General features: G+C 75.1%; 21 protein-coding genes and 1 riboswitch (1 of these 22 only partly in view). Of the genes, 4 read left to right on the top strand and 17 right to left on the bottom strand.

Annotation, left to right across the window (positions count from 1 at the left end; genetic code table 11):
* The 10 genes from ACIRBY_RS30370 to ACIRBY_RS30325 all read right to left on the bottom strand — a co-directional run.
* Window positions 1–1795 (bottom strand): type I polyketide synthase (locus ACIRBY_RS30370; RefSeq protein ID WP_403906513.1); only part of this gene is annotated, 1795 nt, incomplete at its 3' end.
* A gap of 30 nt (window positions 1796–1825) precedes the next feature.
* Complete coding sequence (locus ACIRBY_RS30365; RefSeq protein WP_403906510.1) at window positions 1826–17647, bottom strand: type I polyketide synthase; 15822 nt, start codon at window positions 17645–17647, stop codon at window positions 1826–1828.
* Between the two features lie 31 nt (window positions 17648–17678).
* The gene (locus ACIRBY_RS30360; protein ID WP_403906508.1) at window positions 17679–18875 is read right to left on the bottom strand and encodes a cytochrome P450; all 1197 of its coding nucleotides are present in this window, start codon (window positions 18873–18875) and stop codon (window positions 17679–17681) included.
* Between the two features lie 36 nt (window positions 18876–18911).
* Window positions 18912–19529 (bottom strand): FMN-dependent NADH-azoreductase, encoded by a 618-nt coding sequence (locus tag ACIRBY_RS30355; RefSeq protein ID WP_403906505.1) that lies wholly within the window; start codon window positions 19527–19529, stop codon window positions 18912–18914.
* A 281-nt stretch (window positions 19530–19810) separates the two neighbouring features.
* Window positions 19811–20809 (bottom strand): Gfo/Idh/MocA family protein, encoded by a 999-nt coding sequence (locus ACIRBY_RS30350; RefSeq protein ID WP_403906503.1) that lies wholly within the window; start codon window positions 20807–20809, stop codon window positions 19811–19813.
* Complete coding sequence (locus ACIRBY_RS30345; protein ID WP_403906500.1) at window positions 20806–21798, bottom strand: Gfo/Idh/MocA family protein; 993 nt, start codon at window positions 21796–21798, stop codon at window positions 20806–20808. Before ACIRBY_RS30345 ends, ACIRBY_RS30350 begins: the two co-directional genes overlap by 4 nt.
* Before the next feature lie 111 nt (window positions 21799–21909).
* The gene (locus ACIRBY_RS30340; protein WP_403906499.1) at window positions 21910–22560 is read right to left on the bottom strand and encodes a thymidine kinase; all 651 of its coding nucleotides are present in this window, start codon (window positions 22558–22560) and stop codon (window positions 21910–21912) included.
* A gap of 64 nt (window positions 22561–22624) precedes the next feature.
* Window positions 22625–23830, bottom strand: coding sequence for an alkaline phosphatase family protein (locus tag ACIRBY_RS30335; RefSeq protein ID WP_403906496.1), 1206 nt, complete (start codon window positions 23828–23830; stop codon window positions 22625–22627).
* Window positions 23830–24417 carry a DUF5998 family protein gene (locus ACIRBY_RS30330; protein WP_042819277.1) on the bottom strand — a complete coding sequence of 196 codons (588 nt, stop codon included), beginning with the start codon at window positions 24415–24417 and terminating at the stop codon, window positions 23830–23832. Before ACIRBY_RS30330 ends, ACIRBY_RS30335 begins: the two co-directional genes overlap by 1 nt.
* A gap of 47 nt (window positions 24418–24464) precedes the next feature.
* Window positions 24465–27269: a GNAT family N-acetyltransferase gene (locus ACIRBY_RS30325; RefSeq protein ID WP_403906493.1), complete on the bottom strand. Its 2805-nt coding sequence runs from the start codon at window positions 27267–27269 to the stop codon at window positions 24465–24467.
* 212 nt (window positions 27270–27481) lie between these two features.
* On the opposite strand from ACIRBY_RS30325, the gene ACIRBY_RS30320 reads away from it, so the two are divergent.
* On the top strand, window positions 27482–27763 hold the full coding sequence (locus ACIRBY_RS30320; RefSeq protein ID WP_328928048.1) for an HPr family phosphocarrier protein: 282 nt from the start codon (window positions 27482–27484) through the stop codon (window positions 27761–27763).
* 204 nt (window positions 27764–27967) lie between these two features.
* Here ACIRBY_RS30320 and ACIRBY_RS30315 read toward each other — a convergent pair whose 3' ends face one another.
* The 4 genes from ACIRBY_RS30315 to ACIRBY_RS30300 all read right to left on the bottom strand — a co-directional run bounded on the left by ACIRBY_RS30315 (window position 27968) and on the right by ACIRBY_RS30300 (window position 32780).
* The gene (locus tag ACIRBY_RS30315) at window positions 27968–28633 is read right to left on the bottom strand and encodes a GntR family transcriptional regulator (RefSeq protein ID WP_403906490.1); all 666 of its coding nucleotides are present in this window, start codon (window positions 28631–28633) and stop codon (window positions 27968–27970) included.
* Between the two features lie 219 nt (window positions 28634–28852).
* Window positions 28853–29659 (bottom strand): M23 family metallopeptidase, encoded by an 807-nt coding sequence (locus tag ACIRBY_RS30310; RefSeq protein ID WP_403906487.1) that lies wholly within the window; start codon window positions 29657–29659, stop codon window positions 28853–28855.
* 12 nt (window positions 29660–29671) lie between these two features.
* Window positions 29672–29831, bottom strand: a riboswitch (cyclic di-AMP (ydaO/yuaA leader).
* Between the two features lie 214 nt (window positions 29832–30045).
* Window positions 30046–31413, bottom strand: a complete 1368-nt coding sequence (locus ACIRBY_RS30305) for a M16 family metallopeptidase (RefSeq protein ID WP_403906541.1) — start codon at window positions 31411–31413, stop codon at window positions 30046–30048.
* Between the two features lie 20 nt (window positions 31414–31433).
* The gene (locus ACIRBY_RS30300) at window positions 31434–32780 is read right to left on the bottom strand and encodes a M16 family metallopeptidase (RefSeq protein WP_403906484.1); all 1347 of its coding nucleotides are present in this window, start codon (window positions 32778–32780) and stop codon (window positions 31434–31436) included.
* Between the two features lie 206 nt (window positions 32781–32986).
* On the opposite strand from ACIRBY_RS30300, the gene ACIRBY_RS30295 reads away from it, so the two are divergent.
* Both ACIRBY_RS30295 and ACIRBY_RS30290 read left to right on the top strand, forming a co-directional pair.
* Complete coding sequence (locus ACIRBY_RS30295) at window positions 32987–35443, top strand: DNA topoisomerase (ATP-hydrolyzing) subunit A (protein WP_403906481.1); 2457 nt, start codon at window positions 32987–32989, stop codon at window positions 35441–35443.
* A 101-nt stretch (window positions 35444–35544) separates the two neighbouring features.
* Window positions 35545–37650: a restriction endonuclease gene (locus ACIRBY_RS30290; protein ID WP_403906479.1), complete on the top strand. Its 2106-nt coding sequence runs from the start codon at window positions 35545–35547 to the stop codon at window positions 37648–37650.
* On the opposite strand, the gene ACIRBY_RS30285 is transcribed toward ACIRBY_RS30290, so the two are convergent.
* Together ACIRBY_RS30285 and ACIRBY_RS30280 are read right to left on the bottom strand one after the other, a co-directional pair.
* The gene (locus ACIRBY_RS30285) at window positions 37647–38726 is read right to left on the bottom strand and encodes a CobW family GTP-binding protein (RefSeq protein WP_403906476.1); all 1080 of its coding nucleotides are present in this window, start codon (window positions 38724–38726) and stop codon (window positions 37647–37649) included. The two genes, ACIRBY_RS30290 and ACIRBY_RS30285, sit on opposite strands and share 4 nt — an antisense overlap.
* Window positions 38727–38740: 14 nt before the next feature.
* Window positions 38741–39907, bottom strand: coding sequence for a citrate synthase/methylcitrate synthase (locus ACIRBY_RS30280; protein WP_403906474.1), 1167 nt, complete (start codon window positions 39905–39907; stop codon window positions 38741–38743).
* Between the two features lie 55 nt (window positions 39908–39962).
* Between ACIRBY_RS30280 and ACIRBY_RS30275 the strand changes: the two genes are divergently transcribed.
* On the top strand, window positions 39963–41231 hold the full coding sequence (locus ACIRBY_RS30275; RefSeq protein ID WP_403906471.1) for a citrate synthase: 1269 nt from the start codon (window positions 39963–39965) through the stop codon (window positions 41229–41231).
* A gap of 3 nt (window positions 41232–41234) precedes the next feature.
* Here the strand turns inward: ACIRBY_RS30275 and ACIRBY_RS30270 are convergent, their stop codons facing one another.
* Window positions 41235–41396 carry the final stretch of a hypothetical protein gene (locus ACIRBY_RS30270; RefSeq protein WP_403906469.1) on the bottom strand. The gene runs 1161 nt beyond the window's last position, so 162 of the gene's 1323 nt are visible here — the last part of the coding sequence; its start codon lies off the right edge, out of view — the gene reads right to left on this strand; the stop codon is at window positions 41235–41237.

Genomic DNA, 41396 nt, shown 5'->3' with positions numbered 1-41396 from the left:
GCGCCGCGAACACCGGCGAGGAGTCCAGGAGTTCCCGACCCATACCGGCCCACTGCGCACCCTGACCCGGGAACACCCACACGACCTTGCCCGGCCCGACCGCGCCGGCCGCCCGGCCGGAGGTGACGGCGGCCGCGGTCTCCCCGCGGGCCAGCGCCCGCAGCCCGGCCAGCGCCTCGTCGTGCGAGCCGGCGAGGACCACCGCGCGCTCGGCCAGCACCGCGCGGCCCGACACCAGCGCGCCGGCCACGTCCGCCAGGGGCAGCCCGGGGGCGTCCTCGACGAACGCGGCGAGCCGCTCGGCCTGGGCCGTCAGCGACCCGGCGGTCTGGGCCGACACCACCAGCGGCACCGCGCCCGGAGCCCGCTCCTGCACGGCCGGCGCGGCCGGCGCGGCGGTCTCCTCGGCGGGGGCCTCCTCCAGGATCATGTGCGCGTTGGTGCCGCTGGCACCGAACGAGGAGACGCCGGCGCGGCGCGGGCGCTCGCCGCGCGGCCAGTCCCGCGCCTCGGTCAGCAGCTCGACCGCGCCCGCGGACCAGTCGACCTGCGGGGTGGGCGCGTCGACGTGCCGGGTCGCCGGGAGCACGCCGTGGCGCAGCGCCTGCACCGTGCTGATCACGGCGGCCACACCGGACGCCGCCTGCGTGTGCCCGATGACGGACTTGACGGAGCCGAGCCACAGCGGCTGCTGCGGGTCGCGGCCCTGACCGTAGGTGGCCAGGAGCGCCTGGGCCTCGATCGGGTCGCCGAGGACGGTGCCCGTGCCGTGGCCCTCGACCGCGTCCACGTCCGCCGGGGTGAGGCCGGAGCTCTCCAGGGCCTTGCGGATCACGCGCTGCTGCGCGGGGCCGTTGGGGGCGGTCAGGCCGTTGGAGGCGCCGTCCTGGTTGATCGCGCTGCCGCGGATGACGGCCAGTACGCGGTGGCCGCGCTCGCGCGCCACGGACAGCCGTTCCAGCAGCAGCACGCCGACGCCCTCGGCCCAGCCGGAGCCGTCGGCTCCGGCGGCGTAGGACTTGCAGCGCCCGTCGAAGGCGAGGGCGCGCTGGCGGGCGAAGCCGACGAAGCCGCCGGGTGTCGCCATGACGGTCGCTCCGCCCGCGAGGGCCATGGAGCACTCGCCGCGGCGCAGGGCCTGCGCGGCGAGGTGGATGGCGACCAGCGAGGAGGAGCACATGGTGTCGACGGTGACCGCGGGGCCTTCGAGGCCCAGGGAGTAGGCGACGCGGCCGGAGGCGACGCCGCCGGCGGTCCCGAGGGCGCGCTCCAGGCTGAGGTAGTCCTCGTGGCCGCTGAGGTCGGGTGCGTAGTCCTGGTGGACGATGCCGGTGAACACGCCGACGTCGCCGCCGCGCACCGAGTGCGGGTCGATGCCGGCCCGTTCGAAGGTCTCCCAGGACACTTCGAGGAGCTGGCGCTGCTGCGGGTCCATGGCGAGGGCCTCGCGCGGGGAGATCCCGAAGAAGCCGGCGTCGAACCGGCCGGCGTCGCGCAGGAAGGCGCCTTCCTTCACGTACGTCGTGCCCGGGTGGTCGGGGTCGGGGTGGTAGAGGCCCTCGACGTCCCAGCCGCGGTCCTCGGGGAACGGGCCGTACACGTCGGCGCCTTCGGAGACCACGCGCCAGAAGTCCTCCGGGCCGCTGATGCCGCCGGCGTAGCGGCACGCCATGGAGACGATCGCGATGGGCTCCGCGGCCGCCGCGGCGAGCGTGCTGTTCTCCTGCTGGAGCCGGGCGTTCTCCTTCAGCGAGGCGCGCAGTGCCTCGACGACCTGCTGGTCGGGCGCCGACATATCCATCCTCCACGATTCGTTCACAGGTGATCAGCTCGTCTTGCCCAGGGCCCGCTGCACGAGGTCGGCAACGTCCATGGCGTCGATCAGTTCCGCGTCGGCGGCGGCCGCCGGCGGTTCTCCTCCGGGTGCGGCGGCGCCGTTGCCGGCGTCGGGGTCCGCGTCCGCTCCCGTCTCGGCGAGGCCGAGCAGGGCGTCCAGCACTCCCGCGTCCCTGAACCGGGCGAACGGGACGGACGCCAGGACGCGCCTGAGGTCGTCCTCGCGCGGGTCCGGGCCGTCGTCGGCCTGCCGGAGCAGTTCGGAGCGCAGGTACCCGACCAGTGCCTCGGGGGTGGGGTAGTCGAAGACCAGCGTCGCGGGCAGCCGCAGTCCGGTGGCCGCGTTCAGGGTGTTGCGCAGGTTGACGGCGGCCAGCGAGTCGAAGCCGACCTCCTGGAAGGCCTGCCGCGGGCCGATGCCGTCGGCGCCGCTGTGGCCGAGGACCGTCGAGGCGTGGCCGCGTACCAGCCGGAGCAGGATGCGGTCCTGCTCGGCTTCCGGGACCGCGCGCAGGGAGTCCGCGAGGGACGCGGCGGCGTCGCCGTCCCCGCCGTCGCCCTGCAGCGCCTGGAGGGCCTGCGCGGCTTCGGGGAGGTCGGCGAACAGGGGGCTGGGGCGGACCGAGGTGAACGCGGGGATGAACGCGCCCCAGTCCATGTCGGCCACGGCCACGGACTTCTCGTTGCCCTGGACCGCCTGCACCATCGCGGTGACCGCGAGCTGCGGGGGCACGGGCAGGACGCCCCGGCGGCGGAGCTGGGCGAGGGCGGCCTCGTCCATGCCCACGCCGACCATGTCGAGGGCGCCCCAGGCGATCGACGTCGCCCGCAGTCCGCGGCCGCGGCGGCACTCGATCAGGGCGTCGAGCACGGCGTTCGCCGCGCCGGACGGGCCCTGGCCGCCGCCGCCCCACACGCCGGCGATCGAGGAGAAGACCACGAACGCGTCGAGCGGCGTGTCCTCGAACAGTCCGTCCAGCCACACGGCCGTGTCCACCTTGGCGGCGAACACGCCGGCGAGGTCCTGTACTGCGGTGTCGTCGATGGAGCTGGTCTGCGTGACGTCGGCGGCGTGCACGACGGCCGTGAGGGGATGCTCGGGGGCCTCGGGGCCGGCCAGGCGTGCGAGGGCCTCCCGGTCGCCGTCCGCGCAGGACTCCACGAGGGTGTCGAGGCCCAGCGCGGCCAGTTCCGCCCGCAGCTGCGGCACGCTGTCGTCGGCCGCCACCGCGGTGGTGGTGACGACGAGGCGGGCCGCTCCGGCCTGGGCGAGCCAGACCGAGGCGTGCCGTCCGAGGCCTTCGGCGCCGCCGGTGACCAGGACGGTGCCCCGGGGCCGCCAGCCGTCGCCGGTGGACTCCGGTACGGGCTTGCGGACCAGGCGCCGGGCGTACACGCCGGAGCGGCGTACCGCGAGCTGGTCCTCGCCTGCGGCGGAGTTCAGGGCCGCGAGCAGGCGGGGGGCCGTGCGCGGGTCGGCGGTGGCGGGCAGGTCGAGCAGGCCGCCCCACCGGTCGGGCCGTTCGAGCGCGGCGGCCCGGCCGAGGCCCCACAGCGCCGCGGGGACCGGGGAGGTGAGGGTGTCGTGGATGCCGATGTTCACGGCGCCCCGGGTGACGCACCACAGCGGCTGGGGGGCGTCGCAGTCGCCCAGGGCCTGGATCAGCGCGAGCGTCGGCGCCGTGGCCGAGGCCGGGTCCTGGGGGCGTCCGTCGTCGGCGGGCCGGTCGTCGAGCGCGAGGAGGGACAGGACGCCGCTCAGGTCCTGGGCGGCCAGGACCTCGGCCAGGCGCCGGGCGAGCCGGTCCCGGGTGAGGTCGGCGGCGCCGGCCTCCAGCAGGACCGTGCCGAGGCCGAGGCCGGTCAGCTCGTCCAGGAGCGCGTCGGTGGCGCCGCCGGCCGGACGGCCGGACGGTACGATGACCAGCCAGCGACCGCCGGGTATGCCGGCCGCCTCGCGTTCGAGGGGCTGCCAGGTGACGTGGTAGCGCAGCTTCTCGGCGGTGGAGCGTTCGCGGCGCTTGCCGCGCCATTCGGCGAGGACGGGCACGACCGTGTCCAGGGCGCTGCGCTGGTCGGCCGAGGCCATGTCCAGCAGTTCGCCGAGGGAGTCCAGGTCGGCGCGCTCGACGGCGTCCCAGAAGTCGCAGTCCGCGCCTTCGGCCTCCCCGGCGGGGCCGGTGGCGGTGTCCGCCTCCTCCAGCCAGTAGTGCTGGCGGTCGAAGGCGTACGTCGGGAGCTCCACGCGGCGGGCCGGCGGCGGCAGCACACCGCTCCAGTCCACGGCCGTCCCGCGGACGAACAGCTCGGCCGCCGAGGCGTACAGCCGCCGCAGGCCCCCGTCCCCGCGGCGCAGGGTGCCGGTCACCACGGCGTCGGCTTCGGCGCCGTCGGCCGCCTCGTTGACCGGCTGGACGAGCACCGGGTGGGCGCTGACCTCGACGAACACGCCGTGGCCCTGGGCGAGGAGGGCGGTGACGGCCGGGCCGAAGCCGACCCGGCCGCGCAGGTTGCGGTACCAGTAGCCGCCGTCCAGGACACCGGCCTCCGCCACCCAGCCGCCGGTCACGGTCGAGTAGAAGGGGACCGTGGGGGCCAGGGCCTCCACCCCGGCCAGCAGTTCGGCGAGGGAGTCCTCGATGGCCTCGACGTGCCGGCTGTGGGAGGCGTAGTCCACGGCGACCCGGCGCACCCGGACGCCCTCGAAGGCCAGGGCCTCCAGCGCCTCGTCGAGTGCCTCGGCGTCACCGGCGACCACCACGGACGACGGGCTGTTGACGGCGGCGACCTCGACCCGGTCGGCCCACCGCTCCAGACGGGCCACGGCCTCATCGGCGCTCAGCGCCACCGAGGCCATTCCGCCGCGGCCGGCCAGCTCCTTGGCGATGGCCCGGCTGCGCAGGGCCACCACCCGGGCCGCGTCCTCCAAAGACAGAGCACCCGAGACACAGGCGGCGGCGATCTCGCCCTGCGAGTGGCCGACCACCGCGTCGGGACGGACACCCAGCGAGGCCCAGACGGCCGCCAGACCGACCATGACCGCGAAACTCGCGGGCTGGAGCACGTCGACACGGTCCAGCAGCTCCGCCGCGACCTCGCCCCGAAGGACCTCGGTCAGCGACCAGTCCACCCACGGCTCCAGCGCCGCGGCACACTCCGCGATGCGGTCGGCGAACACCGGCGAGGAATCGAGCAGCTCACGACCCATACCGGCCCACTGCGACCCCTGACCCGGGAACACCCACACGACCTTGCCCGGCCCGTCCGCGCCGGGGGCGGCGCTGCCGGTCACCAGGTTCGGGGCGCTCTCACGGCGGGCCAGCGCCCGCAGCCCGGCGAGGGCCTCATCGGCGGACCCGGCCACGACCACCGCGCGCTCGCCGAGCAGCGCACGGCTCGACACCAGGGCCGCGGCCACCTCCGCCGGCGACACCCCGTCGGCTTCCTCGACGTACGCGGCCAGCCGTCCGGCCTGACCGGCCAGGGAGGCTGCGCCGCGCGCCGACACCACCAGCGGGACCGCGCCCCCGGACATCGGGGCCCGGGCCGTCGCCGCGGCCTCCTCCTCGGGGGCTTCCTCCAGGACCAGGTGCGCGTTCGTCCCGCTGGCACCGAACGAGGAGACGCCCGCCCGGCGCGGCCGGCCGTCGCGCGACCACTCCCGCGCCTCGGTCAGCAGCCGTACCGCCCCGGCGGACCAGTCCACGGCCGTCGTGGGCTCCGCCACGTGCAGGGTGCCGGGCATCACGCCGTGCCGCATGGCCATGACCATCTTGATCACGCCCGCCACGCCCGCAGCGGCCTGCGTGTGGCCGATGTTGGACTTCAGCGAGCCCAGCCACAGCGGCCGCTCGGGGTCGCGCCCCTTGCCGTACGTCGCCAGCAGCGCCTGCGCCTCGATCGGGTCGCCCAGCGCGGTGCCCGTGCCGTGGGCCTCGACCACGTCCACGTCGGCCGGGGCGAGTCCGGCCGTGGCCAGCGCCTTGCGGATGACCCGCTGCTGCGACGGCCCGTTGGGGGCGGTCAGGCCGTTGGAGGCCCCGTCCTGGTTGACCGCGCTGCCGCGCAGCACCGCCAGCACCTCGTGCCCGCGCTCGCGTGCCACGGAGAGCCGCTCCAGCACCACGACGCCGACGCCTTCGGCCCAGCCGGTTCCGTCGGCCGTCGAGGAGAAGGCCTTGCAGCGCCCGTCGGCGGACAGGCCGCGCTGCCGGGAGAACTCCAGGAACGCGTCCGGGCCGGCCATCACCGTCGCGCCGCCGGCGAGGGCCATCGAGCACTCGCCCTGCCGCAGCGCCTGCGCCGCCAGGTGGATCGCGACCAGGGAAGAGGAGCACGCCGTGTCCACCGTCACGGCCGGGCCCTCGAAGCCGAACACGTACGAGACGCGGCCCGAGGCCACGCTCGCCGCCGTGCCGGTCATGAGGTAGCCCTGGACGTTCTCGGGGACCTGGTGGAGACGGGTCACGTAGTCGTGGTGGACGATGCCGGTGAAGACGCCGATGTCGGCGCCCTTGGCGGACAGCGGGTCGATGCCGGCCCGCTCCAGGGCCTCCCAGGAGGTCTCCAGCAGCAGCCGCTGCTGCGGGTCCATCGCCAGGGCCTCGCGCGGGGAGATCCCGAAGAGCCCGGCGTCGAACTGCGCCGCCTCGTGGAGGAAGCCGCCCGAACGGGTGTAGCTCGTGCCCGGGCGCGCCGGGTCCGGGTGGTACAGGCCCTCCAGGTCCCAGCCGCGGTCGAGCGGGAAACCGGAGACCGCGTCGCGCCGTTCGGCGACCAGCCTCCACAGTTCCTCCGGACTGTCCGCGCCGCCCGGGAGCCGGGTGCTCATGGCGACGATGGCGATCGGCTCGTCGGAGACGGCCGCCGCGGCCGCCGCTTGCGGCGCCTCCTGCTCGCCGAGGAGCTCGGCCCGCAGGTACGCGGCGAGGGCGGTGGGGCTCGGGTAGTCGAAGACCAGGGTCATCGGCAGGTCGTCCACCCCGGTGAGCTCGCGCAGGCGGTTGCGGAGCTTGACCGCGCTGAGGGAGTCGACGCCGAGGCCCTTGAAGGACAGTTCCGCGTCGAGCGCGTCCGACGCGCGGTGGCCGAGGACGAAGGCGGTCGCCTCCTGCACCAGGTCCCGCACCACGCGCTGCTGCTCCTCGGCCGGCAGCCCGGCGAGCCGGTCCGCGAGCGCGTCCCCGGCCCCTTCGCCGCGCGCCGCCACGCGCCGGACGGGGGCCCGCGGCGCGGTCCGCTCCCCGGCCGCGGGGGCCGCCTGGGCGGGCTCCCGTCCGGGTACGGCGTCCAGGGCCAGCGGGCCGAGGACCGCGACGGGGTCGCCCGCCGCGTCGGCGAGTTCCAGCAGGTGGCGGCCGTCCTGCGCCGGGGTGGCGCGCAGCCTCAGCGCGGCGGCGCCTTCCGCGTACACGGCCAGGCCCGCGCAGCGCGACAGGTCGCGGGCACCGTCGTCGCCGGAGGGGGCCGCGGTGGTGTCCAGGACCCGCAGCGCGGTGTCGAGGAGGACCGGGTGGAGGGTGAACCGCGCCGCCTCCTCGGCGAGTTCGGCGGGCAGGACGATCTCCGCGAAGGTGGAGCCGTCCCGCTCCCACACGCGCGGCGCTCCCGGGAGGGAGGTCGCGCCGTCGGCGGGCAGCGGCCAGGTGCGCGGGTCGAAGGAGGGCTGCGGCGTTCCGGGCACCAGGACGGCCCGCGCGTGGCAGGTCCAGGTCCCGAGCCCGCCGTCGTCGGAGCGGCGGCCGTGGACGGCGGCGCGGCGGCGGCCGTCCGGGCCGGGGGCGTCCACCGACACCCGTATCCGGGTGTGGCCGTGCTCCGGGACCGTCAGGGGTGCCTCGACGGCGACCTGTTCGAGGCTTCCGCAGCCGGCTTCGTCGCCGGCCCGGACGAGCATCTCCAGCAGCGCCGCGGCCGGGATGTCGGCGGGGGCGTCCGCCGGGCCGGAGGGGCGTCCCGGGCCGTGCGGCGCGAGCCGTCCGGTGAGCACGTAGCCGCCTTCCCCGCCCGTGTCGCCGGGTACGTCGACGACGGCGGCGAGCAGCGGGTGTCCGGTACCGGTGGTGCCGAGGGCTTCGGCGCCGCCGCGCGGGCCGGCGTCGGAGCCGGCCCAGTACCGCTGGTGCTGGAAGGCGTACGTGGGCAGCTCGGGACCGGCCGCCGTGGCGGGCCGGCCGAGGAGGGCCGTCCAGTCCAGGTCCGCGCCGCGTACGTGCAGTTCCGCGAGGGTGGTCAGGACGCCCTCGGTCTCGCCTCCGTCCTTGCGCAGGCCGGCGAGGAAGGCGTGCTCCGGCGTGTCGCCGAGGGTGGCGGAGGCCAGCGCGGCGAGGGCGCCGCCCGGGCCCAGCTCCAGGAAGGTGGTGGCGCCGCGGTCGGCGAGCGCGGTGACGGCGTCGCCGAACCGGACGGCGCCGCGGGCCTGGTCGACCCAGTATCCGGGGGTGGCGAGCAGTCCGTCGCGGGCGGGCGCGCCGGTGAGGGTGGAGACGACGGGGAGGGTGCCGGGGTGGTACGTCAGGCTCTCCGCGACCGTGCGGAACGCATCGAGCATCGGCTCCATGAGCGGGGAGTGGAAGGCGTGGCTGACCGGCAGCCGGCGCGTCTTGCGGCCGCGGCCCGCCAGTTCGGCGGCGACGGCGAGGACGGGCTCCTCGGCGCCGGAGAGCACCAGCGCGTCGGGGCCGTTGACCGCCGCGACGCCGACGACGCCCCGGGCCCGGGCCAGCAGGGGGGCGAGCTCGGCCTCGGTCGCCTGGACGGCGACCATCGCGCCGCCCGCGGGCAGGGCCTGCATCAGCCGGCCGCGCGCGGCGATGAGCCGGCCCGCGTCCCGCAGCCCCAGGACGCCGGAGACGTGCGCGGCGGTGATCTCGCCGACGGAGTGGCCGGCGAGGAGGTCCGGCCGGACCCCCCACGACTCGAAGAGCCGGTACAGCGCGGTCTCCAGGGCGAAGAGGGCGCCCTGCGTGTAGGCGGTCCGGTCGAGCAGCTCGCTGCCGGCGGCTCCGGGGGCGGCGGACACGACCTCGCGCAGCGGGCGCTCCACGTGGCCGGTCAGGTGCTCCTCGACGGCGGCGCAGGCGGCTTCGAAGGCCTCGCGGAAGACCGGCTGGGTGCGGGCGAGTTCGCTGCCCATGGCGGCCCACTGGCTGCCCTGGCCGGTGAAGAGGACGGCCAGCTTGCCGGGGGCGGGGGTGCCGAGGACCACGGCGGGGGACGCCTCGCCGCGGCCGAGGGCGCCGAGGCCGGCGGCCAGAGCGCCCCGGCCGGAGGCCAGGACGACGGCGCGGTGGTCGAGCCGGGCGCGTGCGGTGGCGAGGGCGTGGGCGGTGTCGGTGAGCGGCACGTCGGGGCGCTCGTCGAGGAAGCGGGCGAGCCGGGCGGCCTGGCCGCGCAGTCCGGCCCGCGTCCGCGCCGAGACCGGGACGAGTACGGGTACGGGCGCGGGTACGGGTTCGGGGGCGGGTTCGGGGTCGTCCGCCGGTGCGGGTACGGCTGCGGATGCGGGGTCGTCCGCCGGTGCGGGCAGCGGTGCGGCGGGGGCCGGCGGCTGTCCGGGGGCTTCCTCGACGATGACGTGGGCGTTGGTGCCGCCGATGCCGAAGGAGGAGACGCCGGCCCGGCGGGGGCGGCCGTCGCCGGGCCAGTCGCGGGCCTCGGTCAGCAGTTCCACGGCGCCCGCGGACCAGTCGACGTGTGAGGACGGGCGGTCGACGTGCAGCGTCCGCGGGAGGATCCCGTGCCGCATCGCCATCACCATCTTGATGACGCCCGCCACACCGGCGGCCGCCTGCGTGTGGCCGATGTTCGACTTCACGGAGCCCAGCCACAGCGGCCGGCCGCCCGGCCGGTCCTGGCCGTAGGTCGCGAGGAGGGCCTCGGCCTCGATGGGGTCGCCGAGGGTCGTGCCCGTGCCGTGGGCCTCCACGGCGTCCACGTCCGAGGCGGCCAGCCCCGCCTGGGCCAGGGCCTTGCGGATCACCCGCTGCTGGGCGGGGCCGTTGGGCGCGGTCAGGCCGTTCGAGGCGCCGTCCTGGTTGACCGCGGAGCCGCGCAGCACGGCGAGCACCCGGTGGCCGCGGCGGCGGGCGTCCGACAGCCGCTCGACGAGCAGCAGGCCCGCGCCCTCGGACCAGCCGGTGCCGTCGGCGCCGTCCGCGAAGGCCTTGCACCGGCCGTCGGGGGCCAGCCCGCGCTGGCGGGAGAACTCGACGAAGGTCTCGACGGTGCCCATCACCATCACCCCGCCGGCCAGCGCCATCGAGCACTCGCCCTGCCTCAGTGCCTGCGCGGCCATGTGCAGGGCCACCAGCGAGGAGGAGCAGGCCGTGTCGACCGTGATGGCCGGGCCCTCGAAGCCGTAGTGGTAGGCGATGCGGCCGGAGGTGACGGCGCCCGAGGCTCCGGTGAGGCGGAACCCCTCGACGCCGGACGCCCCGTGCATCCGTACGGTGTAGTCGTGGCTGTTGACGCCGACGAAGACGCCCACGTCCTCGCCGGCCAGCGTCGTCGGGTCGATCGCGGCCCGCTCGAAGGCCTCCCAGGAGGTCTCCAGCAGCAGGCGCTGCTGCGGGTCCATGGCGAGGGCCTCGTTCGGGGAGATGCCGAAGAAGGCGGCGTCGAAGCCGGGGGCGTCGTCGAGGAACGCCCCGTGGCGGACGTAGGTGGTGCCGGGGTGGTCGGGGTCGGCGTGGAAGAGCCCGTCGGTGTCCCAGTCGCGGTCGGCGGGGAACTCGGTGACGGCGTCGACGCCTTCGGCGACCACCCGCCAGAGGTCCTCGGGGCTGTGTACCCCGGCCGGGAAGCGGCAGGCCATGGCGACGATGGCGATCGGATCGTCCTCGTCCGGCCCGGTGGACGGGGTGCCGGTCCGGGGCCGCTGGGATGCGGCGCCCGCGGCGGCCGCGTCGCCGAAGAGCCTGGTGCGCAGGTGCTCGGCGAGGGCGGCCGGCTTCGGGTGGTCGAAGACGACCACCGGGGACAGGGCCAGTCCGGTGGCGGTGGCCAGCCGGTTGCGCAGCTCGACCGCCGTGAGCGAGTCGAACCCGGCCTCCTTGAAGGTCCGGCCCGCGGGGACGGCGTCGGCGGAGGCGTGCCCCAGCACCTCGGCGGCGTGCCGCCGGACCAGTTCGAGGAGGGCCTCGGACTGCTCGGCCCCGCTCAGGCCGGCGAGGCGCTCGCGCAGGGGGGCGGTGGCGGACGGGCCGGCGGCGGCCCGGGCGGTGGGGCGCGGCGACGGGGCCAGGCCGCGCAGCAGCGGCGGTACCGGGGCCTCGGCGGCGGCCTTCCGGAGGGCGGGCACGTCGAACTTGGCGGCCACCAGGGCGCCTTCGCCGCCGAGGGCGGCGTCGAGCAGGGCCATGCCCTCGGCGGCGGAGAGCCCGCCCATGCCGATGCGCTGGTTGCGGCGCAGGTCGGCGGCGCCGAGGTGCTCGGTCATGGAGCTGACCGTCGACCAGTAGCCCCAGGCGAGGGAGACGGCCGGCAGGCCGAGGGCGTTGCGCCGGCGCGCGAGCTCGTCCAGGTAGGCGTTGGCGGCCGCGTAGTTGGCCTGGCCGGGGTTGCCGAGCACACCGGCGGCGGAGGAGAACAGGACGAACGCGGCCAGGTCCAGGTCCCGGGTGAGCTCGTGCAGGTGGAGCGCCGCGTCGGCCTTCGGCCGCAGGACGGTGTCCACGCGCCGCGGGGTCAGCTCGGTGAGCACCCCGTCGTCCAGGACGCCGGCCGAGTGCACGACGGCGGTCAGCGGGTGCTCGGCGGGTATCGCGTTCAGGAGGGCCTCGACCTGGGCCCGGTCCGCGGTGTCGCAGGCGGCGACGGTGACGGATGCGCCCAGGGCGGTCAGCTCGTCGCGGAGCGCGGGGGCGTGGCCGCGGCGGCCCGCCAGCACCAGGTGGCGGACGCCGTACGCGGTGACCAGGTGCCGGGCCGTCAGGGCGCCGAGCGTTCCCGTGCCGCCGGTGATCAGTACGGTGCCCTCGGGGTCCAGGGCCCGGCGCCCGGCCGGGGGCTCAGCGGCGGGCACCCGTACCAGCCGGGGCACCTCGGCCACGCCGTCGCGCACCCTGATCTGGGCTTCGCCGCCGAGGAGCACGGCCGGGAGGACGGAGCGGGGGGCGTCGAGCTCGGCGAGCACGATCCGGCCTGGGTGCTCGGACTGCGCGGAGCGCACCAGGCCCCACACGGCGGCGGCCTCCAGGCCGTCGTCCGCGCCGGTGACCACGGCCAGCCGGGTCCCGGCCAGGGCGGGCTCCGCCAGCCAGGCCTGGAGGACGGCCAGGGCCGCGTCGACCGCCGCGCGGGGGTCGGTGGTCCCGGCGGTGGCCCGGACCTCGTACAGGAGGACGTCGGGGGCCGAGCCGGCGCAGGCGGTCACGTCCGCGCCGGTGGCGACGGTCACGACGTCGAGGGGCCGGTCCTGCGCGGCGGGCAGCGCGTACGGCGTCCACTCGACGCGGAACAGGGCGTCGTGCGGCAGCGCGGCCGTGATGCCCGCCTGTTCGGGGGAGAAGGGGGTGCAACGGACCGACGCGAGGGTCAGGACGGGCTGTCCGGCGAGATCGGTCAGCTCCAGGCCCCCGCCGTCCGCCGGGCGCACGCGCAGGGCGGCGGCGCCGGAGGCCAGCAGGGACACCCCGGTCCACCGGGACGGGAGCGTGCCGGCGGGGACGACCGTGCGGACGGCCGCGTCCAGCAGCGCCGGGTGCAGCCCGTAGCGGCCCGCGTCGCGCAGCGAGGTCTCGTCCAGGGCGACGTCGGTGGCCGGTCCGAATCCGGCCGGGGCCGTGCCGGCGGCCGCGGCCGGGGCGGTGGGGGCGAGCACGCCGTGCGCGTGCCGCGTCCACGGGGCGTCGACGGGGGCGTCGGCGGCGCGTGAGTGGACCTCCACCGACCGCTGCCCGGTCCCGTCGGGTGCGCCGACGAGCACTTGGACGCTGCGGCCGCCGCGCTGCGGCAGCACGACGGGTGCGTCGACGGTCAGTTCGGCGAGTACGGGGGTGGCGGCGAGGTCGCCGAGCCGGATGGACAGCTCGACCAGGGCCGCGTTCGGGACGACGACGGCGCCGGACACCAGGTGGTCCGCGAGCCAGGGGTGCGCGCGCAGCGACCAGTGGGACGTGGCCATGAGGCCGCCGGGGCCGGGCAGGCCGACGACCGCCCCGAGGAGGGGGTGGCCGGCGGGGGCCAGCCCGAGCGAGGCCGCGTCGGCGGCCGGGCCGGCCGCGGGGAGCCAGTAGTGCCGGTGGTCGAAGGCGTAGGTCGGCAGCTCCGCGCGCCCGGTCGTGGCGGGCAGGACGGCGGTCCAGTCGACGGCCGCGCCGCGGACGAACAGCTCGGCCAGGGAGGCGTACAGGCGGCGCAGGCCGCCGTCCCCGCGCCGCAGCGAGCCGGCGACGACCGCGTCGGCGCCCTCGACGGTCTCGCTGATGGGCTGGACCAGCACCGGGTGGGCACTGACCTCCAGGAATACCCCGTAACCCCGTCCGGCCAGTTCGGCGACGGCCGGGCCGAAGCCGACCTGGCCGCGCAGGTTGCGGTACCAGTAGCCGCCGTCCAGGACACCGGCGTCCTCGATCCAGCCGCCGGTGACGGTGGAGTAGAACGGCACCTCGGGGGCCTTCGCGACGATCCCCGCGAGGGTCTCGGCGAGCGTGTCCTCGATCGCCTCGACGTGCCGGGTGTGGGAGGCGTAGTCCACCGCGACGCGCCGCACGCGGACGCCTTCGGCGGAGAGCGCCTCCAGGGCCTCGTCCAGCGCCTGCGCGTCGCCCGCGACGACCACGGACGACTGGCTGTTGACCGCGGCCACCTCGACCCGGTCCGCCCACGGCGCCAGCCCGGCCGCCGCCTCGTCGGCGCCCAGCGCGACCGAGGCCATCCCGCCCCGGCCCGCCAGCTCCCCGGCGATGGCCCGGCTGCGCAGCGCCACCACCCGGGCCGCGTCGTCCAGCGACAGCGCGCCGGAGACGCAGGCGGCGGCGATCTCCCCCTGGGAGTGGCCCAGGACCGCGTCGGGCACCACGCCCGCCGAGGACCAGACGGCCGCCAGGCCCACCATCACCGCGAAGCTCGCCGGCTGGAGCACGTCCACCCGGTCCAGCAGTTCCGGCGCGGCCTCGCCCCGCAGGACCTCGGTCAGCGACCAGTCGATCCACGGCTCCAGCGCGGCCGCACACTCCGCGATCCGCGCCGCGAACACCGGCGAGGAGTCGAGCAGTTCCCGTCCCATGCCGGCCCACTGCGAGCCCTGGCCGGGGAACACCCAGACCACCCCGCCCGGAGCAGCCGCAGTGCCGGAGACCACGCCCGCCGCACCTTCACCACGTGCCAGCCCCTCCAACCTCGTCCGCGCCTCCTCGGCCGAGGAGGCCACGACCACCGCGCGCTCACCGAGGACCGCGCGCTCCGCCACCAGCGCCGCGGCGACCTCCGCCAGGGAGGCGTCACCCCGGCCGACGTACTCCGCCAGCCGCCCGGCCTGACCGGCCAGCGAGGCCGCGCTGCGCGCCGACACCACCAGCGGGACCACGGCACCGGCCACCGGAGCCCGCTCCGCGGCCTCCTCCTCGGGGGCCTCTTCCAGGATCAGGTGCGCGTTCGTCCCGCTGACCCCGAAGGACGAGACGCCCGCCCGGCGCGGCCGGCCGTCGCGCGGCCACTCCCGCGCCTCGGTCAGCAGCTCCACCGCGCCCGCCGACCAGTCCACCTGCGGGGTGGGCTCCGCCACGTGCAGGGTCGCCGGCAGCACTCCGTGCCGCAGCGCCTGGACCATCTTGATCACGCCGGCCACGCCCGCCGCGGCCTGCGTGTGGCCGATGTTGGACTTGAGCGAGCCCAGCCACAGCGGCCGCTCGGGGTCGCGCCCCCTGCCGTACGTGGCCAGCAGCGCCTGCGCCTCGATCGGGTCGCCCAGGGACGTACCGGTCCCGTGGGCCTCGACCGCGTCGACGTCGGCCGGTGCCAGCCCGGCGGCGGCCAGCGCCTTGCGGATCACCCGCTGCTGGGCGGGACCGCTGGGAGCCGTCAGGCCGTTGGAGGCCCCGTCCTGGTTGACCGCGCTGCCGCGCAGCACCGCCAGCACCCGGTGGCCGCGCTCCCGCGCCACCGACAGCCGCTCCAGCACCACGACGCCGGCGCCTTCGGCCCAGCCCGTGCCGTCGGCCGTGGAGGAGAACGCCTTGCAGCGCCCGTCGGCCGCGAGGGCCCGCTGCCGGGAGAACTCCACGAAGTGGGCGGGCGTCGCCATCACGGCCGCGCCGCCGGCCAGGGCCATCGAGCACTCGCCCTGCCGCAGCGCCTGCGCCGCCAGGTGCAGGGCCACCAGCGACGAGGAGCAGGCCGTGTCCACCGACACCGCCGGGCCTTCGAGTCCCAGGACGTACGAGACCCGGCCCGAGGCCACGCTCGCCGCCGACCCGGTGGTCGTGAAGCCCTCCAGTTCCGGGGCCACCGCGGCGGCGCCGGTCCCGTACCCCTGGCCGAACAGCCCGGAGAAGACGCCGACGTCGGCGCCCTTGAGCGACAGCGGGTCGATGCCGGCCCGCTCCAGGGCCTCCCAGGAGGTCTCCAGCAGCAGCCGCTGCTGCGGGTCCATCGCCAGGGCCTCGCGCGGCGAGATCCCGAACAGCCCGGCGTCGAACAGGCCCGCGCCCTCCAGGAAGCCGCCCCGGTCGGTGTACGAGGTGCCCGCACGGTCGGGGTCGGGGTCGACCAGGCCGTCCAGGTCCCAGCCGCGGTCCTCGGGGAATCCCGAGACCGCGTCCCGGCCCTCGGACACCAGCCGCCACAGGTCCTCCGGGCCCGCCACGCCGCCCGGCAGGCGGCAGGCCATGCCCACGATGGCGATCGGCTCGCCGGTGTCGGCCACGGCGGAGCCCGCGCCCGGCACGCCCGCCTCCGGGGCGGTCCCGAGCACCTCGGCCCGCAGCGCGGCCGCCAGCGCCGCCGGGGTGGGGTGGTCGAAGACGACGGTGGTGGGCAGCCCCAGTCCGGTGCTCTCCACCAGCCGGTTGCGCAGGGCGACGACGGCCAGGGAGGTGAGGCCCAGGTCGCGGAAGGCGCGGTCGGCCGGCACCCGCCCGCCGTCCGGCTCCCCCAGTGCCTCGGCGGCCCGCGTGCGGACCAGGTCCTCCAGCAGGGCCAGCTGCGCGCGCCCGTCCAGCGCGGCCAGCCGGCCGCGCAGGGCGGCCGTGACGGCGGCGTCGGGCCCGATCTGCCGCGCGGCCTCCTCGGCCAGGCCCGCCCCCGCCTCGTACCGCAGTGCGCCGGGCCGCTCGGCCAGCAGCCGCCGCTGGGTCTTGCCGGAGGCGGTCCGGGGGATGGACCCGACCTCGCGGACCTGCTCGGGCACCTTGTACGCGGCGAGCTGCTCGCGGCAGCGGGCGATCAGCTCCGCGGCGTCGAAGCCGGCGGCGCCGGGGACCACGTACGCGACGGGGACCTCGCCGAGGGTCTCGTGCGGCAGGCCGGCGACGGCCGCGTCGGCGACGCCGTCGACGGTGCGCAGGACCGCCTCGATCTCCTCGGGGTGGATGTTCTCGCCGCCGCGGATCACGAGTTCCTTGATCCGGCCGCAGATGGTGAAGTAGCCGGCCTCGTCGCGGCGGGCCAGGTCGCCGGTGCGGAACCAGCCGTCCTGGAGGGCGGCGGCGGTCGCCCCGGGGTCGTTGTGGTAGCCGACCATGACGTTCGGTCCGCTGACCCAGACCTCGCCCTCCTCCCCGGACGGTACGTCCCGGCCGGTGGTGGGGTGCACGAGGCGGACGTCGACGCCGGGGGCGGGCAGGCCGCAGGAGCCTTCGACGCGGGCGCCGTCCGGGGGGTTCATGGTGATGGCGCCGCAGGTCTCGGTGCTGCCGTAGGCGTCGACCAGCGGGACGCCGAAGAGCTCCTCGAACTCACGGCGCAGCCGGGATCCGGTGACGGCGCCGCCGACCAGGCCGATGCGCAGGCTGGGGACGGAGAAGCCGTCCCGGCGGGCGGCGGCGACCAGGTGGTGGTAGGTGGTGGGGACGCCGGCCAGGAAGGTGGAGCCCTCCTCGCGCAGGGCCCGGATGACGTCCTCGGCGGAACTGCCGTCCATGATCCGGGCGGTGGCGCCGACGGCGGTGACCGACAGGAGGCACGCGATGTGCGAGAGGCTGTGGAAGAGCGGGAGGGGCCAGAGCACCCGGTCCCGGTCGGTGAGGCCGGGGACGGGCACGTAGGAGGAGGCCACGGACCACAGGCAGTTGCGCTGGGTCGACAGGACCCCCTTGGGCCGGCCGGTGGTGCCGGAGGTGTAGAACATCCAGGCGACGTCGTCGAGGCCGAGGTCGTCCCGGGCGGGCACGGCCGGCTCGCGCAGGGCGAGTTCGTCGTACGAGTGGGACGAGGGGTCCCCCGCCGCCCCCTCCCCCACCGGGACCCCGCCGGTCACCAGCAGCGTGGTGCCGGGCCCGAGGGCCGCCGAGCCCCGGAGCCGGTGTGCCTGGGCGGGGTCGGTGACGACCACCCGGGCTCCGCTGTCGGCGAGCAGGTACTCCAGCTCGGCGAGGGACGAGCCCGGGTTGAGGGGGACGCCGACGCCCGCGGCGCGGACGGTCGCGAGGTAGCCCTCGATCATGGAGACGGTGTTGCCGAGGCAGAGGGCGACCCGGTCGCCGGGCTCGACGCCCAGGCCCGCCAGGTGTCCGGCGAGCCTGCGCGTACGCGCCTCCAGGTCGGCGTGGGTGACCGACCGCCGGTCGTCCTCGAAGGCCGTCTTGTCGGGGAAACGGGCCGCGTTCTCCAGGAGTGCGGCGGGAAGTGGCCTGATGAGTTCGGTGCGCACTGCGCCGCAATTCCTTTCGTAGGGAGGACTGCTACCAGGTGACGGGCAGGCTCTTCACCGCGAAGACGGAGCCCTTGAGCCGCAGCGGGACCTCTTCGGCGGCCACGGCCAGCCGGAGGTCGGGGAAGGCGTTCAGGAGCGCCGACAGGCCGGCGCGCAGCTCGACGCGCGCGAGGTTCTGGCCGAGGCACTGGTGGACGCCGAAGCCGAAGGCCACGTGGCCCGAGGTCTCGCGGTCGATGTCGAGGTCGGCCGGGCAGCCGAACCTGGCCGGGTCGCGGTTGGCCGCGGGCAGCGACACGGTGACGGTGTCGCCCTTCTTGACCAGGTGGCCGCCGAGCTCGACGTCCTCCAGGGCGGTGCGGTACATCTCGTACTGGTTGACGGTGATGTAGCGCAGCAGCTCCTCGATGGCGGCGTCGAGCTTCGACGGGTCCGCGCGGAGGGCGGCGAGCTGCTCCTGGTGCTCCAGCAGGGCGAAGACCCCGACCACCAGGGCGCTCTCGGTGGTCTCGTAGCCGGCGAAGAGCAGCAGGGTGACGATGTTGCAGATCTCTTCGGTGGTCAGCTCGCCCTCGGCGATCAGGCGGCTGATCAGGTCGTCGCCGGGCTGCTCCCGCTTCTTGCCGACGAGCTCGGTGATGAAGGCGGTCACCTGTCCGAAGGCGGCCCCGACGTCCGCCTGCGAGGAGTCCGGGTCGTGCAGCACGGTGGGCGCGTGCTGGTAGCGCTCGCGCTCCTCGTACGGGAAGCCGATCAGCTCGGACAGCACGCGCAGGACCAGCGGCCTGGCGTAGCTCTCGACCAGGTCGACGGGGCCGCCGTGGGCGCGCATCACCTCGATCCGCTCGGCGGCGACCTCCGCGACGCGGGGGGCCAGCAGGTTCGCCCGGCGGGCGGTGAACTCGCCCGTCAGCAGCCGCCGGTAGCGGGTGTGGTTCGGCGGGTCCATGTGGATGAACATGCCGGGGATCTCCGGGGAGCTGCCGATGACGGGCTCTCCGAAACGGGTCACCGGGAAGTGGAATTCCTGGAGGCCGTGGCTGAACCTCGGGTCACTGAGGACCTTGCGGACCAGTTCGTGGCTGGAGGCGATCCATCCGATGTGTCCGTCCGGATAGACCATGCGCGCGAGGGGGCTCTCTTTGCGCAGGGAATCGAATACGGCGGGCGGGTCGAAGTGGTGGGTCCGCGCCCACGGCTCCTCGTAGGAGATTGCGTCGCTCATGGGGTCCTTCTCGCTCGGGACGGGGAGGGGCCGGGGCTACTGGGCCAGCTTCGCGAGGGCGTCGTACGCGTTCGCCAGGGAGGCGTCGGCCAGCGGCCTGAACTCCGCCATCTGCGGGGCGATGGCGGCCATCGTCAGCTCGGCGGTGACGAAGGTGAGGTCCTCGCCGAGGCCGATCGCCTCGAGGATCGCCTTGAGGTAGGTCTGCTGGTAGTCGAAGGCCTCGCGCGGGGTGCCCGGCGCGTAGGAGCCGCCCCGGGTCAGGACGACGACGACCTTCTTGCCGGCGAGCGGGCTGGGGACGGCCATGTGGGCCGGGTGGACGATGCGGTCCAGCCAGGCCTTGAGGGCCGACGGGATCGTGAAGTTGTGCATGGGGACGCCGAGGACGATCACGGACGCGTCGAGGACCTCACGGGTGATCGCGGCGGTCAGCTCCCGCTCCTGCTCGCTCTGCCCGTGGTCGGTGTCCGGGTGGATGAGCGCCTGGTGCACGGGCTCGGTGATGTGCGGCACCGGCCGGGCCGCGACATCGCGGTAGGCGTAGCCGGCACCGGGGTGGTTGTTGCGCCACTCCCCGGCGAAATGGGCCGAGAGCCGCCTCGACACGGATTCAGTACCAAGACTCGAATCGACATGCAGAAGCTGCGACATGCGGACGTCCCCTTAACGATCGCGAAATGTGTGAGCGCCCGCCCCGCAGCGGCTTTTCGAAGCATCGCCAGGACATGGGCTTGATCTCTAAATCCAGGCTAGGCGGATGGTTCACGCCACAACATCCCTCAGCCTGGTAGGGCCGGGGCCGCCCTTTTCCAGGGACTCTTGAGGGATGGTCAGGCCTCGGCCGCGGGCGGAAACGACGGAGCTCCCGGCGCCCGGTGTCCCCTGGGGGTCCACCGTGCTCGGGAGCTCCTGCGCCTGCCTCCGTACGGGCCCTACGCCCCCGCGGGCGCGGCCGGTTCGACGGGGCGGCCGGTACGGGCCGACTCGATCGCGGCCTCGATGATCCGCAGCGTGCGCACGCCGGCCGCACCGTCCGGGCCGGGCCGGGCGCCGCCTTCGCCGTCGCCGGCGAGGAAGGCGTCGAGGACGCGGGCCTCCAGGTCGTCGCCGCCCGCCTCCCGGCGCTCCGCACCCGTGGCGGCGTCGAAGCCGCCGATCAGCCGCGGGCGGGCGGTGAAGTCCACGCTGCCCCGCTCGCCGACGAAGGTCAGGGCCGGCCCGCCCGCCCCCGCCGGGTTCCCCGCCAGGCCCCGGCTGCAGTCGAGGGAGGCGACCGTCCCGTCCGCGTAGCGCACGGTCATGAGCGCCGCGCTCTGGACGTCCCGGCCCCCGCTGAGGAGCCCGTTGGACTGCGCGTACACCCGCTCGGCGGGCTGCCCGCCGAGCACCGCGTCCACCAGGGCGAGCAGGGCCGCCGCGTTGGCGGCCAGGACCGCGCCCGCCTCCGGGCCGTCGGCGACGGGGGCGTTGCAGGCGCCGTGCACGGTCGTCAGCCTGCCGATGGCCGTACCCGCGGCGAGCGGCTCCCGGATGGCCTCGAACGCCGGGCTGGAGCACTCCGGTGAAGCGGGCGTGAGCCGCACCCCCGCCTCCTCGCAGGCCCGCACCATGGCCAGGGCGTCCTGCGCCGTGGCTCCGAGCGGCTGTTCGCACAGGACGTGGGCCCCGGCTGCGGCGGCGCGTTCGACCAGTTCCCTGCGGTCGGCGAGGCGGCTCGTGACCACCACGGCGTCGGGGCGCAGCGCGAAGACCTCGTCCCAGCCGTCCGCGTAGGGGACCGCGAGCTCCCGCGCCACCGCCCGTCCGCGGGCCGGGTCGTCCGGCGCGCCGTCGGGGTCGGCGATGACGAGCTCGACGCCGGGCATGCCGTTCAGCAGCCGGGCGTAGGTCGTGGCGCGCTCGTGCGCGAGCGACAGCACGGCGACCTTCATGCCGCTGCCCCCTTCGTGGTCGGTGCGAGGTCCACGGCACGCCCGGTCCGGGCGGACTCCGCCGCGGCCTGGGTGAGGCGGATGGCGGCGAGCGCGTCGTGCGGTCCCAGGCGCGGCGCGGGACCGCCCAGGAGCCCCTGGGCGAACTCGCGGATCTCGGAGAGGAACGGCTTCTCCCCGAAGTGTCCGAAGGCCGGGTCCTCGACACCGAACGCCCTGGTCTCCTGCGGCCATTCGGAGTCGTAGAGCGCCGTCCCTCCCGTGCCGGTCACCTGGTAGGTGAGGCGGAAGGGGGGCTGGGGGGTGGCCGTCCACCGGCACACCACCTGGCTGAGGGCACCGCTCGCGTGCGTGAGGAGCGCGGTCCCGGTGGCGACGGCCCCGGCCGGGGCGGGGGCGGCGATGTCGCCCTGGTACTCGGCGTGGACCCGGACGACGTCCCCGAAGAGCCAGTACGCGATGTCCACGCCGTGGAGCATCTGGTCGGTGAGGATCCCGCCCGACCGGGCGGGGACCTCGGCGGTCCAGGGCCGCGGGTGGTAGCCGGCCACGGTGAACCGGCCGATGGCGCCCGTGCCCAGCCCGCCCGACGCCACCAGCGCCTGGAGGCGGGCGTAGGCGGGGGCGAACCGGACGTTGTGCGTCGGGTACACCGGCACGCCGGCCCGTGCGGCCGCGGCGACGATCTCCTCGGCCTCGGCCAGGGAGGCGGCGAGGGGCTTCTCGCACACCACGCCCACGCCTGCGGCGATGGCGGCCATGGCGATGGCGTGGTGGCTGCCGGTCGGGGTGCAGATGTCGACCGCGTCCGCGCCGTCCAGCGCCTCGTCGAGGGAGCCGACCGCCTTGGCGCCGAACTCCCGGGCCAGCTCCTGCGCACGCCCGTCGGTGGAGTGGACGCGCACGGACGCCCCGACGGCGGTCCACGCGTCCAGGTGGAAGCGGGCGATGAGTCCCGCGCCGATCAGTGCTACTTCGAGTCGCCGCATGGCATCCCCAGCCCTCTTCCCCGTCGTCTTCGCGGACGCCAGTCTCGCCCGCCCGGCGGACCGGGACCATCACCAACGTGGGTAGTCCCTACGGGGCCGCGGCCGGGGCCGTCAGACGGAGTTGACCGGGAGGACGTCCGGGGAGAGGGAGCCCGCGTGCGCCGAGGCGGAGGTGGCGCGGCGGCGGTGGTGGCGGCGGCACAGGACCTCGTAGCCGATCTCCCCCGCCGGGCGGTTGACGTCGCCCACCACGACCTGCGCGCCCTCGACGACCATCTGCCCGCCCACGGTACGGGCGTTGTGGGTGGCGCGGGCGCCGCACCAGCACAGGGCCTCGACCTGGAGCTGTTCGATCCGGTCGGCGAGCTCGATCAGCCGCTGGGAGCCGGGGAAGAGCTTGGTGCGGAAGTCGGTGGTGATGCCGAAGGCGAAGACGTCCATGTCGAGGTCGTCGACGATGCGGGCCAGCTGGTCGATCTGCTCCGGGGCGAGGAACTGGGCCTCGTCCACGATCACGTAGTCGGCCTTGCCGCCCCTGGACAGCAGCTCCACCAGGTAGGCGTACAGGTCCATGCCCTCGGCGGCCTCGACCGCCTCGGTCACCAGGCCGAGGCGGGAGGAGATCTTGCCCTCGCCGGCCCGGTCGTCGCGCGTGAAGATCACGCCCTGGAGGCCTCGGGCGGAGCGGTTGTGGCCGATCTGGAGAGCCAGCGTGCTCTTTCCGCAGTCCATCGTTCCGGAGAAGAACACCAGCTCGGGCATGGGAGGTACGGGACCTTTCGGGTCGTGGGCGGTGAGAGGGGGCGGAGCGGGAGAGCCTGCGGGCTCAGGTGCGGACTTCGAGCAGCGGGACCAGCTGTTCGGCGGCCGTCATGGAGCCGTGCATGCCGGTGAGGGCCGATTCGTTGGGCTCGTTGCGGGAGGCGGTGATCGCGACGTCGGCCTGGGCCGCGGCGATCACGTCGCCGATCCGGCCGAGCACGCGCTCGTCGCACTCCCCCGGCGCCCCGAACCAGCCCCGTTCCAGGGCCTCTTCGCGGCTCGCGACCCAGAAGCGGTCGCCGAGCACCTCGCGCCAGACGGTCAGCACGTCGGCCTCGGCGCCGGGCACCGCGTAGACGTGCCGGGCCCGGCCCTCGCCGCCGAGCAGGGCGACTCCGGCGCCGAGCTCCCAGTCCTCGTCGAAGTCGATGCGGGAGTCCTCGTCGAAGGGGACGTCCACCATGCCGTGGTCGGCGGTCACGTAGAGCGCGGTGCGCGGCGGCAGCTGCTCGGCGAGCCGCTGTACGAGCCGGTCGACGTACATGAGCTGGCCGCGCCAGGCGTCGGAGTCCACGCCGTGGCGGTGACCGGCCCCGTCGAGCTCGCTGTAGTACGTGTAGACGAGCGAGCGCTCCGCGGCCGCGAGCTGGATCGCGGCGAGGTCCATCCGCTCCTCGCCGGTCATCCGGCCGTGGAAGGTGCCGCCGCTGAGGGCGATCTGGGTGAGCGGGGTGCTCTGGAAGTTCGGGGCCGACACCTGGGCCGTGTGCACGCCCGCCGCGTCCGCGAGCTGGAAGACCGTCGGGTACGGCTGCCAGGGCTTGGGCGGGGTCCACGGGTACCAGCGGAGCTGGTTCATCAGCTCGCCGGAGGCCGGGTTGCGCACGGCGTAGCCGGGCAGGCCGTGCCGGGCGGGCGGCAGGCCGGTGCCGACGGAGGCGAGGGAGGTGGCGGTGGTCGCCGGGAACCCCGCGGTGATCGGCCGGCCGGTGCCGCCGCGCGAGCTCGCGAGGAGGGAGGCCAGGAAGGGGGCGTACTCCGCGTGGGCGTTGATCTGCTCCCAGCCCATGCCGTCGACCAGGAAGACGCAGTTGCGGTCGGCCGGGGTCAGCTCGGCGATCCCGGCGGCGAGGCCGGGCACGCCCTGGCCGGCCGCCAGGGTCGGCAGCAGGTCCGCGAGCGAGCCGGTGCCGTACTGCGGGACCGGGGCGCCGGCGAGATCGAGGAGTTCCGGTTCGTCCTGCCAGTTCGGCGGCACGGAGTAGGACATCAGCGGGTGGTGGCCGCGGTGGCCTCGGAGAGCGCCTGGGCGAAGAGCAGCGTCTGGCGGACCGTCTCGGGGCCGTCGCCGGCCTCGCTGACGCGGAGGCTGAGGTCGTCGGCGGTGGAGTTGCCGGTGTAGCCGTGGTCGGAGTCGCAGTTGGGGTCGCCGCAGGCGGCGGGCTCCAGGTCGATGCGCGAGACCGCGCCCCAGCCGATGGTCAGGACGACCTCGCGGGGCAGCTGGCCGGGCGTGTAGGACTCCGGGTTGGCGACGACGCGGCTGAGCACCACGGAGGAGATCGTGCCGAGCTTGACCGACTCGGTCGAGGTGGTCGCGTACGGGGACGGGGACCCGGCGTCGGCGGCCTGCTCGTCGGTGTGGCTGACGATGAACCGGGTGTCGGTAAGGACCAGCACGGTCACGTGCCGGCGCACCTCGTTGGAGTCGAAGGTGGTCTCCTGGTGGACCACGTACGACGAGACCGGCTCGCCGCCCACCGCGGCCTCCACGGCCTCGGCCACGAGGGCCGGGTAGTAGCCGCTGCGCTCGATCGCCGCGCGCAGCCCCTGGGTCGTCGTACCGGATTTCGCCATGAGGTCCATCCTAAGGCCCGTACGGGGTCCCCCTACCTGCCCGTCGCTCAGTAGCTGGGCAGGGTCCGCGGGCCGAGGTCGGTCCGTGCGGGCGGGTGGGCGACGCGCACGGTGGCGCTGAGCACGGAGAGGCCCTCCGTGGCGACGACGACCGGCTCCAGGGAGATCCCGGTCACCTCGGGATGGTCGTCCACCAGCCGGGACAGCCTCAGCAGCAGCTCCTCCAGGGCGGGGGTGTCGACGGGGTCGCTGCCGCGCCAACCGAAGAGCAGGGGGGCGGCGCGCAGGGAGCGGACCAGTCCGGCGGCGTCGCGGTCGGTGGCGGGGACCAGGCGGTGCGCGGTGTCGCCGAGCAGCTCGGAGGGGACTCCGGCGAGCCCGAAGGAGAGGACCGCTCCGGCGGCGGGGTCGACGACGGAGCGGACGACGGTGTCCACCCCGCGCGGGGCCATCGTCTGGACGACGGGCAGGAGCTCGGCGGGCTTGCCGAGGGCCTCGGTGAGCTCCTCGTACGAGCGGCGCAGCTCGGCCTCGGTGGTGAGGTCGAGGCGTACGCCGCCCAGGTCGGCGCGGTGGCGCAGGTGCGGGGCGGTGGTCTTCAGGGCGACGGGGTAGCCGAGGACCCGGGCCGCGCGGACGGCGGCGTCGGCGCTGGGGGCGGGCAGGGTGGGCAGGACCGTGATGCCGTAGCGGGCGAGCAGCTCGCGGGCGGCGTTCTCCTCCAGGGTCAGTGCGGCGCCCTCGCCGATTCCGGCGACGAGGGCGGCGAGCTGGGCGGCGGCGCCGCTCTCGTCGATGTCCTCGTACTCGGGGACGTGCCGGACGTCGGCGTTGGCCCGGCGCCACTCGGCGTGCCGGACGGCTTCGGCGAGGGCCTTCACGGCCCGCTCGGCGGCGGGGTAGGCGGGGATCCGCCCGTGGGGGGCGGGGGCGGCGGAGGGCGCGCCGGCGGGGGCCGGACCCCGGGGTGCGGCGGGGGCGGCGGGCGGCGGTGCGGCCGCGGGGGCGGTGGCCCGGGCGGCGGAGAGGGCCTCGACCAGTTCGCCGAGCTCGACGTGGACGACGGCGACGGGCTTGCCGGGGACCTCGGCGACGGCTTCGCGCAAGGCCTCCGCGAGGTCGTCGGCCAGGGCCCGCTCGCCGACCCAGGGGATGGCGGTGACGACGACGGCGTCGCAGTCCTCGGAGGCCAGGGCGGCGGTGAGGGCGGTGCGGAAGTCCTCCGGGGTGGCGGCGGTGGTGAGGTCCAGCGGGGGCGACGGCCGCAGCCCCTCGGTCAGGCAGGCGTCGTAGGTGAGGACGCCGAGGGACTCGGAGTTGCCGAGGATGGCCACCCGGGGGCCGGCCGGCAGCGGCTGGCCGGCCAGCAGGAGCCCGGCGTCGACGAGCTCGGTGACGGTGTCGACCCGGATGACGCCGGCCAGCCGCATCAGCTCGGAGACGGTGGCCTCGGGGAGCCTGGTCCCGGGGACGACGTGCCCGGCGGGGGTGTGGCGGCCGCCGAGGGCGACGACGAGGGGCTTGACGGCGGCGGTGCGGCGGGCGAGGCGGGTGAACTTGCGGGGGTTGCCGAGGGTCTCCAGGTACATCAGGGCCACGTCGGTGGCCTCGTCCTCGTACCAGTACTGGAGGATGTCGTTGCCGGAGACGTCCGCCCGGTTGCCGGCGGACACGAAGGAGGACAGCCCACCGCCGCGCCGCAGCAGCCCGGACAGCAGGGCGATGCCGATGGCCCCGGACTGCGTGAACAGGCCGATCCGCCCGCGGGCGGTGGCCGGGGCGGGCGCGAGGGAGGCGTTGAGCTCCACCTCCGGCGCGGTGTTGATCACCCCGAAGGCGTTGGGCCCGATGAGCCGCATGCCGTACGAGCGCACCTGCCGGACCAGTTCGCGCTGCCGGGCCAGGCCGTCCGGGCCGCTCTCCCCGTACCCGGCGGACAGCACCACCAGCCCCTGCACTCCGTGCTCCCCGCAGGCGGCGACGGCGCCCGGCACCCGCTCGGCCGGCACGGCGATCACGGCGATGTCCACGGGGGCGCCGATGTCCGCGACGGTGCGGTAGGCCCGCACCCCGTCCAGCAGGTCCCCCTCCATCCCCGCAGCCCTGGCCTCGTTCACGGCGTAGAGGTGCCCGCGGAAGCCGCCGTCGCGCAGGTTGCGCAGCGCGGCGGCGCCCACGCCGGAACCGGAGCGGCTGACGCCGATCACCGCGACGGAGCCGGGGGCCAGCAGCCGCTGGACGGAGCGGGCCTCGGCGCGCTGCTCGCGGGCGCGCTGGACGGCGAGGGACTCGGCGGTGGGTTCGAGGTCGAGGGTGAGGTGGACGGAGCCGTCCTCGAAGCTGCGCTTCTGCTGGTAGCCGACGTCCGTGAACACCTTGATCATTTTGGTGTTGGCGGGCAGCACCTCTGCGGCGAAGCGCCGGATGCCGCGCTCCCGCGCCACGGCTCCGATGTGTTCGAGCAGGGCGGAGGCGACCCCGCGGCCCTGGTGGGCGTCCTGGACCAGGAAGGCCACCTCGGCCTCGTCGGCGGGGGCGGAGGCGGGCCGGCCGTCGGGGCCGATGCGGTCGAAGCGGACGGTGCCGATGAACTCCCCGCCGATGGTGGCGGCGAGGCCGACGCGGTCGACGTAGTCGTGGTGCGTGAAGCGGTGCACGTCGCGGTCGGAGAGGCGGGGGTAGGGGGCGAAGAAGCGGTAGTACTTCGACTCGTCCGAGACCTGCTCGTAGAAGCTGACCAGCCGCCCGGCGTCCTCGGTCGTGATGGGGCGGATCCGGGCGGTGCCGCCGTCGCGCAGCACGACGTCCGCTTCCCAGTGGGCCGGGTACGAGGGGTCCGACGCGGTGGTCATGGGGCCAGCCTAAGGGCAGGATCCGGCCGGGCGGCCGGGCGGCTCCGACAGGCCGGGCGGCGCGTACGCCTGGAATGAGGCGTACCGGGACGGATCAGTGCAAAGCTGAGCAGGGCCGAACGGCCGCTGGGTCGGGCCGGAGGCCGGTCCGAGCATTCCGGGTGACGTGAGAGACTGGTCTAGACAACCACGAGAACCTGAAGGGCATCACCATGGCAGAGCGCCGCGTCAACGTCGGGTGGGCCGAGGGCCTGCACGCTCGTCCCGCCTCGATCTTCGTCCGCGCGACGACCGCTTCCGGCGTCCCCGTGACCATCGCGAAGGCCGGCGGCGACCCCGTCAACGCCGCTTCCATGCTGGCGGTCCTGGGCCTGGGCGCCCAGGGCGGCGAGGAGATCGTCCTCGCGTCCGAGGCCGACGGCGCGGAGGTCGCGCTGGACCGCCTCGCGAAGCTGGTCGCGGAGGGCCTGGAGGAGCTCCCCGAGACGGTCTGATCCCTTCGTCTCCGGCCGAAGCCGCGGCCCCGCCGTCCCGGGGGCCGCGGCTTCGCGCCGTCCCGGTCCCGGTCCCGGTCCCGGCGATAACCGCTCCGGCGGAAATGCGTATCGGTGGGGCCCGCGCGGACGGAATTGGCCGGAACGCACCGGCGCGACCGAAAGGGAATTCCACCGCGGGCCCCCTTTTCTACGCGCCCCGCGTTAATTCCGGCCACCTGCCGTGTTTACGGCACGTTGCAAAGTCCTCACCTTCGGCCGGAACACGCCCGACGCCCGTTCCGCGTGCAGCGCGGCCAGCGCGCGGGCCCGTTCGGCGTCCCCCCGCGCCACCGCGTCCACGAGCGCCCCGTGCTCCGCCCAGGAGTCCACCGGCCGCACCGGCGCCCCCACCTCGTACATCCAGGCGATCTTGCGCCGGGTCTGCGTCAGCAGCGCGATCAGCCCCGGACTGCCGGACGCCTGGGCCAGGGTCTCGTGGAACCAGCCCCCCAGCGCCCGCAGGTCCTCCCCCTGCGCCCGCCTGGCCCGCTCCTGGCCCAGCCGCACCAGCCCCCGCAGCACCTTCAGGTGCGCCTCGGTGCGCCGCCGGGCCGCACGGGAGGCGGCCAGCGGCTCCAGCAGCATCCGCAGCTCCAGCAGATCGGCCGCCTCCTGCTCGCTCGGCTCCGCCACGCACGCCCCCGCGTGCCGCCGCGTGGTGACGAACCCCTCGGACTCCAGCGTGCGCAGCGCCTCGCGCACCGGCACGCGCGAGACCCCGTACCGGCGGGCCAGCACCTCCTCGGTCAGCCGGCCGCCCGGCCCGAAGAAACCGGAGACGATATCGTCGCGAATGGCTGTGCACACCGCGTGCGCCGGAATACGCAAGGCCGGACCTCCGCTGGTTTCGTTCCGATCGAACGTGCCGCGTCTGCGACTCTATTGCACCACGTGGGGATTTCCGAGAAAGCCCGAAAATCCGGAACGGGGGACGGGCGGAAACGGCGGAAACCCGTGGAACCGGTGGAACGCGGAGAACCGGCGGAACCCGGGGAACGGAGAAGGCCCCGGCTCGGGGAGCCGGGGCCTTCTTCGAAGAGGGAGGGGTCAGATGCCGACACCGTGCTGGCGCAGGTAGGCCAGGGGGTTGATGTCCGTGCCGTAGGTGGCGCCGGTGCGGGCCTCGAAGTGCAGGTGCGGGCCGCTGGAGTTGCCGGTGGAGCCCGACAGGCCGATCTGCTGGCCGGCGGTGACCGTCTGGCCGACCGAGACGCTCAGCGAGTCCATGTGCCCGTACTGGGTGTAGGTGCCGTCGTTGTGGCGGATCACGACGTTGTTGCCGTAGGCGCCGCCCCAGCCGGCCTCGACGACGGTGCCCGCACCCACCGCGTGGACGGTGGTGCCCAGGTCGGCGTGGAAGTCGATGCCGGTGTGGCTGCCGGAGGACCACATGCCGCCGCCCGCGCCGTACTGGGTGCTGACGTAGGAGCCGGTGATCGGCGCCACGAAGGTGTTGAGGCGCTTGCGGGCCTCTTCCTCGGCGGCCTTCTCGGCGGCCTCGCGCTCGGCCTTCTCCTTGGCCTCGGCCTTCTCCTTGGCCTCGGCGGCGCGCACCTTGGCGTCGGCCTCGGCCTGCGCCTGGGCCGCGACGGCCTCGGCGGCGCTCTGCTGGGTCTCGGCCTGGGTCTCGATGTCGTCCTGGAGGCCGTCGGCGACGACGACGGCGTTCAGCGCGCCGGTGTCCTCGAGGGAGGGGCCGCCGTGGGAGTCGGCCGCGAAGGCCGGGGCCGCCAGGGTGCCGACCACGCCCGTGGTGGCGAGGGCGGCTATGCCGGCGTAGCCGGCGGTCTTGCGGCTCAGACGGCTCGAACCGCGGTGCTTACCGGAACCGGCTGCACGACTGCCAAACGCCATGGCGGGGGTGATCCTTTCCTTCCCTCTCGCCTACCGGGTTAGCTGACGGGTTCGGAGCAGGAAGGTCTCCTACGGGCCCCCTCTGACGAGGCGGTCCGATTCACCCCAGGGACTGATGTGGGTCCCCGGCTCCCCAGGCTCGCGCCTGACGGGGACTCGGCGATCGCTGCCCGGTGCCGCGGGTGCGGCTGGCACAAGTGACGGACAGCACGCCTGACGCTAGGCGGATCATCAGTCAATCGCCAAACAGACGCGCGGATTTGTTGCGTACGCCACACCGCATATCTGAAACCACACCACCAAACGGACAAAGGGGGCCCGGTGGATGCTCCACCGGGCCCCCTCGGCACAGGCCGACCGCCGGTCAGTTGCCGGTCGGCCTCCGGTCAGTTGGTGACGACCGTGACCTCACCGATGCCGAGGGCCAGGACGGGCTCCTCGATCTGCGCCGCGTCGCCCACGAGGATCGTGACCAGCCGGTCCACCGGGAAGGCGTTCACGACCGCCGAAGTGGCCTCCGCCGTACCGGTTTCGGCCAGCCGCGCGTACAGCCGCGCCTGGTAGTCGTCCGGCAGCTCCTGCTCGACCTGGTCGGCCAGCGTCCCGGCGACCGAGGCGGCGGTCTCGAACTTCAGCGGGGCCACGCCCACCAGGTTCTGCACCGCCACGTCCCGCTCGGCGTCCGTCAGCCCCTCGGCGGCGAGGGTGCGCAGCACCTGCCACAGGTCCTCCAGCGCCGGACCGGTGTTGGGGGTGTCCACCGAGCCGCTGATGGCGAGCATCGAGGCGCCCTTGCCGTCGGCCGTGGAGCGCAGCACCTGGCCGAAGGCCCGCACGCCGTACGTGTAGCCCTTCTCCTCGCGCAGCACCTTGTCCAGACGGGAGGTCAGGGTGCCGCCGAGGCAGTAGGTGCCCAGGACCTGCGGGGCCCAGACGATGTCGTGCCGGTCGGGGCCGATCCGGCCGATCAGCAGCTGCGTCTGGACCGCGCCGGGCCGGTCCACGATGATCACGCGGCCCGTGTCGTCGGCCGTCACGGGCGGCACCGGCCGGGGCGCGGCGGTGCCGCCCGTCCAGGCGCCCAGGGTGTCGGCGAGGACGGCGTCCAGGTCGATGCCGGTCAGGTCGCCGACGACCACCGCGGTGGCGGTGGAGGGGCGCACGTGGGCCTCGTAGAAGGCGCGTACGGCGGCGGAGTCGATCCGCGCGACCGTCTCCTCGGTGCCCTGGCGCGGGCGGGACATGCGCAGCGTGGCCGGGAAGAGCTCCTTGGAGAGCTCCTTGGCGGCGCGGCGCTGCGGGTTGGCCTGCTCGTGCGGGATCTCGTCCAGCCGGTTGCGCACCAGCCGGGCGACCTCGCCGTCGTCGAAGGCGGGCGCGCGCAGCGCCTCGGCGAGCAGCCCCAGGGCCTTGGGCAGGCGGGAGGCCGGGACCTCCAGGGAGACGCGCAGGCCGGGGTGGTCGGCGTGGGCGTCGAGGGTGGCCCCGCAGCGCTCCAGCTCGGCCGCGAACTCCTCGGCGGAGTGCTTGTCGGTGCCCTCCGACAGGGCGCGGGCCATGATCGTGGCCACTCCGTCGAGGCCGTCGGGCTCGGCGTCGAGCGGGGCCGCGAGGTTGACCTCGACCGCGACGACCCGCTGGCCGGGGCGGTGGCAGCGCAGCAGGGTCAGGCCGTTGCCGAGGGTGGAGCGCTCGGGGGCGGGGAAGGCCCACGGCGTGGGCTCGCCGGCCTGCGGCTGCGGGTGGAAGTCCATCGTGACGGCTGCGGTGTCGCTCACTGCTCCGCCCCCTCGTTCTCGTCGCTCTCGTCGTTCTCTTCGGCACCGGCCAGCGGCTCGTAGACCAGGACCGCGCGGTTGTCGGGGCGCAGCCGGGCGGCGGCCACGGCCTGCACCTCCTCGGCGGTGACGTCCAGGACGCGCTGGACGGCCGTCAGCGCCAGCTGCGGGTCGCCGAACAGCACCGCGAAGCGGCACAGTTCGTCGGCGCGGCCGGCGACGGTGCCCAGCCGGTCCAGCCATTCGCGCTCCAGCTGCGCCTGGGCGCGCTCCATCTCGTCGGCCGTGGGGCCCTCGGCGGCGAACCGGGCGAGCTCCTCGTCCACGGCCGCCTCGATGGCGGGCACCTCGACGCCGCTGGAGGTCTTGACGTCCAGCCAGCCCATGGAGGGCGCGCCCGCCAGGCGCAGCAGGCCGAAGCCGGCCGCGACGGCGCTCTGGTCGCGGCGGACCAGGCGGTTGTGCAGGCGGGACGACTCACCGCCGCCGAGGATCGTCAGCGCCACGTCGGCGGCGTCGCACGCGCGGGTGCCGTCGTGCGGCAGGCGGTAGGCGGCCATCAGCGCGCGGGCCGGGACCTCCTCCACGATCTCCTCGCGGAGCTGCCCGCCCATGGTCTCGGGCAGGGTGCCGTCGCGGGGCGGCTGCTTGCCGTCGTGCGCCGGGATGCTTCCGAAGTACTTCTCGACCCAGGCGAGGGTGCGCTCGGGGTCGATGTCGCCCACCACCGACAGGACGGCGTTGTTGGGCGCGTAGTACGTGCGGAAGAAGTGCCGGGCGTCCTCGAGAGAGGCGGCGTCGAGGTCGGCCATGGAGCCGATCGGGGTGTGGTGGTACGGGTGGCCGTCGGGGTAGGAGAGGGCCGTCAGGCGCTCGAAGGCCGTGCCGTACGGGACGTTGTCGTAGCGCTGGCGGCGCTCGTTCTTGACGACGTCGCGCTGGTTCTCCATGGACTCGTCGTCCAGGGCGGCGAGCAGCGAGCCCATGCGGTCCGCCTCCAGCCACAGGGCGAGCTCCAGCTGGTGGGCCGGCATCGTCTCGAAGTAGTTGGTGCGCTCGAAGCTCGTGGTGCCGTTCAGCGAGCCGCCGGCACCCTGGACGAGCTCGAAGTGCCCGTTGCCCGGTACGCTCGCCGAGCCCTGGAACATCAGGTGCTCGAAGAGGTGAGCCAGACCGGTCCGCCCCTTGACTTCGTGCCGGGAGCCGACGTCGTACCAGAGGCAGACGGCGGCGACCGGGGTGAGGTGGTCCTCGGACAGCACCACGCGCAGGCCGTTGGCCAGCCGGTGCTCGGTCGCTGTCAGGCCGCCGGAGCCGGCCTGAGCTGTGGCCGTGTGACCCATGGGCATGTGGTCCCTTCGATCGCGATGCAGAGATTCCCTATCGACCTGCCACTGTATGCAAGCGCGCAGGTGCACGGAGAAGTTCCCGGCCTCTCACCTGGGTCGGAGTCGGCGTTGTCGGTGCCTCGGGCCACAATGGTCCGCGTCGACCCCGTCGCACACCCCCGCACGTACACCCCCCGATCTTGGTTAGGAGCGCCGCAGCGATGGCCCGCCGCAGCACGAAGACCCCGCCGCCGGAGGATTTCGAGGAGAAGATCCTCGACATCGACGTCGTCGACGAAATGCAGGGCTCCTTCCTCGAGTACGCGTACTCGGTGATCTACTCCCGGGCCCTGCCGGACGCCAGGGACGGCATGAAGCCCGTACACCGGCGCATCGTCTACCAGATGAACGAGATGGGCCTGCGCCCCGACCGCGGGTACGTGAAGTGCGCCCGCGTCGTCGGCGAGGTCATGGGCAAGCTCCACCCGCACGGCGACCAGTCGATCTACGACGCCCTCGTGCGCATGGCCCAGCCCTTCTCGATGCGGCTGCCGCTGGTCGACGGCCACGGCAACTTCGGCTCGCTCGGCAACGACGACCCGCCGGCCGCGATGCGCTACACCGAGTGCAAGATGGCCGACGCCACGTCGCTGATGACGGAGTCGATCGACGAGGACACCGTCGACTTCGCCGCCAACTACGACGGCCAGGAGCGCGAGCCCGTCACCCTCCCCGCCGCCTATCCGAACCTGCTGGTCAACGGCACGTCCGGGATCGCGGTCGGCATGGCCACCAACATGCCGCCGCACAACCTGGGCGAGGTCGTAGCGGCCGCCCGGCACCTGATCCGGTACCCGGACGCGGACCTGGAGGCGCTGATGCGCTTCGTGCCGGGTCCCGACCTGCCCACCGGCGGGCGCATCGTGGGCCTCTCCGGCATCAAGGACGCCTACGAGAACGGCCGCGGCACCTTCAAGATCCGCGCGACGGTGTCCGTGGAGGACGTGACGGCGCGCCGCAAGGGCCTGGTCGTCACCGAACTGCCCTTCACGGTCGGCCCCGAGAAGGTCATCGCGAAGATCAAGGACCTGGTCGGCTCGAAGAAGCTCCAGGGCATCGCCGACGTCAAGGACCTCACCGACCGCGCGCACGGCCTGCGCCTGGTCATCGAGATCAAGAACGGCTTCCACCCGGAGGCCGTGCTGGAGCAGCTGTACAAGCTGACGCCGATGGAGGAGTCCTTCGGCATCAACAACGTCGCACTGGTCGACGGGCAGCCGCTGACGCTGGGCCTCAAGGAGCTGCTGGAGGTCTACCTGGACCACCGCTTCGAGGTCGTGCGCCGGCGCAGCGAGTTCCGCCGCGGCAAGCGGCGCGACCGGCTGCACCTGGTCGAGGGCCTGCTGGTGGCCCTGGTCGACATCGACGAGGTCATCCGCCTGATCCGCGACAGCGACAACTCCGCGCAGGCCAAGGAGCGCCTGATGGAGCGCTTCTCGCTGAGCGAGGTCCAGACCCAGTACATCCTGGACACCCCGCTGCGCCGGCTCACCCGCTTCGACCGGATCGAGCTGGAGTCCGAGCGCGACCGGCTGACCGGCGAGATCGAGGAGCTGACCCGGATCCTCGACTCGGACGCCGAGCTGCGCAAGCTGGTCTCCTCGGAACTGGCCGCGGTCGCCAAGAAGTTCGGCACCCCGCGGCGCACGGTTCTGCTGGAGTCTGCGGGCACGGCCGTGGCGGCGGTGCCGCTGGAGGTCGCGGACGACCCGTGCCGGGTGCTGCTGTCGTCCACGGGCCTGCTGGCCCGTACGGCCACCGCCGATCCGCTGCCGGTCGACGAGGGCGCCGGCCGCGCCAAGCACGACCTGGTCGTCTCCCAGGTGGCGGCGACCGCCCGGGCCGACGTGGGCGTGGTGACCTCCTACGGCCGCCTGCTGCGGCTCGCGGTGATCGACCTGCCGCAGCTGCCGGACACGCACGCCGCGCCGAGCCTGGCGGGCGGGGCCCCGGTCTCGGAGTTCGTCTCCGGGCTGGAGGCCGACGAGACGGTGGTCTGCCTGACCTCGCTGGACGAGTCCTCGCAGGGCCTGGCCCTGGGCACCGAGCAGGGCGTGGTCAAGCGGGTCGTGCCGGACTACCCGGCGAACAAGGACGAGCTGGAGGTCATCACCCTCAAGGAGGGCGACCGGATCGTCGGCGCGGTCGAGCTGCGTACGGGCGAGGAGGACCTGGTCTTCATCACCGACGACGCCCAGCTGCTGCGCTACCCGGCCGGCCAGGTGCGCCCCCAGGGCCGCCCGGCGGGCGGTATGGCGGGCATCAAGCTCGCCGGGAACGCCAAGGTGATCCACTTCTCGGCGGTCGACCCGGCCCGGGACGCCCAGGTGTTCACGGTGGCGGGCGCGCAGGGGACGCTCGACGGCGCCCCGGCCTCGGGCAAGCTGACCCCGTTCGACCAGTACCCGCGCAAGGGCCGCGCGACGGGCGGCGTGCGCTGCCAGCGGTTCCTGAAGGGCGAGGACGTGCTGGTGCTGGCCTGGGCGGGCAACGCCCCGGCCCGCGCGGCCGCCGCGAACGGCGACCCGGCCGCGCTCCCGGCCCCGGACCCGCGCCGCGACGGCTCGGGCGCGGCGCTCCCGGCGGTGGTCGCGGTGCTGGCGGGGGCGGCGCTGTAGGACCGTACGGCGGCGTTCGGGTGGTGCGACCGGGGGGACGTACCACCCGAATGCCGACTAGTGTTTTCCTCCTTGGCGTCGGTGGGGGGAGTACACGGCTGATGACGCATCGGGCGGGCGGAGTGATCGGGGACTGGGCCGAGTCCCAGCGCCGGCAGCAGCAGACGCAGCTGATCCAGCATCGGGAGGCCGAGCGCCGGCAGCGCACCCTCGAACGGGAGGCGAACCGCAGCCACCGCCAGTACCGCGAGGCCGAGGCCGTGCGCCGCAGCGCCGAGCTCGACGCCGAGGTCGAGGCCCTCAAGGGACTGCTGGTCGCGGGGTGCGCCGCACCCCCGTTCCGTACGTCCTCCCTCGTCCGGGCCGAGTGGCTGGAGCCCTTCGACCCGGGAGCGCTGGGGCAGCCCGTGCCGATGCCCCGCATCGAGGACTTCCGGCAGCCGGGCGGCGGCTGGGCGCCGGGCCCGCAGCAGCGGGCGCAGGCGGAGCGGGAGGCGCACGACCGCTACACCGCCGCCTGGCAGGCGGCGAACGCCGCGGAGGCGCGGCGCCGGCAGCAGCTGGCGGAGTACCGCGAGCAGTACGACCGGTGGGCCGCGGAGCAGCTCGCCGGGGCGCGCGCCCACAACAGCGGGCTCGCCGCGCTGACCGACGCCCTGGGAGCGGGTCGGGCCGACGCCGTGGTGGAGTACTTCTCGGCCGCCCTGTACGCCTCGTCGGCCTGGCCCGAGGCGCTGCCGCGCCAGGTGTCGGCCGCCTACGACCCGGCCGCGCGCCAGCTCGTGCTGGACTGGGAGCTGCCGGGGTTCGCGGTGGTTCCGGAGGCCCGGTCCGTCCAGTACCTGCCCAGCACCGACCAGGACAAGATCAGGCCGCGCCCCGTCACGGAACGCCGCGCGCTGTACCGGGACCTGCTCGCGCAGTGCATGCTGCTGGTGGCGCGGGAGCTGTACGCGGCCGACGAGTTCGGCGTCCTCGACTCGGTCGTCGTCAACGGGTTCGTGGACTGCCACGATCCGGCGACCGGGCAGGAGGCGAGGTTCGTCCTGGCCGCCCTCCCGGCCGGGCGGAGCGCCTTCGCCGGGCTCAGGCTGGAGCAGGTCAGCCCGGTGGACTGCCTGGTGTCGGGGCTGGGCGGGCAGTTGTCGGCGCGCCCCGACCTGCTGACGGAGGTGCGCCCGGGCCGGCGGCCCGCCGAGGTCGGCGACGTCGTCAGCCACGGCGGGAGCGCGGGAGGCGGCGAGGACGAGCCGGACCTCTTCACGATGGACCCGATCGTCTTCGAGAACCTGGTCGCCGAGCTGTTCCGGGCGATGGGCATGGAGGCGGTGACGACCCAGCGCTCGGGTGACGGCGGGGTGGACGTGGAGGCGCTGGACCCGGCCCCGATCCGGGGCGGGCGGATCGTGGTGCAGGTCAAGCGCTACCGCAACACCGTGCCGCCGACGGCGGTTCGGGACCTGTACGGCACGGTCCAGGACAAGGGGGCGAACAAGGGGGTGCTGGTCACCACCGCGTCCTTCGGGCCCGGGTCGTACACCTTTGCCAACGGCAAGCCGCTGGAGTTGGTTCCCGGCGCGGAGCTGGTGGAACTGCTGCACCAGTACGGGCTCCGCGGACGCCTCGGCCCCGGCACGTCCGACGGCCGCCCGGCCCCCGGGGCGCCCGCGCCGGCCTCCCCGGCGCCGACCCTCGTCGACACACCGCTGGCCGCCGGTTCCGCCGACCACAACGTGCTGGGCATGTACTGGTCGGGGGCGGTGGCGCTCGACGTGTGCGCGCTGGTCTGCACGGGCGGCCGGGTGCTGAGCGAGGAGCACTTCGTGTTCTTCAACAACCCCCGCACCCCGGACGGCTCGGTCCGCGCCCGCCCGCACTCCGCTCCGGACAAGGCCGCCGTCGAAGTGGCCTTCGACGCGCTGCCCGCCCAGGCCGACCGCCTGGTGCTGGTGGCCGCCGTGGACCCCGAGGTCAATCCGGACGCGGACCTGGCGGGCTTCACCGACGCCCACATCCGCCTGCTGGACGCGGCGGGCGGGGAGCTGGGCCGCCTGGAGGTGTCCGACGGCCGCGCCGGCGAAACCGCCCTGGTGCTGGGCTCGTTCCGGCGCCGGGCGAACGGGGACTGGGACTTCGTGATCGGCGGCAAGGGCTACCGCGACGGCCTGGAGGCCCTGCTGGGCGACTTCGGCGTCGAGGTGGCCTAGCCGTCCTCCGCGGGGGCGTCCCGCGGCGGCCCGGGTACGTAGCGCAGGACTCCCCACATGCTGTCCGGGAGGGCCCGCCCGGGGTCCGCTTCCCGGCAGGCCTCCAGGCCGTTCCGCAAGGCCGGGCCGTCGACGTCCTTGCCGATCAGGACGAGCCGGGTGCCGCGCGGCTCGCCCCGGCCCCAGGGGCCGGGCTCGAAGCGCAGGAAGCGGCCGACCGCGTGGACCTCGTACCGCTCCTGGTGGCCGGGGACCCCGAACCACACGAAGCCCTTGATCCGGTAGAGCCCGGCGGGGCGGCGGTCGAGGAAGTCGATGAACCGGCGCGGGGAGAGGGCCTGGTCGGTGGTGAAGGAGACGCTCTCGTAGGCCGCGTGGGCGTGTGCGCCGTGGTCCTCGTCCCCGTGTGCGTGCTCCCCGGCCTCCGCCAGCAGGTCCTCGAAGGAGAGCTGGCCCCGGGTCTCGGTCCAGGGCCGGCGGTCGAAGAGCAGTTCCGGATCGATCCGCCCGTGGTCGGCGCCGACCAGCGGGGTGCCGGGGGCGGCGAGCGCGGCGAGTTCCGCCTCGATGCGGGCCCGTTCGGCGGCGTCGACCCGGTCGGTCTTGTTGAGCACGACCAGGTCGGCGACGGCCAGGTGGCGGTCGGTCTCCGGGTGCGCGGCCCGGGTCGCGTCGAACTCGGCGGCGTCGACGACCTGGACGAGGCCGCCGTAGCGGACCGCCGGGTTCTCGTTGGCCATCAGCATCCGGACCATCTCCTGGGGCTCGGCGAGCCCGCTGGCCTCGATGACGATGACGTCGATCCGGTGGACGGGCGCGGCGAGCTTCTCCAGGTACGCGTCCAGCTCGCTGCCGTCGACGGCGCAGCACAGGCAGCCGCCGCCGAGGGAGACCATCGAGTCGCCGACCTGGCCGGCCACCGACATCGCGTCGATCTCGATCGAGCCGAAGTCGTTGACGACGACCCCGATCCGGGTGCCCCCGCGGTGGGCGAGGAGGTGGTTGAGGACCGTGGTCTTGCCGGAGCCGAGGAATCCGGAGAGGACGACGACGGGGATGGGCTGGACGCTGTTCACCCGGACGATCGTAGTCAGCCCAGCGGGGGGACCGGGCGGGGCGGGGTGGGGCCGGTGTAGCGCGCGGCGGGGCGGATGATCTTCGAGTCGGCGGCCTGCTCCAGGACGTTCGCGCTCCAGCCGACCACGCGGGCCGCGCAGAAGGTCGGGGTGAACATCTCGCGCGGCAGCCCGCACAGCTCCATGACCACGCCCGCGTAGAACTCCACGTTGGTGTGCAGCTCCCGGCCCGGCTTGAGCTCGGCGAGGATCTCCTCCACCTGCCGCTCGACCTCCACGGCGAAGTCCACGAGCGGCCCGCCGAACTGCCGGGCGATGTCCCGCAGCATCCGCGAGCGCGGGTCCTCGGTGCGGTAGACGGGGTGCCCGAAGCCCATGATCCGGTCTCCGGCGAGGACCCGCTCCCGGATCCAGGGGCCGATGCGGTCGGCCGTGCCGATGGCGTCCAGGGTGTCCAGGGCCCGGCTGGGCGCTCCGCCGTGCAGCGGTCCGGAGAGGGCGCCGATCGCGCCGGTGAGGCAGGCCGCGACGTCGGCGCCGGTGGAGGCGATGACGCGGGCGGTGAAGGTCGAGGCGTTGAAGCCGTGGTCGACGGTGGAGATCAGGTACCGCTCGACGGCGCGGGCCTTGACGGGGTCGGGCTCCTCGCCGGTGAGCATCCACAGGTAGTTGACGGCGTACGGGAGGTCGTCGCGCGGCTCGACCGGCTCCAGGCCCCGTCCGAGCCGGTAGAGGGCGGTGAGCAGGGTCGGTACGGCGGCGCAGGCGGCGAGCGCGTCGGCGGCCCGGCGGCCGGGGTCGAGGTCGTAGACGGGGCGGAAGCCGGAGCAGGCGCCGAGGAGCGAGAGCGCGGTGCGCAGGCCGGCGAGGGGTCCGGAGAGGGCGGTGGCCCGGGCGAGGGCGGGCAGGGCGTCCCGGACCTCGGCGGGGAGGTGGCGCAGCGGGGCGGTCTCGGCGGTGAAGGCGGCCCGCTCGGCGTGGCCGGCGGGGAGGGCGCCGCGGAACATCAGGTGCCAGACGTCCTCGAAGGTGCGGGACGCGGCCAGTTCGACGGCCGAGTACTGGCGGTAGTGGTAGAAGCCTTCGCGGCCTCGGACGTCACCGAGCCCGGTCTCGGTGACCACGACTCCCGCGAGACCGCGGGGTACTTCGACGGTGGTGTTCATGGATCGACCATCCATCTTTGATTGGATCCATGTCAATATTGATTGAATCAACATATGTATGCTGAGCTGCATGAGCGACCACCCTCCCGGCACCTCCTCCGACGCCCCCGTGGAGGACCTCCCCCGCCGGATCACCACGCAGGAGGCCGCCCGGCTCCTCGGGGTGAAGCCGGCGACCGTGTACGCCTACGTCAGCCGGGGCCAGCTCGGCAGCCGCCGCGACGCGGTCGGGAGGGGCAGCACCTTCGACGCCGCCGAGGTGGAGGCGCTGGCCCGGCGCAGCCGCCGCGAGGCGGCCGGGCCCGCCGCCCCGGAGCCGGCCGTGCGCACGGAGCTCACCCTCATCGAGCCCGGGGCGGACCGGTACTGGTTCCGCGGCGTCGACGCCGTGGAGCTGGCCTCCCGGTACTCCTACGAGGAGGTCGCCGAGTGGCTCTGGACGGGGACCCTGGTGCGCGGGGCCCGGTTCACCGCTCCCCCGGAGCAGCTCGCCGCCGCCCGGCGTGCCGTGGCCGCGCTGCCGGAGCACAGCGGACCCCTGGACCTGCTGCGGGTCGCGGTGGCCGCCGCCGCGGTCGCGGACCCGCTGCGCTTCGACCTGTCCGGGGCGGCCGTCCTCGGTTCGGCGCGCTGCCTGGTCCCCACGCTGGTCGGGTCCCTGCCCGAGGTGTCCCCGGAGGATCCGGACGACGGGCGGCTCGCCCGGCGGCTGTGGTCCCGGCTGACCGCGCAGGAACCGGAGCCGGCGGCGGTGGGCGCGCTGGACCTGGCGCTGGGCCTGCTGGTCGACCACGACCTGGCCGCCTCCACGCTGGCCGTCCGGGTCGCGGCCTCGGCGCGGGCCCACCCCTACGCGGCGGTCTCGGCGGGGCTCGGCGCGCTCGAAGGCCCCTTGCACGGGGCGGCGGGCCGGCTCGCGCACCGGATGCTGGCGGAGGTGCTGGAGCGGGGCGGGGCCGCGCCGGTGGTGGCGGAGTACCTGCGGGCGGGCCGGCGGGTGCCGGGGTTCGGCCACCGCCTGTACCGGGGCGAGGACCCGCGGGCGCGGGCGCTGTCCGGCCGGCTGGAGGGCCTCCCCCGCGCGGGCGCCGCCCTGGGCGCGGCGCGGGAGGTGGCGGGGGTGATGGCCCGCCACGGCCTGCACCCGAACGTGGACCTGGCGCTCGCGGCGCTGACGCTGTCCTGCGGGATGGCCGCCGAGGCCGGCGAGACCGTCTTCGCGGTGGCCCGTACGGCGGGCTGGATCGCGCACGCGCTGGAGGAGTACCAGGAGCGGCCGCTGCGGATGCGCCCGAGCGGCCGGTACACGGGCCCGCGGCCGCCCCGCCCGCTCCCCTGACCCTCAGCTCCCCCAGGGGCAGCGCCACCGCTCGGCGATCTCCCGTGCCCGGGCGCGGTGGGCGGCGGCCTCCGCCTCCCGGCCCAGCAGGGCGGCCAGTTCGCCGAGGGTGCCGGCGACCGGGCGGACGGCCACGGTGAACCCGGGGGAGACCGGCGGGGCGTC

It is taken from the genome of Streptomyces sp. NPDC096136, assembly GCF_044763325.1.
Lineage (GTDB): Bacteria > Actinomycetota > Actinomycetes > Streptomycetales > Streptomycetaceae > Streptomyces.
This window is presented reverse-complemented; position numbering and strand designations above follow the sequence as displayed.

Bases quoted from the DNA above. Each gene is read 5' to 3' on its own strand.
- ACIRBY_RS30320 (WP_328928048.1), top strand. From the start codon at position 27,482: ATGGCAGAGCGCCGCGTCAACGTCGGGTGGGCCGAGGGCCTGCACGCT.
- ACIRBY_RS30300 (WP_403906484.1), bottom strand. From the start codon at position 32,780: ATGGGTCACACGGCCACAGCTCAGGCCGGCTCCGGCGGCCTGACAGCG.
- ACIRBY_RS30335 (WP_403906496.1), bottom strand. From the start codon at position 23,830: ATGTCCTACTCCGTGCCGCCGAACTGGCAGGACGAACCGGAACTCCTC.
- ACIRBY_RS30295 (WP_403906481.1), top strand. From the start codon at position 32,987: ATGGCCCGCCGCAGCACGAAGACCCCGCCGCCGGAGGATTTCGAGGAG.
- ACIRBY_RS30330 (WP_042819277.1), bottom strand. From the start codon at position 24,417: ATGGCGAAATCCGGTACGACGACCCAGGGGCTGCGCGCGGCGATCGAG.
- ACIRBY_RS30310 (WP_403906487.1), bottom strand. From the start codon at position 29,659: ATGGCGTTTGGCAGTCGTGCAGCCGGTTCCGGTAAGCACCGCGGTTCG.
- ACIRBY_RS30340 (WP_403906499.1), bottom strand. From the start codon at position 22,560: ATGCCCGAGCTGGTGTTCTTCTCCGGAACGATGGACTGCGGAAAGAGC.
- ACIRBY_RS30280 (WP_403906474.1), bottom strand. From the start codon at position 39,907: ATGGATGGTCGATCCATGAACACCACCGTCGAAGTACCCCGCGGTCTC.
- ACIRBY_RS30360 (WP_403906508.1), bottom strand. From the start codon at position 18,875: ATGAGCGACGCAATCTCCTACGAGGAGCCGTGGGCGCGGACCCACCAC.
- ACIRBY_RS30305 (WP_403906541.1), bottom strand. From the start codon at position 31,413: ATGGACTTCCACCCGCAGCCGCAGGCCGGCGAGCCCACGCCGTGGGCC.
- ACIRBY_RS30275 (WP_403906471.1), top strand. From the start codon at position 39,963: ATGAGCGACCACCCTCCCGGCACCTCCTCCGACGCCCCCGTGGAGGAC.
- ACIRBY_RS30325 (WP_403906493.1), bottom strand. From the start codon at position 27,269: ATGACCACCGCGTCGGACCCCTCGTACCCGGCCCACTGGGAAGCGGAC.
- ACIRBY_RS30290 (WP_403906479.1), top strand. From the start codon at position 35,545: ATGACGCATCGGGCGGGCGGAGTGATCGGGGACTGGGCCGAGTCCCAG.
- ACIRBY_RS30355 (WP_403906505.1), bottom strand. From the start codon at position 19,529: ATGTCGCAGCTTCTGCATGTCGATTCGAGTCTTGGTACTGAATCCGTG.
- ACIRBY_RS30350 (WP_403906503.1), bottom strand. From the start codon at position 20,809: ATGAAGGTCGCCGTGCTGTCGCTCGCGCACGAGCGCGCCACGACCTAC.
- ACIRBY_RS30345 (WP_403906500.1), bottom strand. From the start codon at position 21,798: ATGCGGCGACTCGAAGTAGCACTGATCGGCGCGGGACTCATCGCCCGC.